Raw genomic sequence first — 43,952 nt, forward strand, 5'->3', positions numbered from 1 at the left:
GACGATCAACACACACCTCAACCCCCGCGAGGACAGAGCATTCGAACGCACAGTGACACACCACCACCGCATACGAATCAACGGCTCGGGACACTAGGAGCGCAGGTAGAGCAGGACGGCCAGAACCCGCCGCGACTGGCCGCCCGTGGTCGGGATGCCGAGCTTGTCGAAGATCGTCGACACGTACTTCTCCACCGCCCGCACCGTGATGACGAGCCGGTCGGCGATGCCCTGGTTCGAGTGGCCGCTGGCCATCAGCTCGAGCACCTGCCGCTCGCGCGGGGTGAGCCGGCCGAGCGGGTCGTCGAGGCGGCGCTTCGACAGCAGCGTCGACACGATCTGCGGGTCGATGGCCGAGCCGCCGCCGGCCACCCGGCGGACCGCGGTGAGGAACTCCTCGACGTCGCTGATGCGGTCCTTGAGCAGGTAGCCGACGCCGTCGGCGGAGTCGGCCAGCAGCTTCATCGCCAGCCCCAGCTCGAGGTACTGCGACAGCACCAGCACCGCCACCGACGGATGGCGTTGGCGGATCTCGATGGCGGCGCGCAGGCCCTCGTCGCGGTGGGTGGGCGGCAGGCGGATGTCGAGGATCGCCACGTCGGGCAGCTCGACGGCCAGCTCCCGGTGCAGGTCGTCGGCGTTGTCGCACCGGGCCACCACCCGGAACCCGCCGTCGGTCAGCAGCCGGGCCAGCCCTTCGCGCAGCAGCACGCTGTCCTCGGCGATGGCCACCCGCATCATTCGCTCTCCCCACACGGGATCTCGGCGCGGACGCGTGTCCCGCGCCCGCGCGGCGTCCACACCCGCAGCTCGCCGCCGAGGGCCTCCACCCGGTCGGCGAGGCCCCGGAGGCCGCTGCCGCGCTCGGTGTCGGCGCCGCCGACACCGTCGTCGACGACCTCGACCACCAGGGCGCCGTCGATCCGTTCCACGTCGACGGAGCACCGGGACGCGTGTGCGTGCTTGCCGATGTTCGCCAGCCCCTCGCAGACCACGTAGTACGCGGCGACCTCCACCGGCTCGGCGAGGCGCCCCTCGACGGAGACGGTGAGCCGCACCGGAACCGCGGCCCGCGCGACGAGCGACTCCAGCGCCACCCCGAGGCCGTGCCCGGTGAGCACGGCGGGGTGCAGGCCGCGGGCGACGTCGCGCAGCTCGTCGAGCGACAGGGCGATCTCCCGTTTCGCCTGCGCGAGCGCGTCGCGGGCCGCCGGGTCGGTGCCGAGCCGCCGCTCCAGCACGCCGAGGTCGAGCGACAACGCGATCAGCCGTTGCTGGGCGCCGTCGTGCAGGTCGCGCTCGAGGCGTTGCCGTTCGCGCTGACCGGCCTCCAGCACCCGGGCGCGCGAGCCGCGCAGCTCCTCCAGCCGTGCGTGCAGGTCGGCCCGCAGCCGGCCGTTGTCGAGCGCGATCGCCGCGGCCGCGCAGACCGCGTCGAGCAGGTCACGCTCGTCGGCCAGCGACCGGTCGTGCACCAGCGCCGCGACCGGCTCCCCGGCGCGCTCGATGACGGTCGCGGTGCGGTCGCCGCCGTCGCCGGGCAGCGTGACCGGGTGGCCGTTCTCGTCGGCCCACGACGCGTACTGCGGAAGCCAGTAGACCAGCGACAGCGACGGGTCGCGCAGCGTGCGGGCCAGCTCGGCGCGCAGGTCGGCGGGGTCGTTGCGCAGCCGCACGAACAGGTTGGCCGCGCCGGCCCGGCCGAGGTGCGTGTCGAGCAGCCCCACCAGGAACGCCACCGGCGCCAGCCCGAGCACGAGCAGGCTCAGCAGCTGGACGACCTGGAAGCCCCGGCTGGGGAACAGCCCCCACAGCAGCAGCACCGCGATCATCAGCAGGCCGACCGCGAACGCGTCGAGGATCAGGGTGGCGGTGCGCCGCCGCGCCCGGCCGGCGGCCAGCCGGCGCCGGACGATGAGCACGAGCCCGCACAGGGCCAGCCCGCTGACGGTCACCAGGATCACCGCGTGCACCGCGTTGCCGAGGTCCGGGCGGTCGACGACCGCGAACGCGTTCCCGGTCCCGAACGCGCCGAGCGACATCACGGTGACCTGGCCGACGACCGTCACCGCGTACCCGGTGACCACGAGCGCGCGGTCGGGGCCGCCGGTGAGCCGTCCGCTCGGGAACGCCAGGAACACGTGCAGGAACAGCACCAGCGGCAGCAGGTCGAACGCCTGCCCGACGGAGTGGACGACCGGGTCGTTGGCGCGGCCCAGGGTGGTCAGCGCCATCCCGAACCCGGCCGCGACCATCAGCAGGCCCAGCCCGCTGCCGGGACGCCGCCACCACGCGACGAGTCCACAGAGGACGTAGATGGAGATCATCCAGGCGAACAGCAGCGCCGGCCGCCAGGGGTCGTCGATGTGGTCGCTGGTGAACGCGAGCGCGATCGAACCGCAGACGGCCGCGACGGCGCAGGCCGCGACGGACACGGCCACCGACCGGGTCAAAGGTAGGCGCCCGGCGTCGGAGTCGGTCATGACCCCTCCCAGCGTCACGCTCACGGTACCGCCGGGAGGGGACATCGCACCGCCCCGTCAGGCCGGGAGCGGCTGGCCGGGGCACAGCCGCGGCGTCGCCGGCAGCACCCCGTGCGCCAGGAACGCGGTGACCGTGTCGTTGCCGCACCGGGAGTTGGTGAGCAGGTAGGCGCCGTGGCCGCCCTGGTCGATGCTGACCATTCCGGCGGCCGACCCGAGCGCGCGCAGCAGGCCCAGCGCACCGACCCACGGGGTGGCCGGGTCACGCAGGTTCTGCACGATGAGGACGTTGCGCCGTCCGCCCGGCGTCACCCGCACCGTCTCCGCCGGCCGGTGCGGCCAGAACGCGCAGGCGTTGACGTTCGACGGCTGGCCCGCGGTCGCGGGGAACAGGCGGCGGTCGACGGCCACGTTGCGCCGGTAGACGTCGAGGTCGCGCGGCCACGCGACGTCGTTGCAGCCGATCACGGCGATGACCGAGCCCTGGTTGTCGGCGGGGATGTCCGGCCACGCCGCGGTCCGCTGTGCCGCGCCCGTGGCCGCCAGGAACTGCCACGTGCCCGCGAGCGTGGGGAAGTTGCTGTCGCGGTAGAGCTGGAAGTGCGTGTAGCCCCGCAGCGTGTTGCCGTTGACCACCGTGCCGTCCGGCAGCGTGACCGGTGTCGCGTCCAGCCGCCGGGTGAGGGAGTCGTAGGTGGCGCGGACCGCCGCCGGCGTGGCGCCGAGCCCGTACGTGGCGTCGCGCGCGGCGACCCAGCCGGTGAAGTCGGGCAGCCGCAGCTCCACCGCCGGACCGAGCAGCCGCTTCTGCTCGTATCCCTGGCGGGCCGGGTCGATGGCGCTGTCGAGCACGAAGCGGTCGGCGCGGCCCGGGAACAGCGCCCGGTAGATCGTGCCGAGCCAGCTGCCGTACGAGTACCCGAGGTAGGAGATCCGCTCCTCCCCCAGCACCGCGCGGATGCGGTCGATGTCGCGCGCCGTGTTGGCCGTGGTGATGTGCGGGAGCGCGTCGCCGACGTGGGAGACGCAGCCGGCGGCGGCCTCGCGGACGGCCGCGATCGTGCGGTCGATGGAGCCGTCCGGATCCGGGTAGTCGAACACGTCCGGCGGGATGTCGGTGGGGACGTGGCAGCTGATCGGCGCGCTGGAGCCGACGCCGCGCGGGTCGAAGCCGATGAGGTCGTAGCGGTCGAGGACGTCGGCCGGCAGCAACGGTCCGAACATCGACGGCATCTCGAGGCTGAGGTCGCCGGGCCCGCCCGGGTTCATCACGAGGACGCCGCGGCGCAGGCCCGGCTTCGCGGTGCGGATCGAGGAGACGACGATGTCGATGCCGGGTCCGCGCGGTGCGCGGTAGTCCAGCGGCACCCGTACGGTGGTGCAGCGCATGCGCGGGTCGAGCGGGACGCCCTGCCGCGAGGGTGGGCACTGCCCCCAGGTGGGGCGCGGTCCGCCGGCCGCGGCGGCCGCCGGCGTCGGTTGCGGCATCAGGGTGACCAGCAGCAGCGCGGCCAGGGTGGCCGGTAACGCGTGACGTCTCAACGCTCTCCTCCTCGAAAAGACGGGTGACGGTCGTGGGCCCGGCCGGCGTCCAGGTGCAGGTGGCCGTCGCTGGCCGCCCGGATCTGCCGGTCGAGGTCCTCGCGCGTGACGAACCCGATCGCGTCGGGGATCTCCGCGGCACGCGGGTCGGCCCGCGCGCCCGTCAGGCCGTTGCGCACCTCGGTGCAGCCGCCGTCGTAGACGAACAGGACACGGCCGTCACCGTCGTAGCGGCGCACGCCGGCGGACCCGGTCTCCGTCTCGCGGGCGGCGCCGACGTCGCAGTCGGGCACGACCTCGACGACGACGGACCCGTCGCGGCCGTACCGGTCGGTGAGGTCGATCCGGGCCCGCCCGTCGACCGCCTCGAAGAGGGTGACGAGCCAGTCGGGCACGTCGTGGGTCAGGCACGGCACCGCCGACGCGGTCGGCACCGACTGGGCGAGCAGGACGTGCATCCCGCTGGGTTGGTCGGGTGGCTGCTGGCACCGCAGCGGACGGGTCGCCGGGTCGGCGCCGTCGGGTCCGAGGTGGACACCGCCGCAGCCGCCGGTGGCCAGCAGCAGCACGGTGACGAGAGCGAGGCGACCGTTCACAATGGACTGTCCAGTAGCTCGATGACGACGGTGGCGGTGACGAGCCCGGCGAGCAGCACCCACACGGTCAACGCGACCCGCTGGACGCTCCACCGCTGGATGTGGACCGGCTCGGGCCGGCTCGGCAGCAGCGCACAGAACTCGGCGTGCAGATCCTTGTGCTGGGCGCGCATCATCGCGCGCAACTGGGAGGGCATCGTGAGACCGCGCGTGGCGGCGAACGCCTCGGTGATCTCCCCCACGGTGAACTTCGCGAGGGCCCGCTCGTAGACGCGGGTGGCGTCGGTGCGCAGCGCGAGGACCAGCATCATGTTCCCGAGGTCGACCGCCTGCCGCCACGGGCTCGGCCGCACCTGGCCGAACGCGGTGTCGATGAGGTGCAGCCGACCGGCGCGCACCATGAGGTTGGCCGGCTTGATGTCGCGGTGCGCGAGACCGGCCTCCCACAGCCGCCGCACGATGTCGAGCCCCTGGTCGATGATGTCGTCGTCGACCTCGGCCTCGCCGATCTCGGTGGCGCCGTCGAACAGCTCGGTGACGAGCAGGTACTCGCGCTCCGGGGTGATCTCGACGATCCCGTACGTGCGCGGCACGGGCAGCCCGGCGTCGCGCATGACCCGCAGCATGTAGTCCTCGTACTGCACGAGCCGCCGCACGGTGTTGAACGCCTTCTCGTCCTCCAACCGTCCATAGAGGAGGGTGCGGCCGAGCTTGTACCACCGGTCGGAACGCATGTGGTTGAGCGCGTAGAGCTTCGCGAACAGGTACGTCTCCGGGTCGCCCTTGACGGTGACCCGCATCGGCGTCGAGCCGCCGGAGCCCGACAGCCCGAACGGCTTGACGTCCTCCGCGACGACGCCGACCTGGTCGTGCAGCGCCCGTTCGATCGCCTCCAGCCGGCGGCCGGTGAGGTCGAGGTGCGCGGTGCGGCCGCGCCGGTAGGTGACCGGGTACACCGCGGTCGGCGTGAACAACCGGAACGCGGCGAGCGGGAACGCGACGCCGAACACGATCCCGTTGAGGATGTCGGTGGGCGCGTCCTGCGCCAGGTACAGCCGCGACACCGCGACCACGCCCAGGACCGCGCCGACGACGAGCTTGCCCAGCTCGCGCGGGCGGCCCGCGGGAACCAACGCGTACAGCACGTTGACGCCCACCGCCGCCAGCACCGCCATCGGGCGCGACGGCATCGCGAAGCCCTCCCAGTCGCCGAGGATCTCCACCCCGACCGGGCGCGGGCGCTGGATCAGGCCCGCCGCGACGTCGGTGACCGCCGAGACCGTGAGCATCGCGCCGATCCAGACGAACAGGTGCCGCCACCGCCGCCACAGCAGCAGGACGACCAGCGCCACCCACCACGCCGCCAGCAGCATGTGCGAGGTCGCGGGCTCACCGGCGACCTTCATCACGGGCGTCAGCCACGGCGTGCGCAGCTCGGTGACCCCCTCCAGGATCCGGTGGTCGACCACCACGAGCCACAGCGCCGCCCGCGGATGGACCGCCACCACGAGCCAGTAGACGATGATGACCGCGGCGACCGCGAGCCAGCCCCAGCCCGACGCGTTGAGCTGGTGCGGCAACGGCGGCGCCTCGCCCGACGGCCGACGACGGGTGCTCTTGCGTACCGGTGTGCTCATGACCGGACCTCCACGCTCGGCACGGGACGCCCCACGAGCCACGTCAGCAGCCCGCCGAGGAGCAGGCCGACGCCCGCGCCGCAGACGACGTCGAGCGGGTTGTGCGCGCCGAGGTACACCCGGGCGACGCTGTTGAGCGCGGCCAGCGTCCACACCGCGACCCGGCCCCGACGGCCGAGGTACGGGGTCAGCAGCGCGGCGATCCCGAACGCGATCACGGCGTGCCCGGACGGGAAGCTCGTACCGGCCGACGGCACGTCGCGCAGGATCGGGTCGGGCTCGGTGCGTCCGGGTCGCTGGCGGTCGACGATCTGCTTCAGGACGCCCTTCTCCGCCAGCAGCTTCAGCGGAACCAGGGCGACCAGCGCCACCGCGAGCCGCCACCGCCGCCACAGCAGGGCCACCGCCGCCACGGCCAGCGGCAGCAGGAGCAGGCCGGCGAGCTGGAACGTCCACATGGGACGCTCGAGCCGGTCGGGCAGTCCGTTGACGCGCGCGAACACCCACCGCTCGGCCGGGCCGACCCGGCCGGTGGCGGCCACCGGCGTCGTCACCGCGACGAGCGTCAGACCGACCGCCGCGAACCACAGCGCGGAGACGGGACGGATCATGGCCGCACCACCGTTCCCGAGTCCGACAGCGGCGGCGCCGAGTCGCGCCACGACCGGTTGCGCCGCCAGTACAGGTAGGTGAGGGCACCGACGCAGATCGGCAGCACGAACGTCAGCAGCCGGTGCAGCAGCACCGCGGCGACCACCCGGGCGTCGTCACCGCCGGCCCCGGTCAGCCCGGCGATCAACGCCAACTCGACGACGCCGACCCCGCCCGGCGTGATCGGGATCGCGGTCACCAGGCGGGCGAACGCGAACACCGCGAGGACCTCGGCCCAGCCGACCGCGGAGTCCGGCACCCCGGTGACGCGCAGCGCCACGAGCAGCACCAGGTACAGGGAGAGGTGGCTGACCAGCGTCGAGGTCGTCAGCGCCAGCCAGCGGTGCCGCACCAGCCCGACCACCCGGCTGCGCCACTTGACGACCGCGAGGTCCCACCCGTGCACCGGACCGCGCCGCGCCAGCCGCAGCAGCGCCGACGCCCAGCGTCCGGCGGTCACCCCGGCCCGCGCCGCGAAGGTCCCGCTGCGCAGCACCAACGCGAACAGCGCGACGGCCGCGACCAGCGCGCCCAGGCCGACGACCGCGGCCGTCGTGCGGCCGGCATCCCGCTCGCCGCGCAACGCGACGATCGCCAGCGCGAACACCGGCATGCCGAGCTTGACGAGGTTGTTCCAGATGCCGGTGACGACGACGAACAGCGTGCCGCGCGAGCGGGAGAAGCCCCACGACGACAGCATCGTGTACGTCAGCCCGACCGCGACCGCGCCGCCGGCCGGCACCGCGTTCGACACGGCGGTCGTCGACTGGGTCAGCACCGCCGCCTGTGGCAGCCGCAGCCCCGGCGTCGCCACCACCACGACGAACCAGTAGGTCAGCAGGTTCCAGACCGCCGCCACCACCAGCACCGCGGTCTCCGCCGGCGTGAGGTCGCGGATCACCGCCGTCACCTCGGACAGGTCGGCGAACTGACGGAGGACGAACCACACGATGACCCCGACGAGCGCGGCCGACACCGCGACCTGCGCGACGCGGCGCACCCGTGGCGTCGTGGCGGTGTCCGTACGTCCCATGGCATCGACGGTCGCCGACGGACGCGGATCCGGTAAGCCGGCCCACCGGCCGGCCCGGGGTACGGGTTTCTGGTGGGTGCCGGGAGAAACCCGAACCCGGCGACACCGGCCTTCCGGCTGGTGCCCCGCCACACCCGGCGGGAGGGTGGTGTCATGAAGAGCCGCGTCATCCAGGACGACCCGGACGACGGCCGGCCGCCGGCCGGGTCGCCGGACGGGCCACCGCCCGCCGTCCCGGCGCCGTCGCGGCGTCGTCGCCTGCGGCGGGTCCTCGCGCGGCTCTTCCGGAGAGATTCTCGGACAAAAAGCCCGTAACGGCACTAACCTGGCGGGATGTTCGCCGACCAGCAGCCGGCCGGACCGGCCCGCATCGCCGCGTGGCTGTTCGTGGTGCCGTCGATGGTCGGGTACGTGCGGCTGCCGTCCGGCGGGAACGCCTACCTGCACACGGGCGAACTGGCCCTGCTCGGCACGCTGCTGCTGGCGCTGCCGGTGCTCGTCGAGCGGGCCCGTGCCGGCACGCTGCCCGCGGGCACGGTGGTCACGCCGGCCGTGGCGGTCCTGCTGCCGGTGCTGTACCTGCTGGTGTGGCCGTGGCTCGGCGGGTCACCGTTCGCGCAGCCGTCGCTGGCGCTCGGCGTCTCGGCGGCCCTGTACGTGATCTGGGCGGTGCTGTACGCGCACCTGTTCCACGACGACGACGTGCTCGTCGACACGTTCCTGCGGATGCTGACCGTCGCGCTGGCGGTCGCCGTCCTCGCGTACCTGGCGCACGTCACGGTCGGCCTGCGGTGGCTGGTGCACACCCAGTACGGCACCCCGCGGCTGCAGGGCACGCTGTCGGAGCCGTCGGGCTGGGGTCCGTTCCTCGGCGCGGCGATCCTGCTCGGCCTCGACCGGCGGCGCTGGTGGCTGGTGGCCGCCGGCGCGGTCGCCGCGCTCATGACCAAGAGCCCGACCACCGTCGCCTGCGTCGGGCTGGCCGTGCCCGCGTACCTGCTGCTGGCCTACCGGTGGCGGGGGCGGCGGGTCGCGGTGGTCACCGCGGTCACCGCCGCCGGCTGGTGGGGGTGGCTGGAGATCGCGTCGGTGCGGGTCACCGACACCGTGTCGACCGGCCTGAAGGACCAGATCGTCGCGCGGCTCGCGTCGGGGATCGCGAACGTGCAGTCCGGGCAGACGCAGGGCCGCAACGACCGCTGGGCCAGCACGCAGGCCATCCTCGACGCGATGACCGCGCACGGCTGGTGGTGGACCGGCATCGGGCCGGGCTCGGAGAGCTACTGGCGCGACACGCTCGGCGGCGTGCTGCCCAACAACCTGCCCGTCTACGTCGCGGGCAGCTTCGGGCTCCCCGGTGTCGCCGCGCTGGCCGCGCTCGTCGTCGTCGCCGTCGTGCGGCTGCGGCGCACCACGCTGTTCCCGCTCGCGCTGCCGTTCGTCGTCGCCGCGCTGGTGAACTCCGCCGGCGGGTGGGAGTCGTACAAGTACGCGGTCGTCGCGATCGCGCTCACGTGCGTCCCCTCACGGCATTACGACAGGACGCGGTGGGTCACCTCGAACGGGAAGTGGAGCCGCACCGACGTCGTGCCGAACGCCGTCGACGCGGAGACGACGTCGGCGAGCTGCCGCGCGAGCCACAACCCGCGCGCGGCGGCGGGCTCGGGCCCCGGCGGCACGTAGCCGGCCAGCGCCGGAAGCGGGCAACCCCCGGCGTCGTCGACCTGCGCGACGAGCGTCTCGCCCTGCCACCAGCCCCGGACCCGCACCGGCGGAAGGCCGTGCACCAGCCCGTTGGCGGCGACCTCGACGAGCGCGACGACCACGTCGCCCGTGGCGGCGTCGGAGAAGCCGCGGCTGCCCGCCCACGACGCCACCGCCCGCGACATGACGCCGAGGTCGTCGGGCGCGGCCACCGTCAGGTCGAGGTCGGCCAACGCCGGTGGCCGGGCCATCGGGACCTCGACGCGGTCGGCCAGGTACTCCGGTGGCCGGACGTGCGCCCGGTTGGCCACGTGGCCGGCGTCGGTGACCTCGTGGTCGTGCACCGTGCGGATGCTGTCGATGATGCCCTCCGGATGCCGGCGCTCGTCCCAGATGCAGATGATCGGGCAGCCGTAGCCCGAGTAGGCGTCGTTGCACATCGCCTCGTAGGACGTGTACGCCGCGGCCCGGTCGAACGGGATCTCCGGGCTCACGCCGGCGGCGAGGTCGGGCTCGGCCACGACCTGCACCGTCCGGCCGACGGCGTGCTGCGCGGCCAGGTAGCGCCGGAACCCCTCGAACGCGAAGCCGAGCCGCTGGTAGAACGACCCGGTGTCACCCCACTCCAGCCGCTCGCTGAGCCCGCCGAGGTCGTCGCGCACCAGCCGCTCGGTGCCGGGGCCGACCACCATCAGCACCGGCGTCTCGCGGTCGAGGCTCTCGTGCAGGGCCGGCACCAGCCGCGACCGCAGGCTCTCGTCGGAGTCGACGATCAGCGCGGCGTGCCGGAACTCCGTCATTCCCCGCCCCGTTCCACGGCTGCGTCTGTGACCACGAGCCCCTCCTCGTCGAGCAGGTCGCTGATCCGCATCACCCGGTACACCGCCGGCGCGCACCGCACGGTGAGGGTCCCGCCGGACGGCCGCGCGTCGAGCACCACGCGCACGCCGGCGGCGCCGAAGTACCGCACGGCGGTGAGATCGAGCGTCCGGACCCCCGCCCCGATCTCGGCGGCCACCCGCTCGCGGAGCATCGACCAGTTACCGATGTCGATGTCACCGACCAGGTGGAGCACCGATCCGTCGCGGTGGACCGAGCACCGGTCGGCGCGAGACGGCTCCCTCACGTCCAGCCCTTCCAGCGTCGACTCCAGGAAACGTCGGACGGCCACCGGGCCGCGACTGACCGTCAGGGTACCGCCGGCGCCGGGCCGCACACCCCGATCGACCGGACGGACGACCACCACCGGGTGAGCACGTGCGTCGATTCACCACCGCAGCGGCAGGGTGGCGACGAACTCCAGCAGGCGGTCGGCGATGACCCGGTCGTCGCCGCGCGCGTTGCGCTCGGCCACCACGCGCTGAGCGGCGTCGGCGAGGGCGGTCGTGCCGTAGACGTACGTCGCGCTGACCACGATCACCGCGTGGCTGCCGCACCGGGCCCGCAGGGTGTCGATGAACCCCTGGAACGCCGTCCAGCGTGACCGACGCACCCGCGCACCCTCGATTCGGGACCTTCGGCCCTGCCCCCGCACGTCCCGCACCGGTGACCGTAGGGCTTCCACGACGAGGGAGGACGGTGGCCGATGCGGGCGGCGGTGCGGGAGAACGCGGTCGAGATCGAGGTGCGGGGCACCCTGGGATCCCAGATCCCACCGATGGCGTCGGCCATGGTGTCGGCCGTGCTCACCCACCACGGCGTGCCCGTCGACGGTGCCCGGGTGCGGCTCGGCGGGTCCCATTGCGGTGGGCCGCTGCTGGTGCAGGTGAATGTCGAGGTCCGCGGCACGGCGGCCCGCGTGCAGGTGGCCGGGCCGACACCGTCGCGTGCGGTCGCCGCGGCGGGAGCCCGGTTGGACGCGCAGCTGCGCCGCCTGGTGGGCCGGTGGGAGCCGTGGCCGTGGCCCGACCCGGACCGCCGCTCGCTGGGTGTGCCGGGCGCCGCCTCCGTGGTCCGCCACAAGGACGTCCACCTGCGGACCGCCCTCCCCTGCCAGGCCGCGACGACGATGCACGCCATGGACTACGACGCCCACCTGTTCCACGACCGCGAGTCCGACGAGGACGCCGTGGTCTACCGCGCCGGCCCTTCCGGCGTGCGGCTGGCCCGCCAGCACACGATGCGCCCGCCGCGTCCGACCGCCACCGCGTTGACCGTCAACCCGCACCGGGTGCCCACGTTGACCGGGGACCAGGCCACGGAGCGGCTGACCGAGGGGTGGCTGCCGTTCCTGTTCTACACCGACCGCCCGACGGGCCGGGGCCACCTGCTGTACCGCCGCTACGACGGCCACCTCGGCCTGGTCACTCCGCGCTGACCCGCGGCCGCTGCGGCCGGACGATCTTTCCCCGGTTCCCGACAGGGGATGTCGGGAACCCCGCCTACGGTGATTCCATGAGTGATGAGACCCCCTGGGAGCCGCCGATCGCCGGTTCCGAGGTCGAGCACCTCCTCGGGACACTTGCGAGGCTCCGCGCCACGTTCCGGTGGAAGGCCGACGACCTCGACGCCACCGGGTTGACCACGCGGGTCGGCGCGTCGACGTTGACCATCGGTGGGCTGCTCAAGCACCTGGCCGTCTGCGAGGACGACTACTTCGGCAGCCGCCTGGGCGGCACGCCGCTCGGCGAGCCGTGGACGTCCATGGGCCTCGACGCCCACGCCGACTGGGACTCGACGTTCGACACCGCCGGCCTGGAACCGAAGGACCTGTACGCGCTGTACGACGACGCGGTCGGGCGGTCGCGGGAGCGGCTCGCCGCGGCGCTCGCCCACGGCGGGCTCGACCAGCCGGCCCACCTGACCTGGCCCGACGGCCAGCAGCCGAGCGTGCGCCGGCTCGTGTTCGACATGATCGAGGAGTACGGCCGGCACACCGGGCACGCCGACCTGCTGCGCGAGGCAGTCGACGGCCGCGTCGGCGAGGACCCGCCATCGGGCTGGCGTCCGGTCTCCTAGTGTCCCGAGTCGCAGGTTCGCGCGCAGTCATGGATTCGACAAAGCCGACATTTTAGTCAGGCCCGCCACTGTCCGTCATCGCACATCCGCCCACCAGGTCCGCGCCGGCCGCCTTGATCGTTATTCGAGGAACGAACGTGAAGTCCCACTGCAGTTCCGTTCCTCAAACAACGATCAACAGATACTCCGACCCCAGCAGAGACCGAGCGTCCGAACGCACAGTGACACACCACGACCGCATACGAATCAACGACCCAGCACACTGGTTAGAAGGTCTTCTCCCCGGCCAGGGTGGCGTCGAGCCAGCGCTCGTACCAGGCCAGGAAGTCGGCGTCGTCGGTGCGGGTGCCGTCCTCGGTGACGCGTCCGCGGTCGGGGCCGCTCGTCGCGAGCCGCGCGTAGTGGCCGCAGCCCTGGTGGCTCAGCGTCAGCGTTCCGGAGGGTGCCGGTCCGTCGAGCGGCTCGAGGCCGTAGTACGGGCCGGCGCCCGGCGAACCGCCGGGTCCGCCGTGGCCGAGGCGCGTGAGGAAGGCGCGGTAGTCGGCCGGCAGCGGGACCGCGTGAGCGCGCTCGAAGTCGGCCACCGCGTCCTCCGGCAGCGGTGGCCCGAGCCAGAAGTGGTGCGAGTCGGCCCCGAACATGACCGGACCGTCCAGTTCCCGGGCGCGGTCGAGCTTCCCGGCCACCCGCGCCAGGCGCACCGACAGCTCGTCGGTGCCGGTCAGGGCCGGCCGCGCGGCGCGGTCGTGGATCCACCAGACGGTGGGCACCGGTTCCCCGCCGTCCCACACGTCGGCGGCGAAGGTGTCGGGCGACAGGCCCACCACCCGCGACAGCTCCGCGTCGCCGGCGCCGACGACCGGGGTCAGGTCGAGGTCCAGCCACGCGGTCGGCTCCAGGTCGGCGGAGCACAGCAGGAGGCCGGACCCGAACGTCCGCAGCAGCACGCGCCCACCGTCGAGGAAGCATCCGCACTCGTCGAACCGGGCGCCGACCCGGTCCGGGGCGAGGCACGCCACCGGGTGCCGGTCGGGCCACGACACCACCGACACGTCGCGGGTCCTGGCGTGCGGCAGGAGCAGCAGCCGGTCGCCGGCCGGCGGGAACCCGCCCGCGTACACGTCGGTCCCGATCCGCTCGACCGCGAGCGTCCCGACGGCGACCCGCACGACGAACAGCGCCGAGCCGTCGTCGCCCAGCCCCGCGTCGAGCACCACCGATCCGTCGTGGGGGTGCGGCGTCAGGGTCACGACGGGCCGGTCGACGCCGAGCGGCGACCGGTCGAGCACGCGCCCGGTCGCCGTGTCGGCCAGCGTCACCGCGTGGCCGCCGCGCGACGGCGCGGTGAGCAGCAGGAGGCCGCCCGCGACGAAATGGGCCGCGTCGGCCCCGGCGACCCCGACGGTCGCGGACCGGCCCTCGGCGCCCAGTACGTGCACGGCGCTGTCGTCGGTGACCGCGATCAGGTCGCCGGACGGTGCGACGGCGAGCAGGTCCATCGTCAGCGGGACGCCCATCGGCAGGATGCGCCGGTGGTGCAGCCGCCCGTCGAGCTCGTCGACGGTGCCGTGCCGCAGGCGGTGACGGCGGGCCGGGCCGGCCACCACCGGCACCAGGTCGGCGTCGAGGTCCAGGCCCCGGTGGACGGTCAGCAGCTCCGCGGCGATCCTACGCAACGAGCCGGCCCTCTCCCCGTCCCGACAGGGAGCTCTCCGACAGCGACCGGCGGCCGCGCACGAGCCGCACCACCCGCACCACGGCGAGCACCAGCACCGACGCGGCGAGCGCGAGCAGTGCGCCGAGGATGCCCCACGGCGAGCCGTACCCGGCCGGCGCGGCGCCGGCGGCTCCCGCGGCCCCGGTGCCCTCCGGTGCCGGTGCGGCGGTCGGGCTCGGCGGGGTGCGGCGTTCCGCCATCTCCTCGGGGGTCACCAGGTGGCCGACGCGCGCCGCCGGTGGCACGGCGAAGGCCCAGTCGAGCAGCATCGAGGCCTGCTTCCACGTGCGTCCGAACGGTGCGATCTCCGCGCCCATCAGCGTGACCACCAGGCGGCGCCCGTTGCGCTGCGCCGCGCCGACGTAGGTGTGCCGGGCCTCGTCGGTGAACCCGGTCTTGCCACCCAGCGCGCCCGGGTAGTTGCGCAGCAGCATGTTCTCGTTCTGGATCTGGAAGCCCTTCGGGTCGCGGGGCGGCTGCGCCGGCCACTGCATCGAGGCCAGCGTGTCGTACCGGACGAAGTCGGCCCGGTTGAAGTCGACGCGGGCGATCAGGGCCAGGTCGTAGGCGCTGGTGTACTGGTCGGGCTCGTCGAGCCCGTGCGGGTTCGAGGCGTGGGTGTCCTCGGCGCCGAGCCGGTACGCCTCGGCGTTCATCGCGGCGACGGTGGCCGCGATGCCACCCGCCCCACCGGCGACCCGGGCCAGCGCGTTCGCGGTGTCGTTGCCCGACTGCAGGAGCAGGCCGTACCACAGCGTCGACACCGGGTACCGGCCGCCGACCAGCAGGCCCACCGCCGAGCTGTCCGACGGCAGCGCGACGTCCTCCGCGGTCGCCTCGACCACCTGGTCGGCCGGGAGCAGCGGGAGCGCGGTCGCCGCCAGCAGGAGCTTCTGGACGCTCGCCGGGCGGCGCCGCACGTGCGCGCCGCAAGCGGCGACCACGTCGCCGCTGTCGAGGTCGGCGACCACCCACGTGGTGGCCGCGACCTCCGGTGGGGCCGGTGTGCCGGGTGGGAGCGCGAGGCCCGCGTCGCCCAGCCGGTCGCCGCCGATGACCGGGCCGCCCGGGTCACGGATCGTCGAGGGCGGGGTGGGCGGCAGCGCCGCCAGCGACCGGTACGGGCACGGGACCACCGCCGCCGCGGGCTCGGCGGCGCTCGTCGCGACAGGCCCGGCGGCGGGCAGCGGTGCCGGTACCACGACCGTCACCACCGCCAGCGCCGCCCAGGCCCATCTGCCCACAGCGGCGAGGCTATCGGGACGAACGCCCCGATGTGTACTGATCGGCGTGGTCCGGGGTGAGCCGGCGGCGCCGGGTGGGCAGCCCGAGCATCGGGTGCTCGACGCCCCAGGCCGCGCCCTTGCAGACCAGCTCCTTGTAGACGGCGGCCACGCGCCCGGTCAGCACCGCGGGCTTCGCCCGGTCGTCGGCGGTGACGTACTGGATCAGCCCGTCGCGGCGTCCCAGCGAGACGCACTGGTTGAAGTACCGCAGGGGCGCGTGCGGCAGCGTCCCGCCGGTGAGCCGGGCCGCGATCGCGTCGGCGGCCTGCCACGCCATCGGGGTACCCGACGCGCACGACATGCGCAGCGGGCGCTCACCCGGTCCCATCGCGAAGGCCGCGTCCCCGACGGCATACACCTCCGGGTGGGACACCGAGCGCATCGTGCCGTCGACCACGATCCGGCCGGTGTCGGTGACCTCCAACGCGGTCGCCGCCGCGACCGGGTGCACCGCGAACCCGGTGGTCCACACGGTGACCGCGGCCGGTATGACCGTCCCGTCGGCGGTGACCACGCGGTCGGCCTCCACGGCGGTGACCGCCGTGTGCTCGTGCACGGTGATCCCGAGCCCGTCGCACACCCTCCGCACGTGGGCGCGGCCCTTCGGCGAGAGCCAGTCGCCGAGGCTGTCACGGGCGACGAGGCCGACCCGGAGGTCCGGGCGGGCCTCGGCGATCTCGGTCGCGGCCTCGATGCCGGTGAGTCCCCCACCGACGACGACCACCGTCCCGTTCCGGTCGAGCCCGGCCAACCTGTCGCGGAGCCGCAGCGCGCCGGGGCGGCTGGCGAGCTCGTAGGCGTGCTCGGGCCTGTCGTCCGCGGAGCGGCTGCCGAGGGCGTAGACGAGCGTGTCGTAGGTCAGCTCGTCGCCGGCTGTGGTCGTCACGACCCGGCGGTCGACGTCGACGGCCGCGACCGTCGCGACCTTCAGGTCGACGCCCAGCTTCCGCAGGGGCCGCGGCTTCAGGGACTGTCCGGTCGCCACCTGGTGCATGCGGACGCGTTCGACGAAGTCGGGCTCGGCGTTGACCAGCGTGATGGCGACCTCGTCGCGGTGCAGCCGGCGGGCGAGGCGACCGGCGGCGATGGCTCCGGCGTACCCGGCGCCGAGGACGACGATGCGGTGCTGCATGTCCGTGCTCCTGTCCTGGTCGGTTGTCGCCCCTTGAACCGGGCGGCCCGCCGTTCCCTGACAGTGGTGCGGTGTGAGGCCGGTCACCAGGCCGCGGTGACCACCGGTCCGCCGTGGTCGGTGGCCTTCCAGACCGCTGTCGCGCGCTCGAGCTTGTCGGGGTTGACCTGGTTGCGCACGGCGACGACACCCTCGTCGGCCACCTCGAGGCACATGATCCCGAAGACGCGGCCGCCGACGACCACGACGGCGGCCGGTTCGCCGTTGGCGGTCCAGGCGAAGATCTCGGCGTCGCCGCCCAGCAGGGCCCGCTTGGCCGGACTCGGCCGCAACATCCCCCAGAGGAACTTCGCGACCGCGACCGCGCCCTCGAACGCCTTGACCCGGGCGGGGACCTTGCCGCCGCCGTCGCCGACCGACACCGCGTCGGCGGCGAGCAGGCGCACGAGCGGCCCGGTGTCGCCGCTGGTGGCGGCCGCCAGGAACTCCTCGACCAGCCGCCGGGCCTGCCCGGCGTCGACGTCCCTGCGCCCCGCGCGGCCGACGTGCTCCTTGGCCCGGTGGAGGTGCTGCTGGCTGGCCGCCTCGGAGATGTCGAGGATCCCGGCGATCTCGCGGTGCGGGTAGTCGAACGCCTCGCGCAGCACGTACACGGCCCGCTCGGCGGGGGTGAGGCGCTCCATGAGCGTGAGCACCGCGTACGAGACCGACTCCCGCTGCTCGGCGGTCTCGGCCGGCCCGAGCATGGGGTCGCCGGCGAGCAGCGGTTCGGGCAGCCACCGGCCGACGTAGGTCTCGCGGCGGGCGCGGGCCGAGGTCAGCTGGTTCAGGCACAGGTTCGTCAGGACCCTGGTCAGCCACGCCTCGAGCACCTCGATACGGCCGGCGTCGGCGGCCTGCCAGCGGAGGAACGTCTCCTGGACGGCGTCCTCGGCCTCACCGGCGGAGCCGAGGAGCCGGTAGGCGATGGCCTCCAGCCGCGGGCGGGCCGCCTCGAACCGATCGACGTCCCCCGCGCTCAGCCCCATGCCCCCGATGCTAGGCCGCCACCCCGCGCCCGCCCGCCCCCGCGGCGCCCCCGGCGGGCCGGCCCCGCGCCCCGCGGCGCCCCGGCCCCGCGCCCCGCGCCCCGCGGTGCCCCGGTGCGTTCCATGCCGCGCCGATCTTGCAGGTCTGGCCGCACCTATGTCAGGCTATGTCCGGCTTTATCGGGGGCCACAACTGCAAGATCGGCGCATCCTGGCGCGGGGCGCGGGGCGGGGGACGGGGACGGGGACGGGCGGGGCTACGCGGCGATCACCAGCGGGACCGTCGCGGTGTTCTGCGCCGGGGCGGCCTCAGGCTGGCCGTTCGCGCCCCACCGCATCTCGACCCGCACGGTGACCGTCTCGGCCACCGGCAGCGCCGGCGGCGTGTACGAGAAGATCAACGTGAACGTGCGCGTCTCACCGGCCGCGAACCAGGTCGGCTGCCCGGGCACCATGCAGCTGCCGGCGCAGACCGCCGACGGCTCGGTGTGGACGAACCCGCCGCCGGGCGGGGTGGTCGTCCACACCGCGGCGTAGTCGTTCGGGATGTCGGCGCCGGCCCGCACGGTCACCGGAATCCGCACCTCGTACCCGTCGGCCGCCTGCTGGACGACCGCCGGTCCGGCCGTCACCCGGGTACGCGCCTCGGTGCTCGGCGCGTACGGACGCGGGTTGCGGATCGACCCGGTCGTCCCCCGCAGGATGCCGGCGTACCGGTCCGACGCGGCGCCGGGGCTTCCCGGGTCGCCGGGCGTGACCGTGATCGCCGCCTCCGCCGTCACGCGGGCGCGCACCGCGGGAGCGGCGAACGCCCCGAACGTCAGGGTGTACGTGACGCGGGCTCCCGCCTCCACCGGCGCGAAGAACGTGCAGCCGATGTCGTCGGCGCCGAACAGGCAGACGCCCGCGCCGTTGCTGGTCTCGAACTTGAGCCCGGCCGGCAGCCCGAGCCGCACGCTGACGTGGTCGGCCGCCGTGCCACCGACGTTGCGCACCGTGACCCGCAGGTCGCCGGTGTACCGCACCCCGTCGTGGCCGAGCACCAACGGCGCCGTGTCGACCACCAGCCGCGCCGGACCGGCCGCGGCCGCCGCGGTGGCGCCGGAGCCCACCACCGCCACGGTCATCGCACCGACGGCGAGCAGCCGCCACCCTCCCCCGCTGAACAGACCCATGTCACTCCCATCGTGTCGGGGTTCATCGATGTGACAAACACGCCTGACCCCGGGAGCCGGTTTCACGCCCGACTGTCAGCTGGCCGACAGTCCCCATCCCGGTGCGAACGCGGGCACGCCGGACGGCGCTACGGCGCCTCGGACGACGCGAGCAGCGCCCGCCCCAACGCGTACGCCTCGGTGAGGTCGTCGCCCGTGTACGAGGCCGCCGCCAGGTCCGACACGTGCGCGTCGGCGTTGATGGCCACCGTGGCGGCCAGGTGGCGGAACAACGGCGCGTCGGACATCGAGTCTCCGTAGGCGACGCAGTGGGTGCGGTCGATGCCGTACCGGGTGCGTAGATCCTCGACGATGCGGACCTTGTCGTGCGGGGTCAGGATCGCCTCCGGGTCGACCGGCGCGGTGAACGGGGGTGCCGGGAACCGGGACGCCACCACGGTGTCGAAGCCCCACGCGGTCAGCCGCACGGCGAAGAAGTCGGGCGACATCGTCACGACCGCCGACCGCTCGCCCCGCCGCCGGATGTCGGCGCACACGTCGGCGACGCCGGTCATCCACGGGCTGCCGTCGAACGCGGCGGCGACGGTCGCCGGCGTCAGACCGGTCCACATCGCGTGGACCGCCGCCGCGAACGCGCGCCCGTCGACCTCGCCGGCGACGAACCGCGCCTCCAACGCGAGCAAATCCGCCTCCCCGCCGTGCACCGACGCGATCCGCAGCGGCGCCGACGTTCCCCGCAGCAGCGTGCCATCCATGTCGAAGACGTGCAGCACCGTCACCGGCCCAGTATCCCTACCGGCGCTCGCGCCGCCGGTCCCAGTGGACGCGCCACACGTCGATGCCCGACAGGTCGGGTCGCCGGGCCTCCAGGTGGTCGCGGAGCCCGCGCAGGGCCGGGTGACGGTTGTCCGCTCGCCAGACCAGCGACATCGGGTAGACCGGTGCCGGGTCGCGCACCGGGATGCGGCGCAGGTCGTAGCTGTCCGGCCACAGGTAGCGGGAGCCCTCGCCGACGAGGGTCGCCAGCTCGGCGGAGTCGGCGATCTCGTCCATCAGGGCCTCGTTGCCGAAGACGGGACCGACGACGTCGATCGTGAGCCCCAGCGCCGCCGACAGCTCGGCGTAGTAGTCGGCCCACTCGGTGCCGGCCTCCATGCCCGGCATCCAGATCCGGTGCCCCACAAGGCGGGCGGGCGAGACGACCGGTGCGTTCGCCAGCTGATGCCGCGGGCCCACGAGGAGCTGGTGCAGCTCGTCGATGACGCGGGCGGTGCGGATCTGTGCCGGCAGCCGGCCGGCGGGCACGGCGTGGAACGTCGCGTCGACGGTCCCCGCCTCGACGGCCTCGATCGCCGACCCGACGTCGCCGGTGAGCGTGACCACGTCGAGGTCGACCTCGGGGTGCGCGCGGTGGAAGTCGTGCAGCAGCACCGCCGACGCGACCCGCCGGCTGACCACGTCGACACGCAGCGCCCGCCGCCCGGGCCGCACCGACGCGTCGGCGCGCTCGGCCACCCGCAGCAGCTCCCGGGCGTGCGGCAGGAACGCCTGCCCGTCGACGGTGAGCCGCACCCCGCGGGGCGTGCGCGTGAACAGCCGCACCTCGAGGTGCCGCTCCAGCGCGGCGATGCGCTTGGACACCGCCTGCTGCGTCACCGACAGCGCGACCGCCGCCTCCTGCAGCTGCCCGGAGTCGGCGGCGGTGACGAACGTGCGCACGGCGTCGAGGTCCACGCACGCACCCTAGTAGCACAACCAACGGTTGTGGCACGCCGGCCATCCCGTTGTTTGCTCCCCGGGGCACGGCACTGGTTGCATCTGCGCGGTGAACGAGGAGTTCCGCCGGTTGTGGGCGGCGTACGCGGTCAGCGCGTACGGGTCTGCCCTGGGGTTCGGCGCGCTGCCGATGGTCGCCGTGCTGGTGCTGCACGCCGGTCCCGCCGAGGTCTCCGCGTTGTCGGCGATCGGCCCGCTGGTCGGCGCGATGGTCGCGCTGCCCCTCGGTCCCCTGGTGGAGGCCCACCGCAAACGGACCGTGCTCATCGCGACGGACCTCGCCCGGTTCGTGGCCCTCGGCTCGATCCCCGTCGCCTACGCCCTCGGCCGGCTCGGCTTCGCACAACTACTGGTGGTGTCGGCGTCGGTCGCGGCCGCGCGCATCGCGTTCCAGGCCGCCAGCGGCGCGCTCCTCCGCACGCTCGTGCGCCCCGGCGACCTGCTGCACGCCAACGCGCGCTTCGAGTCGACCACCTGGAGCGCCATCGCGGTCGGGCCACCGCTCGGCGGCGCGGCCGTCGGCGCGTTCGGGCCGATGACCGCCGTCGTGGTCGATGCCGTCAGCTACCTGCTGTCCGCGGTCGGCATCAGGACCATAGGTGACGGGTCTCCGCACGCCGGTTCCCAGGGTGCGACCCGCGTCCGGGCCGGCGACCTGCTCGACGGGTGGCGGCACCTGCTCGCCCACGCCGGCCTGCGGCCGCTGTACCTGAACCACCTGCTCGTCGCCGGGCTCATCATGGCCATCGAGCCGCTGCTGGCCGTGCTGATGCTCGGTCACCTCGGCTTCGCGCCGTGGCAGTACGGGCTGGCCTTCGCGGTCCCCTGCCTCGGCGGGCTCGTCGGCTCGCGGCTGGCCCGCCGCGTCGTGGCGCGGTACGGCCGACCGGAGGTCCTGCGGACCGTCGGCGCGCTGCGCGCGGTGTGGCTCATCGGCCTCGCGTTCGTCACACCGGGTACCCCGGGTCTGCTCACCGTCATCGCCGTCGAACTCGCGACCGTCGTCTCGATGAGCCTGCACAACCCGGTCGTGGCCACCTACCGCCTCGAGCACACGCCCGCCGACCTCGTCGCCCGCACCCTCACCGCGTGGTCGGTCGGCAGCGGTGTCGCGATCGCGGTGCTCACCGCGCTCGGCGGTCTGCTCGCCGCCGCGACCGGTCCGCGGGTGGCGATCGCGGTCGCCGGCGGGCTGATCCTCACGAGCCCGCTGCTGCTGCGCGGGCGTACCTTCGCCGGATGAGGATTCCCCGGACGCTGGCCGACTCGCACGAGCAGTTCTTCGGCGCCGCCGGCCGGGCCTGGATCGCGGCGCTGCCGGCGCTGGCCGACGCGTCCCTGCGGCGGTGGGACCTGACGCCCGACGGCCCGCCGGGCCACGGTGCCGTCGCGCTGGTGCTGCCGGTGCGCCGGGCCGACGGCACGCCCGCCGTGCTGAAGCTGCAGCCGGCCGACGACGAGACCGGGGGCGAGCCGGCCGCGTTGCGTGCCTGGGCCGGCCGCGGCGCGGTGCGCCTGCTGGAGCACGATCCCGGCACCGGGACGATGCTGCTGCAGCGCCTCGACGCCGGCCGTTCCCTCGGCGTGCTGCCCGACGACCTGCGGGCGTTGCGGATCCTCACCGGGCTGATGGCCGACCTGCACGCGGTCCCCCCGCCGGCCGGACTCCGACGGCTGGGTGACGTGGCCGCGGACCTGCTCGCCCGCGTGCCGGCCGCCGTCGCCCGGGTCGGCGACCCGACCCTGATCCGCAGGTGCGCCGCGGCCGTCGCCGACCTCGTCGACGAACCCGGCGACCGCCTGCTCCACTGGGACCTGCACTACGACAACGTCCTCGCCGCGCTCGACGACCCCGACCGCTGGCTGGCGATCGACCCGAAGCCCCTGGTCGGCGACCCCGGGTTCGACCTGCTGGCCGCCCTCCACAACCGCTGGGACGACGTCGTCGCCACCGGGGACGTGCCGCGGGCCGTCCGCCGGCGCTTCGACCTGATGACCGAGATCCTCCACCTCGACCGGCAGCGGGCGGTCGGCTGGACGCTGGCGCGGATCCTGCAGAACGAGGTCTGGCTGGCCGAGGGCGGAGACCTGTGGAGCAGCGGACCCGACCGGGCGATCGCCGCCGCACTGGCGGGGCCCGCACCCGGTCTCGCGGGGCCCGCACAGGGTTGAGCGCCCGATCCGCGGGCAGAATGGTCTGATGGCGATCCGACTCCCCGCCCCCGAGACCCTCGTCGACCGCGCCGTGTCCACGGCGGGCCGGGCCGTGGCCACCGCGGCGGCGCTCGCGTCGGCCCCCGGCCGCCTGCTGAGGCTGCTCGACGAGGGCGAGGTCCTGCTGGTGAGGATCGCCGCCGTGGTCGACGCGGCCGAGAAGACCGTCGACGACGTGCGCACCGTCACCGCGTCCGCCGCCACCGTGGCCCAGGACGCCGCGCAGACCTCCGCCGAGGCCGGCAAGCTGGTCGGCGAGGTCGCCCGCACGTCGACGGCGGCGCAGGCGCTGGTGAGCCAGATCGGCCCCGACGTGCACGAGCTGCTCGGCGTCACCCGTGAGGTCCAGCAGGCGATCGTCGGCCTGCCCGGCTTCGGAATGCTCCGCCGCCGCGGCGAGGACCGCACCACCGACTGACAGCGGTTCGGCCCGATGTCGAGCGGCCGTGGACATTCGAGACCAGTGAAGTCGATCATGAGGCTGGGCGGCCGACGGAACCCTGATCCCGAAGCTCTCTCAAACCCTCGTCCGTGGCGCCCGTACGGCTGACGCCGCGCGGCGCAGGGCGGCCACCGTGGCGGCCACGGCCGGGTTGCGGAGTCCCGCCGAGCGGACGACCGCGTACACGTCGAACGCGGGTGGGGGTGGGGGAAGCTCGCGCACCGCGACCCGGTGCCGGTCGGCCATCAGCGCGACGTGCGGGACCAGGGCGACACCCGCGCCGTGGGCGACCAGTGCCACGATCATCGCGAGGCCCTCGAACTCCCACCGGACGGCCGACCTGCCCCCGGCGCCGAGCAGCCGGTCGAGCACGTGGCCGGTCGGGTCGGGTTCCGGCACGCTGATCCAGGTCTCCGACCGGAGGTCCGACAGCGGTTCGGCCGGGTCGGCGAGTCGGTGCCCCGGCGGCACGGCCAGCACCAGCGCGTCGCGGTACAGCCGCACGCGCGTGACGCCGTCGTCGGGTGGGCTGGCGCGCCAGTCGATGCCGAGGACGATGTCGACCTCGCCGGAGCGCAGCTCGTTCAGGTCGCCCTCGGCCGACCCCTGCCGCACGACCAGCGACAGGTCCGGATAGCCGGCGAGGTGACCGGTCAGCGCCGGCGCGAACGCCACCGCCGCCGCCGGGAACGCGGTGACGACGACGCGGCCGGCCGGGGTGGCCGCCCGGGCCGAGACGTCCGCCTCGGCCTCCTCCACCGCGGCGAGGATGCGGGCCGCGTGCGCGGCCAGGCGCCGTCCGGCGTCGGTGAGCCGGGCGCTGCGCGCCGTGCGGTCGAGCAGCGCGGCACCGGCCTCGCGTTCCAGCGTCGCCAGCTGCTGCGAGACGGCCGACGCGCTGTAGCCCAGCGCCACGGCGGTCTCGGCGATGGTGCCGCGGCGGGCGAACTCGTCGAGCAGCCGCAGCCGGGTCAGGTCGAGCATCGGCTCAGCTTATGCTCGGCAACGCACTTCGCCGCTTGTGCCGGCGCATCCGCGCGCCGGAGGCTGGGGCGTGCCCTACCGCCCCTACCGCCAGGTGTTCGCCGCACCCGGCACCGTCGTGGTCGCGGGCGCCGGCGTGGTCGCGCGCACGGCGCACTTCATGACGCTGCTCGGCGTGGTGCTGTTCGTCTCCGCCACCACCGGGTCCTACGGGCTGGCGGGCGCGGTGTCGGCCGCGTACGCGCTGGCGTACGCCGCGGTCAGCCCGCTCACCAGCCGGCTCGTCGACCGGCTCGGCCCGCGCCGCGTCCTGGCGGCCACGGTGTCGGCGCACGTCGCCGCCCGCGCGGCGATGCTCGCCGCCGCCTGGTGGCCGGCGCAGGGCTGGGCCGTGGTCGCGCTCGCGGCCGCCACGGGCGCCAGCATGCCGGCGGTCGGGCCGCTGGCCCGGGCCCGGTGGAGCGCGCTGTACCGCGGTACGCCGTTGCTGCATCCCGCGCTGTCGTTCGAGTCGGTGATGGACGAGGCGATCCTGGTGGTCGGGCCGGTCGCGGTCACGGTGCTGGCGACGTCGGTCGACCCGGCGGCGGGGCTCGTCGCGGCGCTCGTGCTCGCGGTCGGCGGGCTGGGCACGCTCGCGGTCACCGCCGGGCCGGCGGCACCCGCGCCGGTCGCGTCGGTCGCGTCGGTCGCCCCGCCCGGCGGAGGGCTCGCCGCGGTGGTCGCCCTGGTCGCGATGGTGTCGGCCGCGACGGTCACGATCGAGGTGACGGTCGTCGCGTTCGCGGGCCACCGCGGGGTGACCGGCGTGAGCGGCTGGATCCTCGCCTCGATGGCGTCGAGCAGCACGCTGTGCGGCCTGTGGTACGGCGCGCGCCGATGGCGCCGGCCGCCCGCGCACCGTCTCATGTGGACGGTCAGCCTGTTCGCGGCGGCCAGCCTCGGTTTCGTGGCCGCACCCGGCATCGCCGCGTTGTTCGCGGCGGCCGTCCTCTGTGGACTCACGCTCGCCCCGATCGTCATCGACGGCTTCGCCACCGTGCACGACCTCGTACCCGCGCACCGCCTCACCGAGGGACTCACCTGGATGAGCACCGCCGCCGGGGTGGGCATCGCGGTCGGCTCGGCGGTGGCCGGACAGGCCATCGACGCGTGGGGAACCACCGCGACGTTCGCGCTCGCGAGCGGGTGCGCGGCCGCCGCGGTCCCGTTGACCTGGTTGCGCCGCCGTTAGGGTTGATCTCATGGAGCTCGTTGCGCACAACCCGACCGACGGCGTCTACCCGGCCACCGACGACTACGTGCACGCGATGGAGGTACGCGGCGCCGGGCGTCTCCTGTTCGTGGCCGGCACGATGGGGCTCGACGCCACCGGCACCCCCGGCGCGACGCTCACCGAGCAGCTCGAGCTGATCTGGTCGAACATCCGGGTGATCCTCGCCTCGGCCGGCATGACCGTCGACAACGTCGTGCGCCTCACGAGCTACCTGCGCGACGCCTCGTACGCCGAGGCCAACGCCGACGCGCGGGTCAAGGCGCTGGGCGGCCGGCCCGTGCCCACCACGGCGATCGTCGCGCAGACGCTCGTCAGCGACTGGATGGTGGAGATCGAGGTCATCGCCGCGGACTGAGCCCGGCGAACCGCCGCCGACGGGCCAGCCGCGGGAATGACAGTCCCGCGGGCGATGCGGCCGCGTGGCGGCGCCCGGCAGGGTGTGCGGCATGGAGCTGCGGGGCATGGAGCTGCGGGGCATCGGCAAGTGGTACCGGCGGCCGGTCCTGCGCGACGTGCACCTCGCGGTGCGTCCCGGCGAGGTCGTCGCCGTCATGGGTGGCAACGGCGCCGGCAAGTCGACGCTGCTGCGGATCGCCGCCGGTCTCTGCCGGCCCAGCGCCGGACGCGTGACCGGCCGGCACGCACCGCTCGGCTACGTGCCCGACCGGTTCGCCGCCCACCAGCAGCTGTCGGCACTGGGCTACCTGACCCACCTCGGACGGATCCGCGGCCTCGACCGGGCCACGGCCCGCAACCGGGGGCACGCCCTGCTGGAGCGGTTCGCGCTCGTCGGTGGCGGCGGGTCGGCGCTGCGCATGCTGTCCAAGGGGAACCTGCAGAAGGTGGCGCTCGCGCAGGCGGTGCTGGTTCCGCCGCGGCTGCTCGTCCTCGACGAGCCGTGGGCCGGCCTCGACGCGCCCGCGCAACGGGTGCTCGGCGAGGTGGTCGCGGAGGTGGCAAACGCCGGCGGCGCGGTGCTGCTCACCGACCACCGCGCGGACCTGGTCGCCGCCACCGCGACGCACGTGCACCACCTCGTCGACGGGCGGCTGTCGTGACCGCCCTGACCCGGTACGCGCTGAGCCTGCTCGGCCGCGGCCAGACCTACGTGCCGCCGCTGCTCCTGTACGCCGCCGCGGTCGTCGTGCTCACCACCAACGACCTCGGTCCGCTCGCCGGCACGTACGCCGCCTGCGCGTTGACCCAGTTCGCCTGCCTGGTCTGGCTGACGGTCGCGGTGGTGAACGCGCAGACACCGACCCAGCGCGCGGTCACCACGGTCGCGGCCGGGTCCGACCGGCGGGTGCTGCTCGCCGACGTGCTCGCGGCGACCGTCCTCTGTGGACTGCTGACCGTGGTCGGGCTGGTGTACCCGGTGTTCAGCGGCGAGCACGAGGTCACGGCGGCGGCCGTGGCGGTCGGTGCCCTGGCGCAGGTGACGTGCGGGGTCAGCGGCATCGCGTGCGGGCTGCTGTGCGCTCGGCCGGTGGTGCCGCGCGCCGGGTACGCCGTCGTGCTGGCGCTGGCCCTGACGGGCGGGACGGTCGTCGCGGCGCTGCCGCCGGTCGGGCCGGTGGTGCGGCTGCTGAGCGGCGACGAGCAGCCGGGTGGCGCACTCGTCCTGTACGCGGCGGCCGCCGTGGCGCAGGTGGCGGTCGCGTTCGCGGTCGCGCTCACGGTGTCCCGGCGCCGCTCCTGACCAGGCCGCCCTCGTACGCGGCGATCACCAGCTGCGTGCGGTCGCGGGCGTCGAGCTTGGTGAGCAGGTGGCTCACGTGCGACTTCACCGTCGCCAGGCTCACCCGCAGCCGCCCGGCGATCTCGGCGTTGGACAGCCCGCGGGCGACGAGCACGAGGATCTCCCGCTCCCGGTCGGTGATGCCGGTGAGCGCGGGCGCGTGCACCGGTTCGTGGTGGCGCACGAACTCGTCGACGAGCCGGCGGGTCACCGTGGGCGCGAGGAGCGCCTCGCCGGCGGCGACCACGCGGATGGCGGCGAGCAGGTCGGCCGGTGGCGTGTCCTTGAGGAGGAAGCCGCTGGCGCCGGCGCGCAGGGCGGCGTACACGTACGAGTCGAGGTCGAACATCGTCAGCATGAGGACCCGCACGTCGGTGGTCTCCGCGCAGATCCGGCGCGTGGCCGCGATGCCGTCGAGGTCGGGCATCCGCACGTCCATCAGCACCACGTCGGGCCGGGTCGCGAGCGCGAGGTCGACGGCGGCCAGTCCCGTGCCGGCCTCGCCGACGACGGTGAGGCCCGGGTCGCTGTCGACGAGGACGCGGAAGCTGCCGCGCAGCAGCGCCTGGTCGTCGGCGACGAGCACCCGGATCACCGTACGCCCCCGTACGGAAGGCGCGCGGCGACCCGGAACCCGCCACCGGGCCGCGGACCGGCGGCCAGCGTGCCACCGTGGACCGCGACCCGTTCACGCATCCCGAGCAGCCCGTACCCGTCCGCGCCACCGCCACCGGCGCCACCGCCGTCGTCGACCACCTCGACCGTGAGGGCACCATCGACCGCCGCGACCGTGACCCGGCACCCGGCCGGCGCCGCGTGGCGGACCGCGTTGGTCAGCGCCTCCTGCACGATGCGGTACACGGTGAGCCCGAGCACCTCGGGCAGCCCGTCGACGCCGTCGAGCCGCGTCGTCACCCGCAGGCCGGCCTGCTCCGCCTGCGCGGCCAGCCGGGCGAGGTCGGCCACGCCGGGGGTCGGCGCGAGCTGGTCGTCGGGCTGCGTCCCGGCGCGCAGGACGCCGAGCAGCTGCCGCAGCTCGGTCAGCGCGCCGCGGCTCGCGGTCTCGATGACCCGCAACGCGTCGCCGGCCTCCTCCGGCCGGCTCGCCACGACGTGGTTGGCCACGGCCGCCTTCACGGCGATCACCCCGATGCTGTGCGCGACGACGTCGTGCAGTTCGCGGGCGATCCGCAGCCGTTCGCGCATCACCGCCCGCTCGGCCAGCCCGTCGGCGGCGCGGGCCGCGTACGCCCGACGCTCCCGGACGGCGGTGCCGAGCATCCACGCGCCGACGACGAGCACGGCGCCCACGAGCAGCAGCCCCGGGCCGCTCCACCACCAGTACGGCCACGGCCCGGTCGGCGCGCCACCGACGACCGCCGCCACCCCGACCACCGCGACGGCGACAGCGGCCTGCGCCGCCCGTCCCGGCCGGGCCAGCGACACCGGGTACACCGCCACCGCGGCCGCCACGAACGGGTCGCGCACCGCACCGAGCCCGAGGGCGAACGCCGACGCGACGAGCACCACGAGCAGCACCGGCACGGGCCACAGCCGCCGGACCGCCAGCGGCAGCCCGGTGGCCGCGATCAGCAGGTCGGCCGTCGGCCCCGACAGCTGCGGGCCGTGGACCCCCGGCAGCACCGGCGACGCGTGCCGGAGCGCCGCCGACACCGCCACGTACCCGACGGCCACGGCGACGTCGGCCGCCACCAGCCGCCGGTCGTCGAGCGGCCGCGCGAACAGCGCGAACGCCTCCGACCCGACCATCCGACGACCCTAACCGCCCGGCCCGTGGCCGACGTCATCCGCAGGACCATCATCCGACGGGAGGAGCCACCCCGAACGGGTTGTCGATGACGTAGCGCCACACGCCGTCGTCGCCGCGGCGGGCCACGTCGGTGGCCGTGCCGGACAGGTCGACCGGGAAGCCCTGGCGGCTGGTGCCCGTCATCGACCAGTCGACGATGAGCAGCGCGATGTCGCCCGCCACGTACGCGTGCCGCACGGAGACGGTCATCGGCAGGCCGAAGCCCAGCAGGTGCTCGTGCGCGGGGATCCGTTGTGCCGCACCGGCCAGCGGTGTGCCGGGCCGCGGTACCAGGACGGCGTCGGGTTCGTAGCAGCGGTCGAGAGCGACCGCCGACGCGGAGGCGAAGGCCTTTTCGTACGCGGAGACGAGTGCATGTGTCATGCCCTCCCAGTAAAACATCAGCTCCAGTGGCGCTCGAAGACGATCCGGTGCCGGTCGCCGGGGAGCACGTTCACCGCGCACTGCACCGGACGGCCGCTTTCGGTGTAGCCGGTGTCGAAGTGCACCGCGACGGGCGTGCCGGGGCCGAGGCCGAGCCGGTGCACCTCGTCGGGCGTGGGCATGCGGACGAAGATCTCGTCGATGGCCCGGTGCTGCGCGTATCCGAGTTCGGCGAGCACGCGGTCGGTGCCGCGGGCCAGGTAGGCCGGCAGCATGATCTCGGAGTCGCGCACGAGGTCGATCGGGAAGTGCGAGTCGTTGATGTTCGTGGGCTCGCCGTTGATGTAGCGCACGCGGCGGCGGGCGACGACCGTCGCCGACGGGTCGAGCCGGAGGCGTTCGGCCAGGTCGGCGCCGGCCTCGATCAGCGCGACCTCGATGGAGTACGACGGCGTTCGTCCCGTCGCGGCGATCTGCTCGGAGAACCGGTCCATCTCCGGCACGGCCGGACGCGGCCGCGACTTCTCCTGCGGCCGGTAGACCATGTGCTCGCGCTCGCGCACGAAGTAGCCGCGCGGCCGCCGCGCCACGATCAGCCCCTCGCCCACCAGCACGCCGAGCCCGGCCCGCACGGTCTGCCGGGCCACGCCGAACTGGTCGGCGAGGTCGTGCTCGGTGGGCAGCTGGTCGCCGGGCCGCAGCACGCCGGTCGCGATGCGGCCGCGGAAAGTCGCCGCGATCCTCTGGTACGCGGGTGCCTCCATGCGGCACACTCTAGATTGTCTAGTCAATTCGAACAAAGGGGAACCGCCGTGGTCGAGGAGCTCGGGGAGCTGGTGTCGGTCGAGTCGCCGTCCGCCGACGAGCAGGCCCTGTCGAGGAGCGCCGATGCCGTCGCCGAGCTGGGCGCGCGCCACCTCGGCAGCCGGCCGGAGCGCCACGGCAACCACCTCGTGTGGCGCCACGGCCCCACGAAGGTCCTACTCCTCGGCCACCACGACACGGTCTGGCCGCTCGGCACGCTGGCGCGCTGGCCGTTCACCGTCACGGGCGGCCGCGCCACCGGCCCCGGTTGCTTCGACATGAAGGCGGGCCTCGTGCAGCTCGTCCACGCGCTCGCCACGCTCACCGCGCTCGATGGGATCACCGTCGTGGTCAATGCCGACGAAGAGCTCGGCTCGCCGTCGTCGCAAGGGCTCATAGGTGACGCGCTACGCGGCGCGACGTGCGCACTCGTGTTGGAGCCCAGCGCCGGTGGCGGGGCACTGAAGATCGCGCGGAAGGGTATCGCCCGGTACCGGCTGGAGGTCACGGGGCGGGCCGCGCACACCGGGCTGGACCCGGAGAAGGGCGTCAACGCCGCGGTCGAGCTTGCCCACCAGACGATCGCCGTCGCCTGGCTCGGTGCCGGCGACACCACCGTGACGCCCACCGTCCTCACGGCCGGCACCACCACGAACACGGTGCCGGCCAGCGGGAGCCTCGCCGTCGACGTGCGTGCCTTCGAGGAGACCGAGTTCGCCCGCGTCGACCGGGCCCTGCGGGCGCTCCGACCGCGCGTGCCCGGCACCAGACTCGAGGTACACGGCAAGGTACACAGGCCGCCACTGTCCCCGTCATCCAGCGCTTTTCTGTTCCAGACGGCGGGTGACGTCGCCGCGGACCTGGGCCAACGACGGCCCGAGGGCGCCGCTGTCGGCGGCGCCTCCGACGGGAACGTCACCGCGAGCCTCGGCGTGCCGACCCTCGACGGCCTCGGCGCAATCGGCGGCAACGCGCACGCCGAGGGCGAGTGGGTCGACCTGGCCGCGATGCCCGGGCGGTCGACGCTGCTGGCCGCACTGGTGACCCGCCTGCTGCGACGATGAGAGCCGTGTACTGGGAGTGGCGGCCGTTCCGGGATCCCGACCGGTTCTGGGACTGGGCGATGGACCCGCACGCCGACCTCGACCACGACACCGACCTCGACCTGCACGACGTCCGGTTCCTCGACCGCCTCGTCGCCGCCGCCGACCGGGCCGACTGCCCGCACGGTGAGGAGTGCTGCCACATCCTCGAGGACTTCACGCCGCGGCTGGCGGTGCACGGGTCGCCCACCGACGTGGTGGCCCTGCGGGCGGCGATCGCCCGCGCCGCGGACGGCGCACTCCCCCGCGTGCGGCGCTGGGCCGCGTACGCCACCCGGTTGCTGAGCTACCGCGGCCCGGTGGGTCGCGTGAACCGGGCGCTGGCCGAGCAGATGGCCGCCGACCTGCTGTCACGGCCGGGGCACACGCCGCCCGCACTCCTCGTGGAGACGGCGGCCAACGGACGGCTGTGGCTGTGCCGCTCGCACACCCGGTTCCTGTACGTGAGCCGCCGCACCGGCGCCTGGCGGCTCGCCGCCCATTCCCCACTGTCCGACACCGACCTGCGCGACCTGCGCTGAGGCACGCGCCCGCGGCGCCCCGGTCGTCGCCGCCGTCGTGAGCGCCCCACGGCGCGTCGATCTTGCAGTCGTGGCCGCACCTATGTGCGGATATTTCATGCTTCGGGTGGGGCCACAACTGCAAGATCGAGGGCGGATGACCGCGGCCACGGCGGGGTCGCCCGGGTGCGCGATGCCCAGCTCCTCGATCGCCTTTCCGGTGAGTGCCCGGCGAGACCGCGGCGGCCCGCTCGGCGGCGAGCTTCCGCGCGGTCGGGTCGCCGGGCCAGGGCCCGGTGGGCGGCGCCGGCCGGTCGCCCGGGTCCACCACGATCGCCGTCGAGAGGTCGCTCGCCGAGGGCTACGACGCCGACATCGCGCTCGTCGACCCCGACCGCACCTGGACCGTGCGCGCCGCCGACTCCGAGTCGGCGCAGGAGTACACGCCGTTCGAGGGCTTCGAGCTGACCGCCGCCGTGACCGACACGTTCCTGCGCGGGCAGCACGTGCTGGAGGCCGGCAAGGTCGTCGGTGACCCGCAGGGGCAGTACCTGCGCCGGTCATGACGCGCTCCTACCTGTACGTGCCGGGCGACCGGCCGTCCGCTCTCGCCAAGGCGCACCTGCGGGGCGCCGACGCCATCGTGGTCGACCTCGAGGACGCGGTGCCGCCGGCCGGCAAGGCGGCGGCCCGCGCGGCGGCGGCAGAGTTCGTCGCCGACCCGCCGCCGGGCGTGCGGGTCTTCGTGCGGGTCAACAGCGACTCGCTCGACGAGGACATCGCGGCCGTCGTGGTCGGGCCCGGCCTGGCCGGAATCTGGGTGCCCAAGGCGGATCCCGACCTGCTGGCGGCCGCCGGCCGGGCGCTCACCGCCGCGGAACGCCGGGTCGGTCTGACGGTCGGCGCGCTCACGCTGGTCCCGTTGATCGAAACCGCACGCGGGGTACTGGACGTGCGGCAGATCGCCGCGGGGCCGCGCGTGCTGCGGCTCGGCATCGGCGAGGCCGACCTGGCCGGCGAGCTCGGCATGCAGCGCGACCCCGGCACCGGCGACCTGCCCGACGGGTTCGCCGCGATCCGCGTCCAGGTCGTCGTCGCGTCGGCGGCCGCCGGGATCACCGCACCGGTCGGACCGGTGGAGACCGCGCTGCGTGACCCCGCGCGCCTGGAACGCACGACGCGGCTGCTGCTGCGGCAGGGGTTCCGGGCCCGGAGCGCGATCCACCCGGCGCAGCTGGAGACGATCAACTCGGTGTTCACCCCGTCACCCGACGAGGTCGACGCCGCGCGGCGGGTGATGGAAGCGATGTCGCGGGCCGACGCGGCGGGTTCCGGGGTGGCCGTCGACGCCGACGGGCGGTTCCTCGACCGCGCCGTGGTGCGCGCGGCCGCGGAGGTGCTCTCGCGTGTCGGTTCTGTCCAAGACCCCGCCGACGGCCGCTCGTAGGCTGGGCCCATCACCGATCTTCGAGGAGCAATCACGTGCGCGAGCTGGTCTACACCGGGTTCATGTCGCTTGACGGGGTCGTCGACTCCCCCGGTGGTACGGAGGAGGGGCACCGCAGCGGCGGCTGGGTGGTCAAGGACCTCGAGTTCGTTCCGGAGGCGTGGTCGCTGAAGGCCGAGGAGCTCGCCGACACGACCGCGTTGCTGTTCGGCCGCCGCAGCTATGAGGCGTTCGCGCCGTTCTGGCGCGAGTCGGAGGACCACGCCGCCTACAAGGAGCTGCCCAAGTACGTCGTGTCGACCACGCTCGCCGACGACGCCCTCGTCGACGGCTGGGGCCCGACGACGATCCTGCGCTCGTCCGACGAGGTGGCCGAGCTCAAGAAGGGCGAGGGCGGCGGCATCTTCATCCACGGAAGCGCCGAACTGGCCCGCCGCCTGTCGGACGCCGGCCTCATCGACCGCTACAACCTGCTGGTGTTCCCGGTGCTGCTCGGCGGCGGCAAGAGCCTGTTCAGCACCGCCGACAAGGACAAGCAGATGCTGCGGCTGCGCGAGTCCGAGGTCTACCCGAACGGCATCGTCAAGATGATCTACGAGGTCCGCTGACCCGACGCCAGCACGGGGGCGGGGCGGGGGCGCTCCCGCTCCCCCAGCGCGATGGGGCCGCCCATGCCCTCGCGCTCCCCCAGCGCGAGCGCGATGGGGCCGCCCGTGCCCTCGCGCAGCTCGCCGGCCGTGCGGCCGACGTACCGGCGCAGCGACCGGGCCAGATGCGGTTCGTCGAAGAATTCCAGCCCGGTGACCACGTCGGCCACCGGCACCCCACCCGCCAGGGCCCGGGCGGCCAGCCTCGCCCGCTCGATCTGCCGCACCGCACCCTGGGTGAGCCCGGTCGCGGCCCGGAACCGCCGCTCGACGGTGCGCTCGGTGACGGCCGGACGCTCACCCCGGCGCACCGCCGTGACCAGCGGGTCCCGGACCACGGCACCCGCACGGACGAGCCGCCCGACCAGCGCCTCCGCGTCGTCGGGGCCGGGAGTCTCCCAGCGCGCCCCGTCGAGGCGGAACGTGCGGCGGGTGGTGTCGGGAAGTTCGACCCCACCGCCGACCAGCGTGGGCGTGGGCAGCACCCGCAGCGATGTGCCCACCGCGAACTCGATGCCGACGAACGAGACGCCCTCCGGCACCGGCGCCGTGCCCGACGCGGTCTCCGGCCCGGAGACGGTCGCGTACGCGTGCCCCTCCCGCTCGAAGAACACCAGGCCCCAGCACACCGCCGCGACCGAGGTCATCCGCGTGACCCGCTCGCTCGTGCACGTCCACACGGTGTCGACCCACGGCGAGTCGGACCCACGCGTCGCGAACCGGAGGTTCACGTCAGCGGCCCTCGACGAGCCGGGCGAGCCGCTTCGGCGCCTGGATGCGGTAGCTGTCGGTGAGCAGTTCCTCGACCTCCTGCCAGTCGGTGGCGGCGGTGAGCACCAGGCCGATCACGTTGGTGCCCCAGCCCGGCCGGTAGAACGGGAAGCCCACCGCCGACAGGCCGGCCACGTCGTCGTCGGGGACGCGGAAGGACACCACGTCGAGCCGGTCGTGGCCGGGGAAGACGCGCGCCGCGTCGGACGTCGGGTGGCCCGCACCTTTCCCGGGTGGGACCGGCTCCACCGAGCAGGCGTGGGCGAACGTGCGTTGACGCACGCGCCAGCGCACACCCACCCACGCCGGCTCCTCGTGGACCTCGGGCAGGCTTCCGCAGATCGCCCGCAGCCGGTCTTCGACCTCGGGCGGCACGTCTCCGGCCATGGACCCACCCTCTCACGGGGGTCCGACAGTTTCAGGACGCGCTGGCGACCTTCCACAGGTGCCCGTCCGGGTCGGAGAAGGTACCCGAGTAGCCGCCCCACTGCGCCGCTTCCGCGGGCTTGATCACCGTGGCGCCGGCGGCCTCGGCCGCGCCCAGGACCTCGTCGACCTCGCTGCGGGACTCGGTGAGGTAGTGCAGCGAGAAGCCGCGGAAGCCGGTCCCCTCCGCAGGGACCCCGGCGTCGGCGGCCACCGCGTCCCACTCGTACAGCGCGAGCTGTGAACCGCCGCCACCGGGCGTGACCCGGGCGAACCCCGGGTAGTCCTGGTCGAGCGAGCAGCCGAGACCCTCGACGTAGAACTTCTTCGCCCGGTCGATGTTGGCGACCCCGAGCATGACGACGCTGACCTGCAATGACATGACCGGCTCCTGACGTTCGCGGTTGACACTGCTCACGGTAGGAGCGGGCGGGAGGCCGTGCTTCTCGATTCCTGACCGGATCCACGCCGGCGCCGGGAGGCGGCGCGGGTCAGTGCTGCGGATCGGGGCCGGGTGCCGGTGCATTGGGGTCCGTGGACCCCCACACCGGCCCGCCGCCGTAGCCGTAGCCGCCGTGCCCACCGGGACCGGCGTAGCCCCCGGCCGCGCCGTACGCGCCGTACTGGTTCGGCGGCATCGGGGGGTATCCGGGCTGGTGCGGCATCATGCCGGCCTGCATGGGCGACTCGTTGCGCAGGATCGTCTCCAGCTCGCCCTCGTCGAGGAAGATGCCCCGGCACTGGTCGCACCGGTCGAGCTGGATGCCGCTGCGGGGATAGGTGCGCATCGGCCCGTGACACCGCGGGCACTGCATGGAGGGATGGGTCACGCCGGCTCCTGACCTGGATGCGAGGGCTTGAGCGTAGCGCCCCCGCGCCCCTCGACGGGCTATCGTCGGATCGCCATGCCAGCCTCGCACTTCAGCCCCCTGGGCTACACGCGCCTGCGGTGGGTCACGCTGCTCGTCGGCATCGCGATGCTCGTGGTCGGGCTGTCGGCGGCGTACGGGCCGTTCGAGCGCAGCCGCGAGTTCCGGCAGGCGGTCGAGTGCGACTGCTTCGACCGCGAGGCGGCCACGATCGTCGGCCGGCGCGAGTTCACGACCACCTCGATCGTCACCGACGCCAACGGCGGCCAGTACGCGCACGACGTCACCCACTACGAGCTGACCTGGGAACGGCCCGGCGGCGGCCGCACCGTGCGCGACGTGTCGAAGGACGTCTACGACCGGACGAGCGACGGCGGCCGGCTCGACCTGCGCACCTGGCGGGGCGAGGTGGTGGGCGTGGAGGCGGACGGTGCCGTCCAGCTGTTCCTGCCCGAACCCGGCCGGCGGATGGTCACCTGGTTCTGGGTCGCCTGGTTCGGCCTCGGCGCGCTCCTGTGGGCCGTGCTGTTCGGCTGGTGGGACGGGTTCGCCTGGGTCGGCGGGCGGCTGCTCGCGTGGGCGTTCCTCGCCTGGGTGCTGGGCAGGCTCGGCTCGGAGGCCGTGATCGAGGGTTTCGACACCGGGTGGGCGCTCGCCGGTGACGTGGCCGGGTTGGTCTGCGCGTTCCTGCTGGCCGGTTTCATCCTGGTCGTCATGACCGGGTACGGCGCACAGCAGCGGTTCGGGGAGGAGCCGCGGTGACCGGACCGCTGGTGACCGTCGGCACGGGTCCCGGCGGGCGTCCGGTGGTCGTCGACCTCGACGCGACGCCGCACGGGGTGATCGTGGGTGCCACCGGCTCGGGCAAGACGGAGCTGGTGCGGTCCATGGTGTCCGGGCTCGCCGCCGCGTACGGGCCGGACACCGTGACCGTCGCCCTCACCGACTACCTGGGAACCGCCACGTACCGGCCCCTGGAGAACCTGCCGCACGTCGCCGCCGTGATGACCGACCTCGCCGAGGACCTGTCTCTGTTGGACCGGTTCAGGCACGTCCTGATGGGCGAACTGGAACGGCGACGGACCCTGGCGGCACCGGGTCCTCGTCTCCTGGTCGTCTGCGACGACGTCGGCGAACTGCTCGCCGCCGACCCCGGGGTCCTCGAGGTGTTCGCGCGGATCGGCCGGGCCGGCCACCCGCTGGGTGTGCACCTCCTCCTTGCCGCGCAACGCCTGGAGGAGGGCCGGCTGCGCGGTCTCGACCGGCACCTGTCGTACCGGATCGCGCTGCGGACGTTCTCCCGCCGCGAGAGCACCGCGCTGATCGGCGTGCCCGACGCCGCGGAGCTACCGCCCGAGCCCGGCGCCGGCTACCTGCGGCGGTCGTGCACGATCGAGCCGTTCCGGTCGGTCCTCGCCGGCGCGCCCGCGCCCCGGGCCGGCCCGCCGGCGCGCCGGATCTGGCTCGCGCCGCTCACTCCGTCCACAATGGACAGCTCGCTGCTGACGAACGCCCGCCCGTTGCGCGTGCCGGTGGCGGTGCTCGACCGGCCGTTCGAGCACCGGCAGGACCCCATGTGGCTGGACCTGTCCGGCCCGCCCGGCAACCTGGTCGTCGTCGGCGACACCGGCTCGGGCAAGACGACCCTGCTGCGGACGTTCGTCGGCGCGCTCGCGCGGACCCACCCACCCCGTCACGTCCGGTTCCACCTCCTCGACGGCGGCGACGGCCTGTCCCCGCTGCGCCATCTGCCCCACGTGACCGGCGACGGCGACGCCCCGGGCACGATCGCCCACCTGCACGGCCTCCTGTACCACCGGCGCGACGCGTTCCGCCGCCGCGGCATCGCCCACTACGGCCAGGTCCGCCGCCGGCCCGACCGCGACCGTACGGACGAGTACGGCGACGTGTTCCTGGTCGTCGACGGGCACCCCCTCCCCGACGACCCGATGGTCGCCGACCTGGCACGGCAGGGCCCGCCGCACGGCATCCACCTCGTCGTCACCTCCCCCACCTACGCCGAGGTGCCGGACGCGCTGCAACCGTTCCACGCGGTCGTGGTCGAGCTTCGCCTGCGTGACCCGGCCACCTCGCGGGCCGGGCGGCGGCTCGCCGGGCGCTCCCGGTCCCACGGACCCGGACGCGGCCTGACCCCCGAAGGCCTGCACTTCCAGACCACCCTGCCCACCTCCACCCGCTAGCGCGCCCAGCCCGCCCGCCCGACGCCGCCCGCCCGCCCTTTCCGCCCGCCGATCTTGCAGTTGTGGCCGCACCTAAAACACCACATGTCACCACATAGGTGAGGCCACGACTGCAAGATCGGCGCACACCTCGGCGGGCCGCCCCGGCGGCGCGGGTGCGGCGGGGACGTTCGGGTCGGTGCTCCGGCCGACCGGGCGACCCGCCGCCCGCCCGGCGACCGGTAGCGTCGGCGTGTTTGGGCAGCTCAGCGACGGAAGGCGGCAGGCTCATCGGTGACGTGACGGTGACCGTGCTGGGTCCGCTCGCCGCCCGGGTCGGTGGTCGCACGGTCGACCTGGGCGGGCCGCGTCAGCGGGCGGTCCTCTCGCGGCTGGCGGTCGCCGGTGGCGACGTGGTGTCGACCGACCGGCTCATCGACGACCTCTGGGACGAGGAGCAGGCGCCGGCGAAGAAGCTGGCCGTGCTGCAGGTGCTCGTGTCGAACCTGCGGCGCGTCCTGGAGCCCGGACGGGTGCGCCGGGCACCGGCGACCGTGCTGGTCAGCGCGCCACCCGGATACGCGCTGAAGCTGCCGACCGCGGCGGTCGACGCGTGGCACTTCGACCACCGGGTCCGGCACGCGCTGACCGGGAACCTCCCGGAACACCGGCACCGGTCGCTCACGGAAGCGCTCGACGGATGGTCCGGGCCGCCGTACCTCGAGGTGGCCGACGCGTCGTGGGCGGCACCCGAGGTCGCCCGGCTCACCGAACTGCGGCTCGCCGCGATCGAGGCCCGCGCCGACGCCGACCTCGCCCTCGGCCGGCCGGCGGCCGTCGTCCCCGACCTGGAGCGGCTGCTGCACGACCACCCCGGCCGCGAGGAGGCGGTGCGGCTGCTCGTCCTCGCGCTCTACCGCGGCGGACGGCAGGGCGACGCCCTCGGAACGCTCCGCCGCGCCCGCGCGTACCTGGCCGACGAGCTCGGCGTCGACCCCGGGCCGGCCCTGCAGGCACTCGAAGCCGACGTGCTCGCCCAGTCACCCGTCCTGGCCCCGGCGGCAGTGCCCCGCTCAGCGCGTCACCTCGACATACCCACGGCCGTGAGCGACGGACCGACCGCGCTCGGACGCGGACCCGAACTGCGGGCGATCGCCGCCGCCGCCGACGAACCCGGCGCCCGGATCGTCTGGATCGTCGGCGAGGCCGGCGCCGGCAAGACGACCCTGGCCGAGGCGGCGCTGGCCGACCTGGCCGGACGCGGCTGGCGCACACTGCGCGGACGCTGCCCCGAAGTGGCCGGCGCCCCGCCCGGCTGGGCCTGGTCGGAGATCCTCGGGGGTGACCTGAACGTCGGCGACCGCACCCCGTTCCACCTCGGCAACGCCGTCGCCGACGCGCTCGACGCGAAGACCGTGGTGCTGCTGGAGGACGCCCACCGCGCCGACGACCTGACGCTGCAACTGCTCCGGCAGGTGCTGTCGCGGCGCGACCTGCTGGTGCTCGCCACCTACCGCGGCTCCGACGTCGGCGACGAGCTCGCCGCCACCATCGACGCCCTGCTCGCCGCGACCGCCGCCCACCTGCGGCTGGAAGGGCTCGACGCGCCCGCGGTGGCCGCGCTCGCCCGCCGGCACGGCATCGAGGATCCGGCCACCGTCGCGATGCTCGCCGAGCGCACCGGCGGCAACCCGCTGTTCGTCCGCGAGCTGGCCCGGCTCATCGCCGCGGAGGGCACGTCGGCGGCCCGCACCGCCGTGCCGACCGGCGTGCGCGAGGTCCTGCGCCGACGCGTCGCCCGGCTGCCCGGCGCGACGACCACCGCGCTGCGCCAGGCGGCCGTGCTCGGCCGGGACGTCGACGTCGACCTGCTCGCCCGGGTGGCCCGGCGCTCCGGCGACGACCTCCTCGACGCGCTCGAAACCGCCGTGCTGGCCGGGCTGCTCGACGAACCGGTGCCCGGACGGGTGCGGTTCGCGCACGCGCTCGTCCGCGACACGCTCTACGACGACACACCGCTGCTGCGCCGCACCCGCCTGCACGCGGCGGCGCTCACGGAGCTGAGCGGCACCGGCGACGCGGCGACCCTCGCCTACCATGCCGCCGCGGCGGCCGGGCCCGCGAACGCCCATGAGGCCGTGCCGTACGTCGTCGGCGCGGCCCGCGACGCCGAGGCCGTCGGCGCGTGGGGCGAAGCCGCCCGTCAGTGGACGTCGGCGCTGCGCCTGCACCAGCTGGCCGAACGCCACTCCGGCGGCGCCGCCGACCGGCGGGCCGCGCTGGTCGGCCTGCTCATCCCGGCGGTCACCGCGCTCGCCCGGTCCGGCGACACCACGCGTGCCCGCGAGCTGTACGTGAAAGCGGCCGCCCTGAGCCCTGACGTGCTCTGCGCCTGGGACGCGCCGCTGATCTGGTCCACCCGCCCGGGCGGGCCCGACGACCACATCCTGGCGACGGCCCGCGCGCTGCTCGACGGACAGCCGGACGACGCCACGGCGGCGCGCCTGCACCTCGCCGTCTTCCGGGAGACCGAGGGCGTCGACGTGCCCGCCGCGATCGCGGCCACCGGAGCCGCCCTCGCCCTCGCCCGCCGGGTCGGCGACCCCCGCCTGCTGTGTGCCGCGCTGAACGCCCGCGCCTACGTGGCCCTCGGGCCCGACCTGGTCGCCGAGCGCCGCCCCGTGGCCGAGGAGCTGCTGCGGGTCGCCGCCGCGTCGGGGCAGACCGACCACGAGGCGGTCGCGCACTGGCTGCTGTTCCTGGAGTCGGCCTCGCGCGCCGACCTGCCGGGTGCGCTGGCCGAGGTGGCGACGGCCGTCGAACGCGCCGGCACCGGCCAGCTGGGTCAGCTGCTGTCGGTCGTGGCGATCTTCGGTGCGTTGCTGGAACTGCTCGCCGGCCGTCCCGACGAGGCGCTGGCCCGGTACGAGACCGTGTCCCGCCAGCTCACCGAGCACGGCGCCGTCCACGGTGCACTGATGGCGACCGTCGGCCGGATCAGCGTCGCGATGGCCCGCGGCGACCTGTCGCCGGTGTGCGCGGAGATGGTGGAGATCGACCGCCGCTACCCGAAGGGCGTCACCGACGCGCTGGTGCTCTCACTGCTCGACGCCGGCCGCGTCGACGAGGCCCGCGCCGCCTGGGCCGGCCGCGCCGACGTCGCCCGCGACTACTACTGGCTCGCCTGGACCACCATGCGCGGCCACGCCGCCGCCCGCCTCGGGGATCTCGACGCCGCCCGGTCCCTCTACGCCGACCTGCTCCCGTTCGCCGGCCGCGTCGCCGGACTCGACTCGGGCACGCTGAACGGCGGTCCGGTCGACGAGGCGCTGGCGGCCCTGGCCGACGCGCTCGGGCGTCCCGCGGCGGCGTCCGCGCACCGCGAGGCCGCCGCGGACCTCAGGGTCGAGGTCGCGGCGGCTCTCAAAGCGGGGTGACGCACGTGAGCGCGCGTCCATCAGGTCGCGTCGGCCTGCCGGCACGCGGGCTCAGGCGGTCCCGAACACCCTGCGCTCACGACGGCGGAACATCACCGGCATCACCTTCACCATGAGGCGCAGCGGTAGGCCGCCCTCGGCGAGCATCACCTGGGTCTCCTCCGGGGTGGCGACCGCGATCACCCGCGGCGCCTCGAACGACATCTTCGCGCCCCGGCCGCGCACGCCCTCCTCGACCGTCGCCCAGTCGGCGACCGACATGTACTCCCGGATGAGCGGCACGATCGTGCGTTCCTCGTCGGCGATGTGCTCGTGCAGCGTGTCGCGGATGTCGGCCATGTCGGCGGCGAGCGCGGCCGGGACCTCGCCGGTGGCCCGGAGGGCGGCCGCTCCGGCCCGTACCCGGTGCAGCTTCGGGTCGAGCACGGCGTGGTCGTCGGTCAGCTCGGTCAGGTCGACGTGCGGGCCGGCGGACTCCTCCAGCACCGGCCACAGGATGTCGTCCTCGGCGCTGTGATGGTGGTGGATGGAGTCGCACAGGTCGTCGATGTACCCGGCCACGGCGGCGGCCCGCTTCGGCGCGAAGCGGCTGTGGCCGGCGACGAGCGCGGTCACGCGGTTCAGGTCGCGCAGCATGGCGCGGTGGGCCAGCAGCAGGCCGAGCGGCTCGGGCTTCGGGTCGCCGGGGCGGCGCGGGGTCACGGTCATCGGTCTCACACTCCACTGAGGACGGTCGGGCGGCGGCTGTCGGAGACGGCCCTGATCATGAGGACACCGACCACCGCGACGGTGAGGCCGCGCGGAACTCGACGAGGAGGCCGGTGAACACCGGGAACGGCACGAACATGAGCAGCCCGACGACGGCGAGCCACACGAACGTGCCCGGCGGTCAGCGCCGCCACGGAGTGCGACTCCCCGTCGACGATGGGGTTGGTCATGGCTCTGCTGGACATCTCGGTGTTCCCTGGTTCCCTGTTGGTGCGGTGTCCGACGCCACCTAAGGTCGGGCACCGCACTTCCAGGCCACCGAACGGCGACTTAAGAGCGGGCGACAGGGAAGGGGGTCGGCATGACGGTCCGGCAGCTGCGGCTCGTGGTGGAGGCGGAGGACTACGACGCGGCGGTCGCGTTCTTCCGGGATGTGCTGGGGATGGCGGAGCAGGAGGCGTACACCACCGGTGACGCCCGGGTCGCCATCCTCGACGCCGGCCGGGCCACGTTGGAGATCGCCAACCCGGCGCAGAAGCGCTACATCGACGAGGTCGAGGTCGGGCGCGACGTGGCGCCGCAGCTGCGGGTGGCGTTCGAGGTCGACGACGGCCCCGCCGTGACCGCCCGGCTGGTCGCCGCCGGCGCGACCCAGGTGGCGCCGCCGACGGTGACGCCGTGGCGGTCGGTCAACTCGCGCCTGGAGGCGCCGGCGGGCCTGCAGATCACCGTGTTCCAGGAGCTGTTTGACGGTGACCGGCCCGGGTAGGCGGTCACGGTCAAGGAAAGCGGAGGTGTGAAGTGTCGACATCGAAGGTCCAGGGCCGGGTCGCGGTCCTGGTCGCCAATGAGGGCATCGAGCAGGTCGAGCTGACCGAGCCGTGGAAGGCGCTCGAGAACGCCGGCGCGCGGCCGGAGCTGATCGCGCCGAAGGGTGGCGAGGCGCAGGCGTTCAACCACCTCGACAAGGGTGACGCGTTCCCGGTCGACCGCACCGTCGCCGAGGCCGACCCGGACGACTACATCGGGCTGGTGCTCCCCGGCGGCGTGGCGAACCCCGACGCGTTGCGGATGGACAAGGACGCGGTGGCGTTCGTGCGGGCGTTCGTGTCCGCCGGCAAGCCGATCGCGGCGATCTGCCACGCGCCGTGGACACTCGTCGAGGCCGACGCCGTCCGCGGCCGCAGGCTCACGTCGTGGCCGAGCCTGCAGACCGACGTCCGCAACGCGGGCGGGAACTGGGTCGACGAGGAGGTCGTCACCGACCGGGGGCTGGTCACCAGCCGCAAGCCGGACGACCTGCCGGCGTTCTGCGCCAAGATGCTCGAGGAGTTCGCGGAGGGCCGGCACCCGGTCCACTAGCGTCCTGAATCGCAGGTTCGCGCGCAGTCGTGGATTGGGCAAAGCCGACATTTCAGATCGGACGGACCCCGCCGCCACTGTCCGTCACCGCAAACCTGCCCACCAGGTCTGTGCCGGTCGCCTTGATCGTTG

45 protein-coding genes and 1 pseudogene are annotated in these 43,952 nt (G+C 74.5%); 19 read left to right on the forward strand and 27 right to left on the reverse strand.

Translation table 11 applies throughout. The features are described from left to right. Window positions 1-93: 93 nt before the first annotated feature. The 10 genes from Voc01_RS42215 to Voc01_RS42260 all read right to left on the reverse strand — a co-directional run bounded on the left by Voc01_RS42215 (window position 94) and on the right by Voc01_RS42260 (window position 11,138). Window positions 94-738 (reverse strand): response regulator transcription factor, encoded by a 645-nt coding sequence (locus Voc01_RS42215; RefSeq protein WP_203933395.1) that lies wholly within the window; start codon window positions 736-738, stop codon window positions 94-96. After that, window positions 738-2,483, reverse strand: coding sequence for a sensor histidine kinase (locus Voc01_RS42220; protein WP_203933354.1), 1,746 nt, complete (start codon window positions 2,481-2,483; stop codon window positions 738-740). Before Voc01_RS42220 ends, Voc01_RS42215 begins: the two co-directional genes overlap by 1 nt. Window positions 2,484-2,540: 57 nt before the next feature. Continuing rightward, a complete protein-coding gene (locus tag Voc01_RS42225; protein WP_203933355.1) occupies window positions 2,541-4,025 on the reverse strand; it encodes an alpha/beta hydrolase in 1,485 nt (494 codons plus the stop codon). Next, window positions 4,022-4,621, reverse strand: coding sequence for a hypothetical protein (locus tag Voc01_RS42230; protein WP_203933356.1), 600 nt, complete (start codon window positions 4,619-4,621; stop codon window positions 4,022-4,024). Before Voc01_RS42230 ends, Voc01_RS42225 begins: the two co-directional genes overlap by 4 nt. Next, entirely contained in the window at window positions 4,618-6,258 is a 1,641-nt protein-coding gene (locus Voc01_RS42235) for a hypothetical protein (protein WP_203933357.1), read from the reverse strand. The genes Voc01_RS42230 and Voc01_RS42235 overlap by 4 nt, the downstream gene beginning before the upstream one ends. Next, window positions 6,255-6,869 carry a phosphatase PAP2 family protein gene (locus Voc01_RS42240; protein WP_203933358.1) on the reverse strand — a complete coding sequence of 205 codons (615 nt, stop codon included), beginning with the start codon at window positions 6,867-6,869 and terminating at the stop codon, window positions 6,255-6,257. Before Voc01_RS42240 ends, Voc01_RS42235 begins: the two co-directional genes overlap by 4 nt. Beyond that, window positions 6,866-7,942: a lysylphosphatidylglycerol synthase transmembrane domain-containing protein gene (locus Voc01_RS42245; protein ID WP_203933359.1), complete on the reverse strand. Its 1,077-nt coding sequence runs from the start codon at window positions 7,940-7,942 to the stop codon at window positions 6,866-6,868. The genes Voc01_RS42240 and Voc01_RS42245 overlap by 4 nt, the downstream gene beginning before the upstream one ends. 1,532 nt (window positions 7,943-9,474) lie before the next feature. After that, window positions 9,475-10,446 carry an MEDS domain-containing protein gene (locus tag Voc01_RS42250; protein WP_203933360.1) on the reverse strand — a complete coding sequence of 324 codons (972 nt, stop codon included), beginning with the start codon at window positions 10,444-10,446 and terminating at the stop codon, window positions 9,475-9,477. Beyond that, entirely contained in the window at window positions 10,443-10,772 is a 330-nt protein-coding gene (locus Voc01_RS42255; RefSeq protein ID WP_203933361.1) for an STAS domain-containing protein, read from the reverse strand. Before Voc01_RS42255 ends, Voc01_RS42250 begins: the two co-directional genes overlap by 4 nt. A gap of 141 nt (window positions 10,773-10,913) precedes the next feature. Next, on the reverse strand, window positions 10,914-11,138 hold the full coding sequence (locus Voc01_RS42260; protein ID WP_203933362.1) for a hypothetical protein: 225 nt from the start codon (window positions 11,136-11,138) through the stop codon (window positions 10,914-10,916). Between the two features lie 93 nt (window positions 11,139-11,231). Between Voc01_RS42260 and Voc01_RS42265 the strand changes: the two genes are divergently transcribed. Together Voc01_RS42265 and Voc01_RS42270 are read left to right on the forward strand one after the other, a co-directional pair. Next, a complete protein-coding gene (locus Voc01_RS42265; RefSeq protein ID WP_203933363.1) occupies window positions 11,232-11,963 on the forward strand; it encodes a sigma 54 modulation/S30EA ribosomal C-terminal domain-containing protein in 732 nt (243 codons plus the stop codon). 77 nt (window positions 11,964-12,040) lie between these two features. After that, complete coding sequence (locus Voc01_RS42270; RefSeq protein ID WP_203933364.1) at window positions 12,041-12,604, forward strand: mycothiol transferase; 564 nt, start codon at window positions 12,041-12,043, stop codon at window positions 12,602-12,604. Between the two features lie 266 nt (window positions 12,605-12,870). On the opposite strand, the gene Voc01_RS42275 is transcribed toward Voc01_RS42270, so the two are convergent. From Voc01_RS42275 to Voc01_RS42305, 7 genes are all read right to left on the reverse strand, one after another. Next, window positions 12,871-14,280, reverse strand: coding sequence for an SMI1/KNR4 family protein (locus Voc01_RS42275; protein ID WP_203933365.1), 1,410 nt, complete (start codon window positions 14,278-14,280; stop codon window positions 12,871-12,873). Next, window positions 14,273-15,565, reverse strand: a complete 1,293-nt coding sequence (locus Voc01_RS42280; RefSeq protein WP_239160889.1) for a D-alanyl-D-alanine carboxypeptidase family protein — start codon at window positions 15,563-15,565, stop codon at window positions 14,273-14,275. Before Voc01_RS42280 ends, Voc01_RS42275 begins: the two co-directional genes overlap by 8 nt. Window positions 15,566-15,575: 10 nt before the next feature. Further along, the gene (locus Voc01_RS42285; RefSeq protein ID WP_203933366.1) at window positions 15,576-16,739 is read right to left on the reverse strand and encodes an NAD(P)/FAD-dependent oxidoreductase; all 1,164 of its coding nucleotides are present in this window, start codon (window positions 16,737-16,739) and stop codon (window positions 15,576-15,578) included. Between the two features lie 83 nt (window positions 16,740-16,822). Then, entirely contained in the window at window positions 16,823-17,767 is a 945-nt protein-coding gene (gene sigJ / locus Voc01_RS42290; RefSeq protein ID WP_203933367.1) for an RNA polymerase sigma factor SigJ, read from the reverse strand. 257 nt (window positions 17,768-18,024) lie between these two features. Beyond that, complete coding sequence (locus Voc01_RS42295) at window positions 18,025-18,942, reverse strand: hypothetical protein (protein ID WP_203933368.1); 918 nt, start codon at window positions 18,940-18,942, stop codon at window positions 18,025-18,027. A gap of 128 nt (window positions 18,943-19,070) precedes the next feature. Then, window positions 19,071-19,721: an HAD family hydrolase gene (locus tag Voc01_RS42300; protein WP_203933369.1), complete on the reverse strand. Its 651-nt coding sequence runs from the start codon at window positions 19,719-19,721 to the stop codon at window positions 19,071-19,073. 13 nt (window positions 19,722-19,734) lie between these two features. Continuing rightward, a complete protein-coding gene (locus Voc01_RS42305; protein WP_203933370.1) occupies window positions 19,735-20,676 on the reverse strand; it encodes a LysR family transcriptional regulator in 942 nt (313 codons plus the stop codon). Window positions 20,677-20,767: 91 nt separating this feature from the next. Here Voc01_RS42305 and Voc01_RS42310 point away from each other — a divergent pair, with 91 nt between their 5' ends. The 3 genes from Voc01_RS42310 to Voc01_RS42320 are packed head-to-tail and all read left to right on the forward strand — an operon-like array spanning window position 20,768 to window position 23,350. Next, complete coding sequence (locus Voc01_RS42310) at window positions 20,768-21,961, forward strand: MFS transporter (protein WP_203933371.1); 1,194 nt, start codon at window positions 20,768-20,770, stop codon at window positions 21,959-21,961. Continuing rightward, the gene (locus Voc01_RS42315; protein ID WP_203933372.1) at window positions 21,958-22,890 is read left to right on the forward strand and encodes an aminoglycoside phosphotransferase family protein; all 933 of its coding nucleotides are present in this window, start codon (window positions 21,958-21,960) and stop codon (window positions 22,888-22,890) included. The genes Voc01_RS42310 and Voc01_RS42315 overlap by 4 nt, the downstream gene beginning before the upstream one ends. A gap of 28 nt (window positions 22,891-22,918) precedes the next feature. Continuing rightward, the gene (locus Voc01_RS42320; protein ID WP_203933373.1) at window positions 22,919-23,350 is read left to right on the forward strand and encodes a hypothetical protein; all 432 of its coding nucleotides are present in this window, start codon (window positions 22,919-22,921) and stop codon (window positions 23,348-23,350) included. A gap of 99 nt (window positions 23,351-23,449) precedes the next feature. Here the strand turns inward: Voc01_RS42320 and Voc01_RS42325 are convergent, their stop codons facing one another. Continuing rightward, a complete protein-coding gene (locus Voc01_RS42325; RefSeq protein WP_203933374.1) occupies window positions 23,450-24,358 on the reverse strand; it encodes a LysR family transcriptional regulator in 909 nt (302 codons plus the stop codon). Between the two features lie 70 nt (window positions 24,359-24,428). Between Voc01_RS42325 and Voc01_RS42330 the strand changes: the two genes are divergently transcribed. The 4 genes from Voc01_RS42330 to Voc01_RS42345 all read left to right on the forward strand — a co-directional run bounded on the left by Voc01_RS42330 (window position 24,429) and on the right by Voc01_RS42345 (window position 27,333). Next, on the forward strand, window positions 24,429-25,592 hold the full coding sequence (locus Voc01_RS42330) for an MFS transporter (protein ID WP_203933375.1): 1,164 nt from the start codon (window positions 24,429-24,431) through the stop codon (window positions 25,590-25,592). Between the two features lie 10 nt (window positions 25,593-25,602). Beyond that, window positions 25,603-25,989 (forward strand): RidA family protein, encoded by a 387-nt coding sequence (locus tag Voc01_RS42335; RefSeq protein ID WP_203933376.1) that lies wholly within the window; start codon window positions 25,603-25,605, stop codon window positions 25,987-25,989. 91 nt (window positions 25,990-26,080) lie between these two features. Beyond that, window positions 26,081-26,692 carry an ATP-binding cassette domain-containing protein gene (locus Voc01_RS42340; protein WP_203933377.1) on the forward strand — a complete coding sequence of 204 codons (612 nt, stop codon included), beginning with the start codon at window positions 26,081-26,083 and terminating at the stop codon, window positions 26,690-26,692. Next, on the forward strand, window positions 26,689-27,333 hold the full coding sequence (locus Voc01_RS42345; protein WP_203933378.1) for a hypothetical protein: 645 nt from the start codon (window positions 26,689-26,691) through the stop codon (window positions 27,331-27,333). The genes Voc01_RS42340 and Voc01_RS42345 overlap by 4 nt, the downstream gene beginning before the upstream one ends. Here the strand turns inward: Voc01_RS42345 and Voc01_RS42350 are convergent. The 4 genes from Voc01_RS42350 to Voc01_RS42365 are packed head-to-tail and all read right to left on the reverse strand — an operon-like array spanning window position 27,308 to window position 30,330. Continuing rightward, entirely contained in the window at window positions 27,308-27,967 is a 660-nt protein-coding gene (locus Voc01_RS42350) for a response regulator (RefSeq protein WP_203933379.1), read from the reverse strand. The two genes, Voc01_RS42345 and Voc01_RS42350, sit on opposite strands and share 26 nt — an antisense overlap. Then, window positions 27,964-29,142, reverse strand: a complete 1,179-nt coding sequence (locus tag Voc01_RS42355; RefSeq protein WP_203933380.1) for a sensor histidine kinase — start codon at window positions 29,140-29,142, stop codon at window positions 27,964-27,966. Before Voc01_RS42355 ends, Voc01_RS42350 begins: the two co-directional genes overlap by 4 nt. Window positions 29,143-29,191: 49 nt before the next feature. After that, window positions 29,192-29,566, reverse strand: a complete 375-nt coding sequence (locus Voc01_RS42360; RefSeq protein WP_239160890.1) for a YybH family protein — start codon at window positions 29,564-29,566, stop codon at window positions 29,192-29,194. A 17-nt stretch (window positions 29,567-29,583) separates the two neighbouring features. Then, window positions 29,584-30,330 (reverse strand): GntR family transcriptional regulator, encoded by a 747-nt coding sequence (locus Voc01_RS42365; protein ID WP_203933382.1) that lies wholly within the window; start codon window positions 30,328-30,330, stop codon window positions 29,584-29,586. Window positions 30,331-30,378: 48 nt separating this feature from the next. On the opposite strand from Voc01_RS42365, the gene Voc01_RS42370 reads away from it, so the two are divergent. From Voc01_RS42370 to Voc01_RS42390, 5 genes are all read left to right on the forward strand, one after another. After that, a complete protein-coding gene (locus tag Voc01_RS42370) occupies window positions 30,379-31,434 on the forward strand; it encodes a M20 family metallopeptidase (RefSeq protein WP_239160891.1) in 1,056 nt (351 codons plus the stop codon). Next, complete coding sequence (locus tag Voc01_RS42375; protein ID WP_203933384.1) at window positions 31,431-31,994, forward strand: hypothetical protein; 564 nt, start codon at window positions 31,431-31,433, stop codon at window positions 31,992-31,994. The genes Voc01_RS42370 and Voc01_RS42375 overlap by 4 nt, the downstream gene beginning before the upstream one ends. 203 nt (window positions 31,995-32,197) lie before the next feature. Further along, the gene (locus Voc01_RS53650; RefSeq protein ID WP_239160892.1) at window positions 32,198-32,539 is read left to right on the forward strand and encodes a hypothetical protein; all 342 of its coding nucleotides are present in this window, start codon (window positions 32,198-32,200) and stop codon (window positions 32,537-32,539) included. Beyond that, window positions 32,536-33,420: an HpcH/HpaI aldolase/citrate lyase family protein gene (locus Voc01_RS42385; protein ID WP_203933385.1), complete on the forward strand. Its 885-nt coding sequence runs from the start codon at window positions 32,536-32,538 to the stop codon at window positions 33,418-33,420. The genes Voc01_RS53650 and Voc01_RS42385 overlap by 4 nt, the downstream gene beginning before the upstream one ends. A gap of 35 nt (window positions 33,421-33,455) precedes the next feature. Continuing rightward, window positions 33,456-34,028: a dihydrofolate reductase family protein gene (locus Voc01_RS42390; RefSeq protein ID WP_203933386.1), complete on the forward strand. Its 573-nt coding sequence runs from the start codon at window positions 33,456-33,458 to the stop codon at window positions 34,026-34,028. A gap of 80 nt (window positions 34,029-34,108) precedes the next feature. On the opposite strand, the pseudogene Voc01_RS42395 reads toward Voc01_RS42390, so the two are convergent. From Voc01_RS42395 to Voc01_RS42410, 4 genes and pseudogenes are all read right to left on the reverse strand, one after another. Further along, a pseudogene (locus Voc01_RS42395) lies at window positions 34,109-34,798 on the reverse strand (helix-turn-helix domain-containing protein); the annotation flags it as partial. Between the two features lies 1 nt (window position 34,799). Continuing rightward, window positions 34,800-35,225, reverse strand: a complete 426-nt coding sequence (locus tag Voc01_RS42400; RefSeq protein ID WP_203933388.1) for an MmcQ/YjbR family DNA-binding protein — start codon at window positions 35,223-35,225, stop codon at window positions 34,800-34,802. 31 nt (window positions 35,226-35,256) lie between these two features. Further along, the gene (locus tag Voc01_RS42405) at window positions 35,257-35,646 is read right to left on the reverse strand and encodes a VOC family protein (RefSeq protein ID WP_203933389.1); all 390 of its coding nucleotides are present in this window, start codon (window positions 35,644-35,646) and stop codon (window positions 35,257-35,259) included. A gap of 109 nt (window positions 35,647-35,755) precedes the next feature. Then, on the reverse strand, window positions 35,756-36,079 hold the full coding sequence (locus tag Voc01_RS42410) for a TFIIB-type zinc ribbon-containing protein (RefSeq protein ID WP_203933397.1): 324 nt from the start codon (window positions 36,077-36,079) through the stop codon (window positions 35,756-35,758). Between the two features lie 90 nt (window positions 36,080-36,169). Here Voc01_RS42410 and Voc01_RS42415 point away from each other — a divergent pair, with 90 nt between their 5' ends. From Voc01_RS42415 to Voc01_RS42425, 3 genes are all read left to right on the forward strand, one after another. Next, window positions 36,170-36,895 (forward strand): hypothetical protein, encoded by a 726-nt coding sequence (locus Voc01_RS42415; protein ID WP_203933390.1) that lies wholly within the window; start codon window positions 36,170-36,172, stop codon window positions 36,893-36,895. Further along, on the forward strand, window positions 36,892-38,334 hold the full coding sequence (locus Voc01_RS42420) for an FtsK/SpoIIIE domain-containing protein (RefSeq protein ID WP_203933391.1): 1,443 nt from the start codon (window positions 36,892-36,894) through the stop codon (window positions 38,332-38,334). The genes Voc01_RS42415 and Voc01_RS42420 overlap by 4 nt, the downstream gene beginning before the upstream one ends. 236 nt (window positions 38,335-38,570) lie before the next feature. Further along, window positions 38,571-41,750 (forward strand): ATP-binding protein, encoded by a 3,180-nt coding sequence (locus tag Voc01_RS42425; protein WP_239160894.1) that lies wholly within the window; start codon window positions 38,571-38,573, stop codon window positions 41,748-41,750. 51 nt (window positions 41,751-41,801) lie between these two features. On the opposite strand, the gene Voc01_RS42430 is transcribed toward Voc01_RS42425, so the two are convergent. Then, window positions 41,802-42,458 carry a hemerythrin domain-containing protein gene (locus Voc01_RS42430; protein WP_203933392.1) on the reverse strand — a complete coding sequence of 219 codons (657 nt, stop codon included), beginning with the start codon at window positions 42,456-42,458 and terminating at the stop codon, window positions 41,802-41,804. 361 nt (window positions 42,459-42,819) lie between these two features. On the opposite strand from Voc01_RS42430, the gene Voc01_RS42435 reads away from it, so the two are divergent. Both Voc01_RS42435 and Voc01_RS42440 read left to right on the forward strand, forming a co-directional pair. After that, window positions 42,820-43,227, forward strand: a complete 408-nt coding sequence (locus tag Voc01_RS42435) for a VOC family protein (RefSeq protein WP_203933393.1) — start codon at window positions 42,820-42,822, stop codon at window positions 43,225-43,227. 32 nt (window positions 43,228-43,259) lie between these two features. Beyond that, on the forward strand, window positions 43,260-43,820 hold the full coding sequence (locus Voc01_RS42440; RefSeq protein WP_203933394.1) for a type 1 glutamine amidotransferase domain-containing protein: 561 nt from the start codon (window positions 43,260-43,262) through the stop codon (window positions 43,818-43,820). The last annotated feature ends 132 nt before the right edge of the window (window positions 43,821-43,952 follow it).

Origin of the sequence: Virgisporangium ochraceum (assembly GCF_016863655.1) — a bacterium.
GTDB classification, from domain to species: domain Bacteria; phylum Actinomycetota; class Actinomycetes; order Mycobacteriales; family Micromonosporaceae; genus Virgisporangium; species Virgisporangium ochraceum.

What these genes read in the sequence shown, in the direction of transcription:
- Voc01_RS42325 (WP_203933374.1), bottom strand. Translation starts at nt 24,358, where the DNA reads ATGCTCGACCTGACCCGGCTGCGGCTGCTCGACGAGTTCGCCCGCCGC.
- Voc01_RS42315 (WP_203933372.1), top strand. Translation starts at nt 21,958, where the DNA reads ATGAGGATTCCCCGGACGCTGGCCGACTCGCACGAGCAGTTCTTCGGC.
- Voc01_RS42215 (WP_203933395.1), bottom strand. Translation starts at nt 738, where the DNA reads ATGCGGGTGGCCATCGCCGAGGACAGCGTGCTGCTGCGCGAAGGGCTG.
- Voc01_RS42385 (WP_203933385.1), top strand. Translation starts at nt 32,536, where the DNA reads ATGACGCGCTCCTACCTGTACGTGCCGGGCGACCGGCCGTCCGCTCTC.
- Voc01_RS42240 (WP_203933358.1), bottom strand. Translation starts at nt 6,869, where the DNA reads ATGATCCGTCCCGTCTCCGCGCTGTGGTTCGCGGCGGTCGGTCTGACG.
- Voc01_RS42435 (WP_203933393.1), top strand. Translation starts at nt 42,820, where the DNA reads ATGACGGTCCGGCAGCTGCGGCTCGTGGTGGAGGCGGAGGACTACGAC.
- Voc01_RS42400 (WP_203933388.1), bottom strand. Translation starts at nt 35,225, where the DNA reads ATGGCCGGAGACGTGCCGCCCGAGGTCGAAGACCGGCTGCGGGCGATC.
- Voc01_RS42410 (WP_203933397.1), bottom strand. Translation starts at nt 36,079, where the DNA reads ATGCAGTGCCCGCGGTGTCACGGGCCGATGCGCACCTATCCCCGCAGC.
- Voc01_RS42295 (WP_203933368.1), bottom strand. Translation starts at nt 18,942, where the DNA reads ATGGGTCTGTTCAGCGGGGGAGGGTGGCGGCTGCTCGCCGTCGGTGCG.
- Voc01_RS42375 (WP_203933384.1), top strand. Translation starts at nt 31,431, where the DNA reads ATGAGAGCCGTGTACTGGGAGTGGCGGCCGTTCCGGGATCCCGACCGG.
- Voc01_RS42430 (WP_203933392.1), bottom strand. Translation starts at nt 42,458, where the DNA reads ATGACCGTGACCCCGCGCCGCCCCGGCGACCCGAAGCCCGAGCCGCTC.
- Voc01_RS42360 (WP_239160890.1), bottom strand. Translation starts at nt 29,566, where the DNA reads ATGACACATGCACTCGTCTCCGCGTACGAAAAGGCCTTCGCCTCCGCG.
- sigJ (WP_203933367.1), bottom strand. Translation starts at nt 17,767, where the DNA reads ATGGGGCTGAGCGCGGGGGACGTCGATCGGTTCGAGGCGGCCCGCCCG.
- Voc01_RS42250 (WP_203933360.1), bottom strand. Translation starts at nt 10,446, where the DNA reads ATGACGGAGTTCCGGCACGCCGCGCTGATCGTCGACTCCGACGAGAGC.
- Voc01_RS42235 (WP_203933357.1), bottom strand. Translation starts at nt 6,258, where the DNA reads ATGAGCACACCGGTACGCAAGAGCACCCGTCGTCGGCCGTCGGGCGAG.
- Voc01_RS42285 (WP_203933366.1), bottom strand. Translation starts at nt 16,739, where the DNA reads ATGCAGCACCGCATCGTCGTCCTCGGCGCCGGGTACGCCGGAGCCATC.
- Voc01_RS42335 (WP_203933376.1), top strand. Translation starts at nt 25,603, where the DNA reads ATGGAGCTCGTTGCGCACAACCCGACCGACGGCGTCTACCCGGCCACC.
- Voc01_RS42220 (WP_203933354.1), bottom strand. Translation starts at nt 2,483, where the DNA reads ATGACCGACTCCGACGCCGGGCGCCTACCTTTGACCCGGTCGGTGGCC.
- Voc01_RS42265 (WP_203933363.1), top strand. Translation starts at nt 11,232, where the DNA reads ATGCGGGCGGCGGTGCGGGAGAACGCGGTCGAGATCGAGGTGCGGGGC.
- Voc01_RS42340 (WP_203933377.1), top strand. Translation starts at nt 26,081, where the DNA reads ATGGAGCTGCGGGGCATGGAGCTGCGGGGCATCGGCAAGTGGTACCGG.
- Voc01_RS42320 (WP_203933373.1), top strand. Translation starts at nt 22,919, where the DNA reads ATGGCGATCCGACTCCCCGCCCCCGAGACCCTCGTCGACCGCGCCGTG.
- Voc01_RS42270 (WP_203933364.1), top strand. Translation starts at nt 12,041, where the DNA reads ATGAGTGATGAGACCCCCTGGGAGCCGCCGATCGCCGGTTCCGAGGTC.
- Voc01_RS42405 (WP_203933389.1), bottom strand. Translation starts at nt 35,646, where the DNA reads ATGTCATTGCAGGTCAGCGTCGTCATGCTCGGGGTCGCCAACATCGAC.
- Voc01_RS42355 (WP_203933380.1), bottom strand. Translation starts at nt 29,142, where the DNA reads ATGGTCGGGTCGGAGGCGTTCGCGCTGTTCGCGCGGCCGCTCGACGAC.
- Voc01_RS42415 (WP_203933390.1), top strand. Translation starts at nt 36,170, where the DNA reads ATGCCAGCCTCGCACTTCAGCCCCCTGGGCTACACGCGCCTGCGGTGG.
- Voc01_RS42245 (WP_203933359.1), bottom strand. Translation starts at nt 7,942, where the DNA reads ATGGGACGTACGGACACCGCCACGACGCCACGGGTGCGCCGCGTCGCG.
- Voc01_RS42365 (WP_203933382.1), bottom strand. Translation starts at nt 30,330, where the DNA reads ATGGAGGCACCCGCGTACCAGAGGATCGCGGCGACTTTCCGCGGCCGC.